Origin of the sequence: Marinomonas shanghaiensis (assembly GCF_003259175.1) — a bacterium.
GTDB lineage: Bacteria > Pseudomonadota > Gammaproteobacteria > Pseudomonadales > Marinomonadaceae > Marinomonas > Marinomonas shanghaiensis.
Window position 1 is genome coordinate 1 of the sequence record NZ_QGOK01000020.1, and the last position, 57,671, is coordinate 57,671.

Sequence of the window (57,671 nt, forward strand, 5' to 3'; positions counted from 1 at the left end):
TACTGGCTTACTGAGGTGGGTGGCTTAGAAAAGAGCTAGATAGAGATAACACCATTCCGTTATAAACTAGAGGAATGGTGTTATCTATTGCTCAAAAAAGAACACTATTTCAATGTTGCTAAATACGCTCGCCAACCTTTTAGATGTGTGATCTCAGTAGCACCTTCGATTCCATAAGGCTCGCAGATAAATCCCACTACTTGGCTACCATCGGCGAGTGCCACTTTACCGATTCCAAGAGGCGCAGGAATACCGGCAACAAAACTACCGAAGTGTTGCGCGGGCACAGACCAAACTTCCACTTTGATGGCATCCCCGTTGTCTTTATCAAGAACCAAACCTGGGCGAAGTGGTGGACCACCAGCCAGTGCATACATACGATAGGTAGAAGCCGTGGTTGTTGCGGTTTTCAGGCGAGCGCCACGTTCAGTAAGCTGCCAGTTAAGCGGTTGGCCTGCTAAGTGAGCGCCACAAACCATCACATCAATAAGTTGGTTATTCCCCACAGGAGTCGTGGTGCTTGGGGCTGCCAACACTTCCAAAGCGCCTTTTTTCAGAGGAAGTGCTTGTTGGATGCGGTTAGCAATCGACATCAACGTGCGATCACTGAAAGTTGGTCCGACCAACGTGATACCAAATGGCATGTCATTCTCTGTCATCATCGTCGGTACGGCGATGGATGCCAAGTCAATCAGGTTCATAAAGTTAGTGTAATAGCCCAATTCACTGTTGCGTTTGATTGGCTCGGCCAGCATTTCTGCCACGGTAAAATGACGACCTGCTGTGGGTGTGAGTAAGCAGTCGACGTTGGCCATTTGTGCCAAGCAAATTTGCTTTAAGTCATGAAGACGATATTGCGCCTTGAACAAAGCCGTTGCTGGCGGTTTTCCACCCGGTGCGATAATCTCGCGTACCACAGGGAAAATCGCCTCAGGGTTCTGATCAATCAAGGGCTGAGTGGCTATATAACGTTCCGACACCCAAGGACCTTCGTACAACAATTTAGCAATTTCATCAAACGGTGCGTAGTCAATTTCTTGGAAGGCAAAGCCCTGCTCTTTTAATAATGCCAAGGTTTGCAAATAGGCTTTTTCGTAGTTTTCGTCACCGAAGAATTTCAACTGATGAGCCGGAATCACGCCCACTTTTAACGGACCAGTGCGTAAACCATAGTGACGAGCTTGATTATCAAATGGGTTCTGGCGGCTGTAGCCGTCTTTTGCATCAAAGCCTTCTGCCGCCGCTAAAGCAATGTTGGCGTCGTCTGTGTTATAGGCAAAAATAGTGATGCAATCCAAGCTACGACAGGCTGGCACTAGGCCCGTGGCAGACAACAAACCAATACTCGGCTTCACGCCAATCAAGTTATTAAAGCAAGCTGGAATGCGACCAGAACCTGCGGTGTCTGTGCCCAAACTGAAACTGGCCAAGCCAAGCGCCACTGCCACCGCCGATCCCGAGCTAGAACCACCACTGATGTAGTCGTAATTAAACGAGTTATGACACGCACCAATCGGTGAGCGCGTACCATTTAAGCCGGTAGCAAACTGATCCAAGTTGGTTTTGCCAACCGGAATGGCACCGGCATCAATCAGCTGTTGCACTACTTTGGCGGATTGTGTTGGCGTGTAAGCAAAGGCTTCACAACCGGCTGTCGTTGGAATACCAGCAAGATCGATATTGTCTTTAATCGCAAACGGAATTCCCCACAGAGGATGCGTGTCCATGTTTTTGCTTTTCAAGCCATCCAACCAAACCGCTTGCTCGGTTGCCGTTAAGAGATGAATCCAAATGTTATGATCTGCGTAATCTTTCGCGCGCTCACGTATGTCCGCCATCACACTTTCAGGTGTTGTAGTGCCTGCTTGAAAAGCACTGCGTAGTGCGGAAAATCCCATATCTAATGTATTCTCATTTGTATCGTTAGTTCTCATACTGATGCTCATGCTTTTTCCTCCACACATTCCTTCAACAAGGCCTCCAACACGACAATCGCCTGCCCTGCATTCACACGACTGCCATCTTTTAATAACAAATCAGATACGACACCAGCGGCGGGAGCGTAAATCGGGATTTCCATTTTCATAGACTCTAAAATTACCAACAGTTGCCCCGCTTGCACCTGATCGCCTTCTTTCACTTGGGTTTGCCAAACACTGCCAGACACAGGGCTATCAACGACGGTAGCGTCTTCGCTCCAAGTAATGTCGGTTACGACCGTTTCCGCTTCGTTGGTATCAAAATGGAATTGACCATTGGCATGCCAGCGGGCTAGCTCGGCCTCAAAAGCGTGATTGCGCACTTGCTTAAATTCATCAATGCTGATTTGGTTTTCATCAATAAAGCTCTGGTAGTCAGCCAAAGAAAAGGTGCTCTCTTCAATGCGAATACCATAGTTATCGTGGGGGAAGTCTTTACGGATTTGATCCAGCTCTTCGTGACTCACTTCATAGAAACGAATCTGATCAAAGAAGCGTAACAACCAAGGCTTGGTAAAGGCGCTTGTTTGACGATAGCGATTCCACATTTGCAGTGTTCGACCAACAAACTGATAACCGCCAGGACCTTCCATACCGTACACACAAAGATAAGAGCCCCCAATACCGACTGAGTTCTCTGCTGTCCATGTGCGCGCAGGATTGTATTTGGTGGTCACTAAACGATGACGAGGATCAATAGGCGTGGCCACCGGCGCACCGAGATACACATCCCCCAAGCCCATGACCAAATAACTGGCACTGAACAAGATATTTTTCACATCGTTAATATTATCTAGACCGTTAATACGACGAATAAACTCTAGATTACTTGGACACCAAGGGGCATTAGAACGCACGGATTGCGCGTATTTGTCGATGGCTTCTTGGCAGGCTTTGTCATCCCAAGACAACGGCAAATACACAATTCTGGACGGTACTTTGAGCTCATCAAGCTGCGAACGTAAGGCTTGCTCGGCCAATTCCAAATGATCCAACAGATCCCGATAGCTCAGTTGTTGACTGTCATAATGAATTTGCAAAGAGCGAATACCCGGAGTCAGTTCACGCATGCCTTTTAATGGATGTTTCTCCAACCATTGCATTAAGGCATGAGCGCGGAAACGTAAGCGGATATCCAATATTTGCTCGCCATATTCCACCAGCAAAAAATGATCTCCTGCCGCTCGATAGACGATTTCATCACCAAAGCGCTCGGCTGGTAAGGTTTTTAAAATCGGCGTCTGCACTTCACAAGAAGACTCACAATCGGAAACAGCTTGTTCAAATGCCGTCAAATTAGCCAAGCCTTCATTTTGCGCGGCTTCTAACGCCACGGCATCTTCCAAGGTCACAGGAATAAAACGGATTTTATCCCCCGCTCTCAATTGCCCCAGCTTCCATAAATCGGCTGTAATGACGGTGGCAGGACACACAAAGCCACCAAGAGATGGGCCATCCGGCCCCAAAATAACCGGCATATCCCCGGTGAAATCCACACTACCAAAGGCGTAAGCGTTATCGTGAATATTAGACGGATGCAAACCAGCTTCGCCACCATCGTTACGTGCCCATTTAGGCTTTGGGCCAATCAAACGCACGCCCGTTCGGCTGGAGTTGTAGTGAATTTCCCAATCCGTATCGAAAAACATCTTGATGTCTTCTGGGGTGAAAAAATCAGGAGAGCCGTGTGGACCGTAAATCACACGTAGTTCTACCGTGTGATCCATCTGCGAGAAAAATACGTCAGGGATGGGCTTAGAAGACAAACCGCTTAACTGAGTCGCGTCTACATCAAGCACATGCAAGACATCACCCGTTTGAAGAGACCGCCCATTGTGCCCACCAAATTGCCCCAAGGTGAAGGTGGATTTAGACCCTAAATAATCAGGACAATCAAAACCACCCGCCACGGCCAAATAGGCTCGTGCGCCTTTATCTTTAATGCGCCCCAAGGTTAACGTGTCGCCTGCTTTGACAAAGACTACTTTGTTTTGCTCAATCACTTGACCATCAATTTTCGCATCAATCGTGGCACCACAAATCGCCACGCACGTCTCGAAACTGAACGTCAAGCTCGGTCCTTGTAAAGTAATTTCCATGGCAACAGCAGAATCTGGATTGTTAAGCAATCGATTCGCTAAGCGGAAATGGTAATTATCAAAGGGACCAGACGGCGGTACGCCCACATTCCAATGATGTTGACGACCAGGAAAATCTTGCAATGTGGTTTGAGTTCCACCACTTAACACATCAATGCGTTTCGGTTGATAGACAAACGAATTGAGGTAACGAGTGCTCACTTCACCGCGCAGCAACAGAGGATCCGAGACCAAGTTTTTAAGGTAGTCTAGATTGGTTTCCGTGCCATATAAGTGGCAACTGTCTAATGTTACTTTTAGCTTAGCAAAGGCGGCATCGCGACTTTCTTGATGGACGATGACTTTGGCGAGCATGGGATCAAAATAAGGCGAGACTTCAATGCCCGTTTCGATCCAAGAGTCAATGCGAACTGCCGAATCGGCATTCGCTACAGGCCACTGAACCTCACTCAATAAACCCGCACAAGGTTGGAAATCTTTATAGGGATCCTCTGCGTAAATGCGCACCTGTACCGCATGACCATTCGCTTTTAATCCTGCACGCTTACTGTCCAGAGCAAGATCTTCATCGGCAGCAAGACGAATCATCCATTCCACTAAATCCACACCATAGACCATTTCCGTAACGCCGTGTTCGACCTGAAGGCGCGTATTCACTTCCAAGAAGTAAAATTTATCGGTGTCCATATCATAGATAAACTCGACCGTCCCCGCGTTACGATACTGAACGGACGACAATAATAATTCGGCCGTTTGATGAAGGTGCTGGCGTACCTCATCCGTTAAGTTTGGCGCAGGACATTCTTCGACAACTTTTTGATTACGACGTTGGCTCGAACAGTCCCGTTCGCCCAATGCTAAGGCACCACCTTTACCATCGGCAAAAATCTGCACTTCGATATGACGGGCGCGAGCAATAAACTTCTCTAAAAAAACACCGTCATCGGCAAAGTTATTCGCCCCCAATCGGCGTACCGAATCAAAGTTGTCTCGCAAGCCTTTTTCATCGTGACATAAATGCATGCCAATACCGCCACCGCCTGCGGTACTTTTTAACATCACAGGATAACCAATCTCGATGGCGATTTGGCAAGCGGAATTTAAATCAGTAAGCAATTCAGAACCTGGCGATAATGGCACACTGGCTTTTTTTGCCAATTCGCGTGCTCGGTGTTTCAAACCAAACTCCACCATCTGTTCGGCGGTGGGACCAATAAATGCAATACCTTCTTCTTCGCAGCGGCGTACAAAAGTCGCGTTCTCGCTCAAAAAACCATAGCCTGGGTGAATCGCCTGAGCGCCAGATTGTTTGGCTATACGCAGGATTTTCTCCATATCCAAGTAGGTGTCGCTGGCACCGCCCTCGCCTAAGGAGAAAGCTTCGTCAGCACGTTTGACGTGCAGGCTCTTGGCATCGGATTCAGCGAAGACCGCTACCGAGCCAATCTGCATTTTATTAAGAGTGCAAATAATACGTGTCGCAATGGCGCCACGATTGGCAATTAAGACCTTGTTAAACATGGTTCAACCTTGGCCGGGCCGTCCCGGAGCGAGATACACATCAGTGGCCGTCCACTGAGCTAGCTAAAAATCATCGGTTCTGTCGGTTGACAGTTATTTATCCCACACGAGCATGTCAACTGGTGTTGGGTTATAGCCATTACAAGGGTTATTCAATTGAGGACAGTTCGAGATCAACACAATAATGTCCATTTTCGCCACCATCTCTACGTATTTACCGGGCGCAGAAATACCGTCTTCAAACGTCAAACCGCCTGCTTCAGTGACAGGCACATTCATAAAAAAGTTAATGTTGTGGCTAATATCACGTTTCGACAAGCCAAACTCTGGGTTTTCGGCAATCGCCAACATCCAGCTGTCTCGACAAGCATGCATACAACGCTTTTCCAAGTCATAGCGCACGGTATTACTTTCTGTCGCGCACGCTCCGCCCAGAGTGTCGTGACGACCACAAGTGTCCGCGACGATTTCCAACATGACGTTATTTTCGTTAGAGCGGATTTCCGAGCCAGCGGTTAAATACACATTGCCTTGTTCACGGATCGTGTCAGTGGCACTGTATCGCTCGGCTGGGTCATTGGCGTTATAAAACAAGGTATCTGCGGCTTGGTTGCCTTCTAAATCAACAATTCGAAACGTACTACCCGCTTTGACGACGCCAATAAAATAATCACCGGCATCTACGTGGTAAATCGCATTGGCATTTTCTGCTTTTAATAAGCTTTCTTTGATCATGATTAGGCCTCGGCACCAAAATAGTAGAGTTCGTTGTTGGCAAAACCGCGTTGATTTTCAGGACGAGACATTTTACAAAAATCATCCATCGCCACAGGGGCAGCTTTTTCTAACACAATGGCAACGGGTTTTCTTGGATAATGGGTGACCTTGCTCAACGGATGCGGACAAGTGTGCAGCATCACCAAGGTGTCCATTTCAAAACGTAAAGTGATACTAGAACCCGCTGGACTGTTTCCTTCAACCAACAACATATTGCCGTTGGCGTCGGTGCTGACTCGGCTGAATAGGTTCAAGTTCGCAGCAATGTCAGCTTTGGTTAGACCGTATTTGGCCATTTCCACCAACATGGCATCGTGACCATTTTGCATCCAGCCATTACGGTCATTTTGATAGTCACGTTTACCCCACTTCGACTCGATGTGTGAAGCATGGCTATTCCCACTGACCGTCTCGTGCCAGCCAACGGTGTCTTCAATGATGGAAGCAAATATCCGTCCCATGTCAGAGTACAGACAATGACCTTTAGTGAGTTTAAAGGTGTGTTGACCTTTTAATGTATCCGGTGCGTTGTAACGCTCCAGTAAGTTTTCAGGGTTATAAAACACCAGGCCGACATTAGCATCGCCTTCAATATCCGTCAGAGTCATTTGCATGCCGCGACGTACACGAAGTGACCAATGACTCGCGGCAGGGATAATGGTTTGATATTTATTCATAATCTCTTTTCCTCTGTATTCTGCTCAGTATTGGAAAGCGGTCGAATACGTTGATCTATTTCGTCAAAAAAGTGGCTCAGGCATATGACCAACAGGCAAGTCATAAGTAATCGAAGCTCCATAAGCGTTTGGCGCATGAGGATCATGACGTAACTTGTCGAACACCCATAAACGCGTGCCGAGATAAAAGCCTTCTTTTAGATCATGAGTAACCATAAAAATAGTCAGCTTATGCTTACGCCAAAGATCCAACACCAACGCATGCATATCCGCTCGAATGCCAGGATCAAGGGCACCAAATGGCTCATCCAGCAGTAAAATTCGTGGTTTACAAATGACCGCTTGGGCAATGGCAAGACGCTGCTTCATCCCACCGGATAGCTCATGAGGATAACGGTTCAATACATGACCGAGCCCTACTTGCTCCAGCATTTCACGGGCTTCTTGGTTAGCAACATCTTTCTCTTTGCCAAACAAATAACCAGTCATCGAGGATTTCTGAAAACCCTTCGCAGCGATCACGTTTTGCAACACCGTCATATGGGGAAACACCGAATATTGCTGAAACACAATGCCGCGATCTGAACCTGGCTCATTGGGTATCGGCTTACCATCCAAGAGCAACTCTCCTTCTGTGGCCGATTCAATTCCCAAAATCATCTTCAAAAAGGTACTTTTGCCACAGCCAGACGCACCGACTAGGGTAATAAACTCCCCTTCTTGCACTCTCACATTGACACGTTCGAGAATGATGTCTTGACCATAACGTTTGCCGATATTTTTTGCTTGAATCATGACTTTATTGGTTTTTTTCTCACTCATGACTGCCCCTCTACATTCCAAGGAAAGAGTCGACGGTTTAACTTATTGAGCAAGTAATCCACCAGAAATGCCAACAGTGTAATCCACGCCACATAGGGCAAAATTACATCCATAGACAAATAGCGACGTACTAAAAATATCCGATAACCAAGACCGTCCGTCGAGGCTATGGCTTCCGCCGCGATCAAAAACAACCATCCCGCCCCTAAAGACAAACGGACAGCATCAATCAATTTCGGCATAATTTGCGGTAACACCACACGGACTAATATCTGGCTGGTACTCGCGCCTAACGTTTGCGCTTTCACCAGTTGCTCAGCTGGAATCTCTTGAGTGCGTCGCTGGATATCTCGGGCAATAAAGGGCGTTATTCCTATTGCGATTAAGGTAATTTTTGACACCTCACCAAGACCAACGACGATAAACAAAATGGGCAACAAGGCCAGTGGCGGCACCAAAGACACCACCGTCAGCAAAGGCGAAAAACCAGCCGAAAAAATTGGCAAGGCTCCCGTTAGCACGCCAACAAACAAGCCGACAATGCCCGCGATCAGCACACCCAAAGCCAAACGCGTCAAGCTGCTTGCGGTATCTTGCCAGAACAACAGTTCCCCCGAACGCTTACTGGGTTCAAACGCCATGCGATACATAGACTCCCCCATTTGACTAAACGCAGGCAACAGTTTGTCGTCAGGGTTCATGGCCAATCGAGCGTCAGAACTCACCATGTACACCATGATGAGCACGGCGAATGGCAACAACCCGAGCAAAATATTGCTTGTTCGATTTGGCTTATAATTTATGAGTTTTTTCATGCTTTTATCCCATGACGCTCTACTTAATGTTCCCTTTCTAAGTAGAGCGTATAGCGTGGATGATTAAAGTTGACCGTCTGCGGCCATTTGCATGTAAGTTGGATCAAAGCGAAGCTTGATGTTATCAGCGTTACCAAACACACCGACGGGGGTCTCAATACCAATGACGCCAGCATCAGGAGCACCATCGCCTAACAAACCATGATCAAAGGAGAACTCCGCCACATGCTGCATGGTTGCAATCAATTCTTTGCTGTTCGTTAAAGCCAACGCTGATTCTGGGGTATAAAACATTTTTGTGCTGGCAAGCTGAGAATCGTAACCTTCTAAATCGGTTTCAGAGGCTTCCGCCATAGCTGTGCGCGCATCGATCGCCGCTTGGTCCGTACCACTCATTAACGCCATGACTTCATACCAAGCACCCACTAAAGCCTTACCTAAATTAGGGTTCGCTTTCAGCGTATCGGTATTAACGACCAACATATCGATGATTTCACCGGGGATTTGCGAAGAGTCAAACACATTATTTGACTTAGGCATGGACGTAATTTCGCTTAACAAAGGGTTCCATGTCACCACAGAGGTCACGTCACTGGTCCCATAAATTGACACCATATCAGCATCAGACGTGTTAATTACATTCACATCCGCTTCACTAAGGCCCACCGAATCCAAAGCACGAGCCAATAAATAATGTGACACACTTAATTCGACTAAATTGACATTTTGGCCTTTGATGTCCGCTAACTGGTTTTTATCTTTCAAGATAACGGCGTCATTCCCATTAGAGAAATCGCCAACAATTAACGCCGTACTGTCCACACCACCTGCCGCCGGAATGGTCAGCGCATCCATATTGGTCATCGCACAAGCATCAAATTGGCCAGCGGTATATTGGTTGATGGATTCGACGTAATCATTGATTTGCACCACATCGATGTCGATACCGTATTTGTCCCCCCATTTTTTGACAATCCCTTCTTGCGCCGCATAGGCCCAAGGCATCCAACCGACATAAATAGACCAACAAACCTTAAATTTATCAGCGGCAAAGGTATTAGCAGACAGGAGAAGCGTAAACAGTAGAACGGTTACTTTTTTTGCGGAGTATTTCATGGCAGTTACCTTTTCAGTTTGTTTAATTACACACGGAGTACCCTTGGCAATATCGCCATGTGGTCTCCCGGGCTTTTGTCCCGCCGTGTAACCTTGAAACTGTCAAGGTCGAAAGCTCTCGGACCAGACACTTCGATAAATTCGAAATCGGAACCCTAGCTCTCTATTGATAATCTAACTTGTGATGTTCGACTTTCCAAGGGTACGAACAACCTAGATAAAGCAGATTGTATGCCAGTTATACAGAACCCTGAATTTGTCTGGCTTTAACGTATTTTTTGCCACATACAGACAGTAACGAACAACAAAAAATGGGCTAAAAAAGCCCATTTCATTATTCGCGCACCATTTTTATGCAATTAAGCCAACGCTGTATCCAATAGCATCATCAGAACAAAACCTAACATTAACCCTTTTGTGGCCGCCAGCTCGTGACCTTGACGATGTGATTCTGGAATCATTTCATGACTGATCACAAACAACATAGCACCCGCAGCCAAAGCCAACCCTAAAGGCAACAACAAGCTAGACTCGCCCAATACCACCGAGCCAATAACCGCCATAATAGGCTCAGTTAAACCTGATAGTACCGCAATACTTACCGCTAATAGACGGCTGTAACCTACGGCCAATAGCGCCATGGCAACCACTAACCCTTCTGGAATATCCTGAATTGAGATACCCGTTGTTAAAGCCGTAGCTGCCGACACATCGCCACTGGCAAAAGACGCGCCTATCGCCAAACCTTCCGGAATATTATGCAGAGCGATGGCAAAAACAAATAACCAGCTGCGCCGCAAAGTTTGACCACGTAACCTGTCTTCCTCTTTAATAAAATGTTGGTGTGGCACAAGGCGTTCCAATACCAACATAAACGCACCGCCCAATAAAATTGCCGCCCCCACAGAACCAGAGCGATACCAAGGCGAAGCACCACTGCCTTCTAACAACGCTAAGGCAGGGATAATAAGAGAAAACATACAAGCTGCTAGCATCACCCCAGCACCAAATCCCAGCATAATGTCGTGCAATTTTTGTGATAACCGATGCAGAAACAAAGCAGGCAAGGCGCCTATAGCCGTCGCCGCTGCCGCCACAACACCCGCATAAAAAGCATAACGCACCTGAGAATGTTGCTGTAGCAATACAACAAATTGATCAATGGCGGTATAGGCACCTAGCACTAAAATAATGCTTCCGATCCACTTTCGCACACGAATTCTAGGTAGCGACAACAGAGTCAACTTCATGCTTACTCCTGATACCACACAGCAACTTGTGACCACTTGATGACATTAAAAAATGCCGCGACGTAGTCAGGACGTTTATTTTGATACTGCAAATAATAAGCGTGTTCCCAAACATCCAAGCCCAAAATCGGTGTCAATCCATCCATTAATGGGCTGTCTTGGTTGGCGCTGCTGGTAACCTGCAAGTTACCTTGCTGATCTTTCACCAACCAAGCCCAACCACTGCCAAATCGGCTCAATGCTGCCTTAATAAACAGCTGTTTAAATTCTTCAAAACTACCAAAGCTTTGCTGAATCGCGTCTGCTAATGCTCCTTGTGGCTCACCACCCCCTTCTGGTGACATCACCAACCAAAACAAACTGTGATTCGCATGACCACCGCCATGATTACGCACCGCACCCTGAACGTTTTCTGGCAATGACGTAATCTCTCGCAACAGGCGCTCAAGAGACCAATCCGCATAAGCGGTTCCTTCCAACGCAGCATTCAAGCCATTTACATAGGTCTGATGATGGCGACTATGATGAATCTCCATCGTCAACGCATCAATGTGTGGTTCTAAAGCGGTATACGCATAAGGCAGTTCAGGCAAAGTAAAAGGCATCTTATTCTCCAAAATAAATAACGATAAGAAGAATCATTATTATTTCTATTAATAACAAATGCAAATCCTATTTTGCAACCCACCTCGACACCCATGTACAGTGATTACGAAGAGAGTCTCGTATTCGAAAAAGGATTAAGCGAGTCAGGGTCTAAAAACACACTGAGTTATAGAGAGAAATAAAGTGGAAAAGGCGATCAGCATAAAGCGGATAGGATTGGAGCGGATAGGCTTAAAGCCATGAAAAGTGAGCGATACCAATGCCGTGCTATGACATTTTCGTTTGTTCGATTTTCTTGACCATATTGACGCTGACCGTTTCATAACCCATCTCAGCGTATAGCTTTTGAGCGGCATCATTATGAGAAAACACATGCAGGCCAATATTGACAATGTTGTGCGTTGCTGCGAAGTCTTCAATTTCCTTTAGCGCAATCTTGGCATAACCCTTTCGTCTATGTTCAGCCTTGATTTCTAAGTCATAAATAAACACCGTACTCGTGGTGCTACTGTTCTCTAGCGACAGCCATATCATACCCACAGTCTCGTTTACATCGGGTACTTTCATCTCAAAAAAATGATTGTTATCTGTGTCTATTCCACGCGGTAACAACCGCTCTATATCTCGTCTGGAACGAGACAATGATCCTGTTTTCTGCCAGCGGCCCGATTCCACATTTTCCCGCGCATACTGCACAATCAGCTCTTCAATATAAGAGGCAAAAAACGGTTTTGACATCGACACCAAAAAAGACATAACGACTCCGATTAATATCAGGCAAAGAAAAAGTGACTCCGTTCAGTATTCATCATTTTCACAAAAACAGAAGCATTATTTGAAGCATTTAACCAACAAGTAAAACCCAACCCCTTGCTATAACTGGCTTCTAACGGTGGGTGGCTTGGTATTCCTCCTACCTATTCCCCCAACAAATTCAATAACGCGCTCAGAAAATTTCGTAATTGAAGCAATCACCTAAACAAACAATCATTCGTATGGATTAAAAATAACAATAGTCAGGAGTTCTGATATGAGCGAATTTTTCAAAGCTGTACCGGTTATCAAGTATGAAGGTGCGGGATCAAGCAACCCTTTTGCGTTTAAACATTACGACGCAAATAAAATGTTGATGGGCAAAACCATGGCGGAACATTTACGCGTGGCGGTGTGTTATTGGCATACGTTTTGTTGGCAAGGCAGCGATGTGTTTGGCGCGAATACCTTTGATCGCCCTTGGTTTAAAGCAGATTCGGAAATGGCAGCGGCGAAGCTAAAAACCGATGCGGCGTTTGAGTTTTTTACTAAACTGGGTGTGCCCTATTACAGCTTTCACGATGTGGATGTCAGCCCAGAAGGCCGCTCGATCAAAGAATACATTAATAACTTTGCGCAAATGGTCGAGGTTCTACAAGCCAAGCAAGAAGCCACTGGCATCAAGCTATTGTGGGGCACAGCGAATGCCTTTTCTAACCCACGATACATGTCTGGTGCGGCGTCCAATCCTAACCCTGAAATCTTCGCCTATGCGGCGACTCAGGTGTTCCATGCGATGAATGCCACTAAAGCCCTTAAAGGCGAAAACTATGTTTTATGGGGCGGCCGTGAAGGTTATGAAACCCTATTAAACACGGATCTAAAACGCGAACGTGCGCAGCTTGGCCGCTTCATGCAAATGGTGGTTGAGCACAAATACAAAATAGGTTTTGAAGGCACCTTGTTGATCGAACCAAAACCAGCGGAACCAACCAAACATCAATACGATTACGATACCGCAACCGTTTATGGCTTCTTAAAAGAGTTTGGTCTTGAGAAAGAAATCAAGGTGAATATCGAAGCCAACCACGCCACCTTGGCTGGCCACAGTTTTCATCATGAAATTGCCACCGCCTGCTCTTTGGGCATTCTTGGCTCTGTTGATGCCAACCAAGGTGATGCACAGCTAGGCTGGGATACTGATCAATTCCCTACGAGTGTGGAAGAATACACTCTCGTCACTTATGAGATTCTAAAGTCCGGCGGTTTCAAAACGGGCGGTTACATGTTCGATACCAAGCTACGTCGTCAATCGATGGATCTGGAAGATTTATTCCATGGTCACATTGGCGCCATGGATACCCTGGCCCTGTCGTTAGAGCGCGCGGTTAAGATGATCGAAGACGAGAAACTGGCGAACTTTGTAGATCAACGCTATGCGAAATGGAATGACACCTTAGGTGCGGATATTTTAGCAGGCAAGCACACCCTGCAAGACCTTGCAGAATACGCTGAGAAAAATAACCTAGATCCTCAGCCAGTTTCTGGCCGCCAAGAAATGCTCGAAAATATGGTAAATGGCTACATCTTTAAATAAGCGTTCAAATAAGCCGTTAGATCAAAGTTAAGCAGCCTAAAAGTAAAAAACACAGGCCAACAAACGCTGACCTGTGTTTTTTAGTATTGCTTAGATTTAGGTTGAACGTTACTAAAGGCTATTAAGAAAATATCACGCCTTTTTTCAATAAAAAGCAACCATAACCTCGTCCTTCGCCGGTCACAACAAAAGCGTAGGCTTTTTTTGCCGCTTCATAAAAAGCAAAGCGTTCTAACGATCCCATTTCCGCATTCTCACTGTCAGCCGCTTTTAGAACAGCCGCGAATTCTTGCTGCACTTCTGGCATCACAGATTCAGCTTCGCCCACCACTTGCATGCGTGTCACGGGCTGCTCAACGAAAGTATCCAATGGCAATACTGATAAAATCGCCTTAGCCGCTTGAATAACATTCACGCCATCTAAGCGAATAACTGGTTTTCCTGCGGCCATAGAAGCCGCTGGAAAGTTACGATCCACCAGCACAATATCGTCACCGTGACCCATGGTGCGCAGTACATTCAGTAATTCCCCGCTTAGCAAGGGATCTATATTTTTTAGCATGTTTATTCCCTAATCACTGATAGGTTAAAGCAAAAATCTATTTTTGTTGCACGATGGCCGCTTTATGCTGCAAACGACTTTGTTTTTGGTCAATGATGACAGCCAGGATAATTACCACACCTTTAATGACCATTTGCCAAAACTCACTGACGCCCATCATCACCAAACCATCGGCCAAAATACCAATAACGAAAGCGCCAATCAGCGTGCCCATGATCGTACCGCGGCCCCCCGCCAAAGAAGTTCCACCCAAAACTACGGCGGCAATGGCGTTCATTTCAAAAGAGACGCCCGTTGCTGGATGACTGGCCACCAATTGAGAAGACACCACGATGCCCGCAATAGCCGCACAAAGACCTGAAATGGTGTATACCCACACTTTCACGCTACGCACTTTCACACCAGACAACTCGGCAGAATGCTCGTTGTCACCGATTGCAAAAACATGGCGACCAAATTGGGTTCTTTTGGCGATATAGGCAATCACACCAGCGAGGATAAACATCATCCAAATCGCATAAGGCAGACCCAGTAATTTCGCAGAACCAATCAATTCAAAACCCGTGTTGCCCAACTGAGCATTACCAGACAAACCGGTAAAGGTTTCACCACCAGACAATAACATGGACGCACCGCGCACAACGTACATGGTGCCCAAGGTACAAATGAAAGGCGCAACATTGTAACGGGTGATCAAAATGCCATTAATGGCGCCAATCAAACCACCAATCACCAAGACAATCGGCACAATCAGCCAAACACTAGGAAAGATAGCAATGCCAAACATCGGCAAAACGATCCCCTTGGTAATCAACCAACCCGCAACCATGCCACAAAACCCCAGAATCGCACCAATCGAAAGGTCGATACCAGCAGTGATAATGACGAAGGTAATGCCAAGCGCCAAAAAGGCATTGATGGCAATGTGCTTCACCATAATGACCACACTACTCGCCGCCAAAAAGCCCGGCACCATAAAGGTGAAAAACGCCAGAATTAAAAATAACGCAATAAAGGTTCGCATTTTTAGTGCGAGCAATAACAGACTTTCGCCAGAGAAAACCGACGATGATTGAGACGCCATATTTTGAGAAATTTTCATATTAAAGTCCTTGCGCGCTTGCTGACACAAGTGCTGATTCTGTGGCTTCGGATCGAAGTATGTTGGCGGTTAATTTGCCTCCGGACATCACCAGAATGCGATCAGACACCGCCATAATTTCTTTCAGGTCAGAGGTCGAAAACAACACGCCTATTCCTTGCTCTGAAAGTGTCACCATCATGTTAAACACGTCGGCTTTCGCACCGATATCAATGCCACGCGTTGGCTCATCCAGTAGCAACACCTTTGGGCTGGTTAACAAGGTTCGACCAATCACCACTTTTTGTTGATTGCCGCCACTCAATGCGCGTATTTCAATATCAGGAGAAGACACCTTGATAGACAGATCACCAATGGCAGATGTTACCGCTTCAGCTTCGGCTTTTTCATCAATGGAAAAGCGATGCTTGAGTCGACGCCATAAGCTCGAAATCGTCATGTTATTGCTGACTGACGAAATCGGGAAAATACCATTCTTTTTACGATCTTCTGGCACCAAGCAAATACCCAATCGAATGCGATCGCTGGTGTCCATTTTGGCCGTTACTTTCTGCCCTGCTATGTCCACATCACCTGAATATTCTTGCAGACCAAGTAGACATTCCATTAGCTCTGTTCGGCCTGCACCCATGAGCCCGTAAACACCAACTATCTCGCCGGACTTCACGTCCATCGATACGTCATCAACCAAGGTATGACCCATTTCGTTGATCAGTTTGATATTTTTAACGTCTAGTACGGGCTCGCCAAATTTGCGCCCCGGTTTCAAGAAATTAGACACAGGGTCGCTGCCCAACATCTCTCTGACAATCCACGGCACATCGATGTCTTTGACTTCTGCTTCAGACTGGAAATGCCCATCGCGTAAAATCGTAATGTGATCGCCAATCGCCATTAACTCTTCTAAACGATGGGAAATATAGATAATGGAAACGCCCTGAGCGGTTAAGTCTCGAATGACTTTAAACAGCAACTCAACCTCGGTTTTACTCAAGGCCGAAGTGGGTTCATCCAAAATCAGCACATCTGCTTCATCGGCCAAGGCTTTGGCGATTTCGATCAACTGCTGCTGACCCACTTTCAAGTTAGACAGTAGTTCAGAAGGCGCAATGTCTTGGTCAAGGCGCGCCATGAGCTCAGCAGTTACTCTATGCTGCTCCGCGGTATCAAGTGGCAGCAAACCTCGCTGTTTTTCCCGTCCTAAGAAGATATTTTCCGCCACAGTGAGGTTGCCAAAGAGATTCAACTCCTGATGCACCATGCCAATACCTTTGGCGGCAGCATCACGAGTATGCTGAAAAACAACGGCTTCATCGTTTAAATAAATGGTGCCTTTGCTCGGCTGCTGAACACCCGCCAAAATTTTCATCAAGGTGGATTTACCCGCACCATTCTCACCGATGATGACGTTTACTTTACCGCGATACACCCGATAATCCACTTCGTTTAAAGCGATAGTTCCTGGGTAAATCATGGAGATTTTTTCAGCACGAATGACGATGTCTGCATTAGCTTGGCTCATCATTTGCCTCCGCGCGTAATCTGCATTGGTACCGCATCACTGATGACATTTTGATCTATCGTAATCGCTGCAATAACTGTGGCTTTTTCGCCTACCCAGCTAGCATCTGGCTCACCAATGGACGCCATAGCAAGATTATTAAGCTCACGTGAAATTTGAGCGAAGCGAATTTGGTTTTTAAAATCATCAAACAACACATATTTAGACGCATCACGAATCGCATTGCCTTTGATGATACGTCCCACTTGTAAGTCGATATCGGTATCGTCTACGTTAAGCTTAATCACACCTTTCATTTTGCCTAGCTCCACACTATCGATGGTGCCCTCTAAACGCACAAAAAAGCTTTGTTTGCTGGTGATTTGCTGGGTATCTAACTGGGACTTAATACTTTCCCATGGAGTGAAGTCTTGTGTCGCCTCTGGAAAGACTTTAGGTAGCCAAAGCTGATCAGCCACTTCTGCCAAAGTAAAATCTGCAAAGCTCACCACGGCATTAGGATCTTTAGGAATAATAGGATTGCCTTCAGCATCTAAATCCGTAACGGTACAAGCTGTCAGCAGATTGAGGCAGGCAATAAGCCCAATAGATTGAAAGAGTTTTTTATAAGACATAATGTTACCCAAAGAGTCGGAGTGCTCGATAATGAACACTCCGAATCAGGTTGTTATTGTTTTAGCGCGAAGTTGCTAAGATTTTTCGCATTAGAACCATCAATCAATACACAATCCATGAGTTGTTTTTCTGGCAATCCTGTTGAGCCGGTACGAATGTATAGATCGGCTTGCTCAGCAACGCGCTGTGCTTGAGCGTAAGCTGGTTGCATCACCGTTGCTTTGATGTTTGAGCCCTTCAAAATCGAATCACGTGCGTAATCTAGACCATCAAAACCCACGATGAAGACATCTTTACGGCCCGCGGCTTGAAGTGCCGCTTCTGCGCCCAATGCCATAGAGTCATTCCCTGTAAACACGCCTTTAATGTTTGGGTTCGCTTGTAAAATCGACTCCATACGACTAAACGCTTCGGTTTGGCTCCAGTTGGCAGACTGACGAGCCGCCATTTTGAACTCAGGGAAGTTATCAACGATATCGTGGAAACCTTCACTGCGTACTTGTGCGTTAGTGTCAGACTCTGGCCCAACTAGTTCAACGTATTCACCACCTTCGCCCATTAATTCGACAAACTTCTCACCAGCAAGCTGAGCACCTTGGAAGTTATTTGAGACGATTTGCGTGACAGCGATACCGGTTTTATTGATTTCACGATCGTATAAGAAAGCCGGAATACCCGCTTTTTTCAGACGTTCTAGTGATCCAATACTGGCGTCTGCGTCCGCATTGTCCAAAATCACCGCTTTGGCTTGACGAGCAATGGCCGTTTCAATCAACTGGTTTTGTTTGTTTACATCACCGTCATGAGACGCCACTAAAGTGTCGTAACCCAATTCTTTGGCTTTCGCATCCGCGCCTTCGGCACCGGCTTTAAAAAATGGGTTGTCATGGGATGGAGTGATAATGGCGATCAAACCATTGCTAGCCAACACGCTGGTACTGGCTAAGGTGAGTAAGGTTGCAGCAAGGCAAGATTTCAAGAAGGTTTTCTTTATCATTGTATGTCTCCGGTATGCTTATTTTTATTAAAATATATCGAATAGCAAACGATTGCGTAATCGTTTGCTATTTTTATATTAAGCACATAGAAGTTGTCAATGAATTCTTGATAAATAAGAAAAAACCCTATTTATCAGATAGTTAAGACCCCATGACCATGATTATCTGGTGTAATTTAACGACAAACAATCAAACAACTGAATTATAAGGATTTTTCTTGCTGATAACGGCTTTAATCACACTAAAAAGTCGACTTTTTAGTTAAGATCAGGATGAAACGTTAAAAAACTGAAAGTAAAATACACAGAAAACAACAAGACGCATTGGGTACGAAGGCACCCAATAGCAGGGACGCTTTTCAAACAAAAACTGAACTTAAAAAGGAATCGCAGAGACTGAAGCACGAACCACTAGGTTTGGCTCCAACATAATCATCTTACCTTCTTGACGTGGATTCTCAATCCGCTCGATCATGGTACTAATCGCCAACTCAGCTAATCGTTCTTTGGGCTGATTGATGGTGGTCAGAGGTGGACTAAAATAAGCAGAATACATGCAGTTATCATATCCAACGACCGACAATTGCTGTGGAATCTTAATACCTGACAATTGCGCTTCGCTCATGGCGCCCATTGCCATGGCATCGTTACCAATAAACACCGCACTGGGCAAACTTGAACAAGACAACAACTGGCGCATACCTAGTTTGCCCCCTTCGAACTCGAAGTCAGACTCAATCACCCAATCATCTTGGATGGCTAAATTGGCTTGCGCCATGGCTTCAAGAAAGCCTTCTAAACGCTGTTTGGCCGGAAGTTTTGTTAATGGACCGCCAATGTAAGCGATGCGCTTATGGCCCTGTTCAACCAAATGCTGAATCGCTAAATGCGCCCCTTTCACGGAGTTATCTTGAATACGATCAACATAATCGTCAGAAGGTCCCCAGTCCATCACCACCATGGGCAAATTGCGCTGACCGATCAAGGAGCTAAACAGCGAATCATCATAGGCAGAACACATGACCAAAATGCCATCGACGCGTTTTTGCGTTAACATTCGCAGATAAGAATTGGTTTTTTCGAGCTCACCATCGGTATTGCACAGCACAAGATTGTAACCCTCTCGGTAACAGCACTTCTCAACTTCGTTGACCAATTCAGCGAAAAAGGGATTCAATGTAGTCGTCACCAACATGCCAAGGCTTTTGGTATTTTTGACCTTCAAGCTGCGTGCAACGGCACTGGGCGCATAATTGAGCGCTTCAGCGGCTTGAAAAACTCGTTCTTGTGTGGCTTTGGCGACAAAGCGCGTTTTATTCAAAACATGAGAGACGGTGGTTGTCGATACACCCGCCCGTAATGCAACATCTTTGATGGTCGCAGACAAACTTATACTCCCCTTTTATAAACCGTCATAACCAGAGTCAGAGTCCATCAAATTTTCTAAATAAAAGCAAACAGATCAATCGCTTATCTTTAGCTTTTATTTAGAAAACAATCACTCAGCATCCAATCGCTTTTCAGGAAGTATACTTAACGACGTCGTTAAAATGCATCAAGAGTTTTTCTAAATGCGCAAATCACTGTTTATTTTCTTTGCCCAACCGCGATGACACACGATATTCCCCAGGCGTCATCCCTAAATTTTTACGAGACACAGTGTACATGTATTGCACGGAAGGATAACCACAGGTTCGGGCAATTTCATCAAAAGGTAAATCGGTCGACGTAATCAGCTCACAGGCGCGATAAAACTTAGTCATGTGCAGTTGTTCGTGCATTGAACAGCCAATTTCGTCGATAAAGCGGGTTTCTAGATTCGTTCTTGAAATACCTATGTAGTCCACGACTTGCGCGACTTTCACACCACGACAGGCATTGTGGCGAATAAAATGCATGGCTTGAATGACATAAGGATCATGCAAAGCTCGATAGTCTGAAGACTGTCTTTCCGCAACACCAATTGGATCGACCACCACCAGCGAATTGTCCACAGGATAACCGAGCAACATACGATGCAGCATTTTAGCGGCTTCATAACCCATTTGCTTACTGCCCTGCTCTACAGAAGACAAGGCAGTACGGTTTAAATACCGGGCCATGTTTTCGTTATCGATCCCAACAATCGCTACTTGCTCTGGCACCAAGATATTCAAGTGATCACAAACTTGTAATAAATGCCGTGCACGGGAATCGGTGACAGCGATAATGCCGATGGGTTTGGGGAGATTGTTTAGCCAATTTTCTAATGCATGCTGGGCTGTTTCCCAAATTTCCGCCGAGGTGCAAAAACCTTGGTGCACATGAGGTTCAAAGCCATCGGAACGAACTTGCTCGACAAAGGCGTATTCGCGCTCACTTGCCCAGCGACTGTAATCCGTACTGGGCACACCGTAAAAAGCAAACTGCGGCAAGCCCTTACGCTTCAAATGTTGATACGCACAGCGCACTAATGCCGCGTTGTCCGTCGCTACATAAGGTAAACGAGGATAATCTTTTTTATGATGATAAGAGCCGCCAACCGACACGGTAGGAATCTCGGTTTCTTTTAGTATTTCTTCCACTTCAGGGTTATCAAAATCGGCAATAATGCCGTCCCCTTTCCAATGTTTTAGCGCATCAAGCCGAGAACGAAAATCGTCTTCAAAATACACATCCCAATCGCATTGCGCGGCTTGTAAATATTCGCCTATTCCTTCAATCACTTGCCGATCGTAGACCTTATTAGCGTTGAACACGAGATTAAGTCGGTAGCGTTTTTCAAACATACAAAAGCGTCTCTAATTTTTATTATTACCCCATCATACCCTTGTCGTCTTTATCTGCACTAGGCATAACAAAAATCAGAAACAACTTTGAAAAAATCGTAACACCTACTTACTTAATCCGTAAGGGTTACCGCCCTTTTACTCTTTGATATAAGTCCTGAAAACGCTCGCGCTTTTCAATGTATCGAGCGGCGTTTGTCTGATTTGGAAAATATCGCTTAATAAGCTCGGGCTTGCTACAAATAGTCTTTAAGGCCCCAGGACCTTGATCACCAATCGCTGCCAAGCGGGCCGCACCCAACGCTGGCCCCACGTCGCCCCCTGCGCGATAATCCATCGGCACGTTAAATACATCCGCCAACATTTGTAACCAAAAAGCACTTTTTGCACCGCCGCCAATCACATCAATACTGTCACTGATATTTTGCGCAGAACGTACGGCGTCTATCCCATCTAATAGAGCAAAGGTCACGCCTTCAAGCACAGCCTGAACCAGATCTGCGGCGCAAGTTTCATGGGTCATGCCCCAAAAAACACCTTTTGCATTAGGGTCATTGTGTGGCGTTCTTTCGCCACTTAGATACGGCAAAAAGAGAAGGCTATTATCCTGATCTATCCGATTCTCCGCCGCTAATAACGCTGCTTCCACACTGCTAAACTGCGCTAATTTGGTTACCCAATCAATGCAGCTTGCCGCACTTAACATTACCGACATAGTATGCCAAGTATTAGGGATCGCGTGGCCAAAGCTGTGCAATGCCATAGCAGGATTGGCGGTAAAACCATCACTTACCGCAAAAATCACTCCAGATGTACCCAGCGATAACATGGTTTGCTCTGGCGAAATAATTCCCATACCCACAGCACCTGCCGCGTTATCGCCACCACCCGCCACCACAGGAACAATCGGCATAGACCAGCGTTTCGCTAAATCGTCATAAATCACGCCGGTGATTTGAGTTCCCTCAAACACACTAGGCATTTGCTCGGCCGTTAGTCCTGTGGCACTCAACATGGTGTCACTCCAAGCACGTTGTTCCATGTTTAGCCAAAGGGTGCCCGAGGCGTCAGACACATCCGTAGCAAACTCGCCTGTCATGCGAAAACGCAAGTAATCTTTCGGTAACAACACCCTGTCTATTTGGCTAAAAATCTCTGGTTCGTGTTGTTTTACCCAAAGCAACTTAGGCGCGGTAAAACCCGGCATCACCAAATTCCCCGTGATCGCCTGCACTTCAGGGCAGCGTCTTTGCAACAGCAAACATTCTTCATGAGAGCGTCCGTCATTCCACAAAATTGCTGGTCTTAACACCTCGCCTTTTTTATCTAATAGCGTCGCGCCGTGCATCTGACCCGACAACCCAATGGCCTTTACATTCTGCAGATTGTTCTCTCTCGACAGTTGTAACATGGCCAAATCCGTCGCTTGCCACCAGTCTTCTGGGTTCTGCTCGGACCACAGATCAAACGGCCGAGACACGGATAAAGGCGATGAACAACTGGCTATTACATGGCCTTCTTCTGCCATTAAAATCACTTTGACACCTGAGGTGCCGAGGTCGATACCTATATACATAAAATTGTCCTTTATTTTGTTAATCGTCACCCTCGTTCATGAGCTTGTCGCTAAATGACCTTTACTGCGCTTTCTTGGTTTTCACATCCAACCATACGGCGAGCAAAAGAATCATACCTTTGACGATCAACTGCCAAAAAGTCGGCACATCCAACATGCTCATGCCATTGTCTAGACTCGCCATAATCAACGCCCCCATGATGGCACCAAATACAGCGCCCACACCGCCAGCCAAGCTGGCCCCACCAATCACACAGGCGGCAATAGCATCCAGCTCCGCCATATTACCAGCCGCAGGTGAGCCTGCGCCTAATCGAGAGGTAAGAATCAAAGCCGCCACGGCCACCATCATGCCGTTAAAACCAAACACCATCATTTTGGTTCGCTCAACGTTCACACCAGACATGCGAGTCGCTTCAATATTGCCCCCAATCGCGTAAAGTCGACGTCCAAAAGCCGTTCGCTTCGCAACATAACTGGCCATTAGAATCAATCCTCCTAAAATGAAAATAGGGGTTGGGATACCGCGATAGCTTTCCAAAATAAACAACAGTCCTAACAGTACAAGTACCGCTACCAAGGCCTTGGAGTATTCAAACTTTGCGCCTTGGTTTTGGACGCCATGGTGTTTTCTGGCCTTGCGTCGTGCATAAACCTTTGCCACCAAACCAAGGCACAACAAGCCCACCACGCTCATCCCCCAACCAGAGGGTATATAACTTTGACCAATCACCGCCAATGAGCCAGACGTTGGCGCCACCGTCGCACCGTCGGTTAATCCAACCAAAATGCCACGAAATGCCAACATACCGGCCAAGGTAACAATAAAGGACGGTACTCGTTGATACGCTACCCACCAACCGTTGAATAAACCAAGAGCCAACCCAGCGGCAATCGTTACCAATACGGTCAATAAAATAGGAAAGTTAAACCAAACATCCAAAATCGCGGCAATCCCGCCTAATAAGCCCATCATAGAGCCCACTGACAAATCAATTTCTGCACTGATAATGACAAACACCATGCCAATAGCGAGCACCCCCACAATGGCCGTTTGACGAATTAAATTTGAAATATTCCGTGGTGAAATAAACGCACCATCGGTCGCAATGGAAAAGAAGACCACAATCAGCAGCATAGCCGCCAACATGGCAAATAATTGTAATTGACTGGTTTTTATTGTTTTAAACATTTGCTACACCTTCTTTGATCGCGCAATTCATAATCATTTCTTGGGTCAGACCCTGATGATCAAATTGTCCTTTTAAACGCCCTTCATGCATAACCAACACACGGTCACTGATACCAATCACTTCGGACAACTCGGACGACACCATAATGATCGACATCCCTTGTTTCACGAGGGTAAACATCAATTTATAGATCTCGTATTTCGCCCCCACATCAATGCCTCGAGTTGGCTCGTCTAAAATCAAAATTTTTGGATGAGTTAACAGACATTTGGCAATGATGGCTTTTTGTTGGTTGCCGCCACTGAGGTTCTTAATCGATAAATCTGCCGACGCAGTTTTGACTTTTAACTGCGCAATATAGTCGTCAATATCATGATTTTCTTTGTCTTCATTAACACCACCAAGCCAAGAAGAATATTGATCTAGTACTGACAAGGTAATATTCCGACCAACGCTCATAATGGGCACAATTCCATGACGTTTGCGGTCTTCTGGCACCATAGCAATGCCCACTTCCAGTGCAGCACGCTGAGAACGAATCGTCACCATTTGCCCCTCTAACTCAACCTCGGCCTGGTACTCACCATCGTAAGATCCATATAAACACTGCATTAATTCGGTACGGCCAGAACCAATTAACCCGGCTATCCCGAGAATTTCTCCATGACGTAATTCGAAACTAACGTCTTCAACCTGAGCTCGATTCGCACCCGATTGTTTGGCCGTAGCATGTTTAACACGCAACACCACATCGCCAATATCATGCTCTTCTCGTGGGAATAACTCGTCTAATTCGCGCCCAACCATCATGCTAATAATGTCATTTTGCGTCAGTTGTGCCGCTGATTTAGTAGCAATATGATCCCCATCACGAATCACAGTGACCCAATCCGACAGAGCCAACACTTCATCCAATTTGTGTGAAATATAAACACAGGCAATATCTTGCTGTTTTAGCTCACTGACAATATTCAATAAGATATCGATCTCTGTGGTAGTCAAAGAGGAGGTTGGCTCATCTAAAATCAGCAGTTTAACGTTCTTATTCAACGCCTTGGCAATTTCAACCAGTTGTTGCTGACCCACCCCCAATTCACCGACAGGCGTATCAGGTAATACATTGAGCTTCACCCGAGCAAGCAACTCGGTTGTGCGACGATGCATTGCTTCGTCATTGAGCCGCGCAAAAGAGCCAAGCTCATTGCCCAAAAAAATATTTTCCATGACAGATAACTCTTTCACCAACGCCAATTCCTGATGAATAATCACAATACCGAGCGCTTCGGTGTCTCGAATGGTCGATGCTTTAACGAGATTGCCCGCAAAAAAAATTTCACCTTCATAGGAGCCGTAAGGCCACACGCCACTCAGCACCTTCATCAGGGTGGATTTGCCAGAACCATTTTCACCACAAATAGACAAGACTTCGCCAGCATCCAGTTGAATACTGACACCGTTTAAAGCTCGAACACCCGAAAAGCTTTTAACAATCCCACGCATATCCAATAGTGGTTGCGTCATGTTGATACCCCTTGTTACATCTTTTTTTACACACAAAACAGCCGTAAATGGCGCTCAAAGGAGCGCCATTTATAAAAAAGTTAAGGGTTATAAACATCGTTACGAGAATGGAAACCATCGGCAATTACGGTGGCATCTAGGTTATCTTTGGTGACAGCAATAGGAGCAAGTAATACGGCAGCAACGTCTTTTGTACCGTTATTCACTTTCCCATTAGACTGAATATTCTCATTACGCGCCAACTTTACCGCCATCTCAGCACTGGTTGTCGCGAGCTTAGAAATAGGCTTGTACACTGTCATGGTTTGTGTGCCAGACACAATGCGTCGCATAGCGGCTAGATCCGCATCTTGCCCAGAAATGACCACCTTGCCACTCAAGCCTTGTGCCGCCAGCGCTTGGATTGCACCACCAGCCGTTGAATCGTTGGACGCGACTACCGCGTCGATTTTATTGGCATTAGCGGTTAAACCGTTTTCCATAATGTTCAACGCGGCTTCAGCAGACCAACCCATGGCCCATTGATCACCCACTATGTTGATTTTTTTTGCATCGATTGCAGGCTGCAATACGTTCATCTGGCCTTGACGAAACATCTTCGCGTTATTATCCGTAGGCGAACCGCCCATCAAGAAATAATTGCCCGTCGGTTTTAGACCCAACAAGGCTTCCGCTTGCATTTCACCCACACGAATATTGTCAAACGATACGTATAAATCGATGTCGGCAAACTTAATCAAGCGATCATAGGCTAATACTTTTATGCCTTCCGCCTTGGCTTCAGCTAAAACGTTACCTAAGACTTCACCGTTCTCAGGCACGATCACCAGCACATCAACACCACGGGAAATCATATTTTCAATTTGAGAGATCTGCGTGTTTGCATCACCATTGGCAGACTGGGTAAAGACTTCTGCGCCCATAGATTCAGCGGCCTGAGTGAATAAATCTCGGTCTTTCTGCCAACGCTCTAAACGCAAATCAGACATCAATAAACCGATTTTTTCACCCGCAGCCACTGCAGGGAGAGACGTTGCTGCGCAAAGCGTTGCCAGCAAACTCATAGAAACGATTTTTTTCATCTTTTCATTCCTTGTTATTTTTATAAAGTGAACGGTCTCCAAATGGAGTAAGAGGAATGTAAATCGATGGTTTACGAAGCGGTATTACCTTTTTTTGTTTGCGTGTGGCGTTTTTTATAAAAGCCCTTTGGATGAGACAAAACAGAAACGTATTCGTGAGCGCGCTAGCCATTCCATACTGACGAAACATAATAATGATGTTTTGCTGTCTACTTTTCACTCTGTCATTAGCTGTGGACCGGCCCCTTTTTTGCCTAATTCATCGTATGGATTAAGCAATCGACACCTTTCAAGCGAGAGACATCCGCAACCAATGCAATCTGTCATCATGTCTCTTAACTCCGTGAGCTGAGTGATTTTCCGATCAAGCTCGCTTTGCCATCTAGAGCCCAGTTGCTCCCAATCTTCAAGGGTGACTCGGGTGCGATTCGACAGCCCTTCCAATTCGAATAAAATGTCTTCCAACGAAAAGCCTGTGCGTTGTGCGACCTGAATCAGTGACACAACCCGAATGACGTGCTTTGGATACTGTCTATGGTTGGATTTATTTCTTTGGCTTTTGATCAACCCCTTTCTTTCGTAGAAATGCAAAGCTGACACAGAGACACCGGTTCTTTCACTCAACACACCCACCGAAATCCATTCAGGCACACTCTTTTTTTGCATTTGACGCTTGACCTCAACTTAAGTTTAGGTTTCAGAATAGAGACAAATCAAAGTCATCGCAAGCTCAACACCGAACAAACCAGCAGAGCAAACTTTGAAAAAACACTATTTGCATCTAAAAAGAGAGCTTTAATGAAAATCAATCTATTAGAACCCAGAGTACTTTGTCTACTGCTGATTTCCACATTAACCGTCATGTCTAACGCTACCATCGCTCCCGCCTTACCGGGTTTAGCGCACGAATTTTCTGGAGCACCATCTGCTGATCTGCTGGTAAAAATGCTGTTACCCATTCCCGCTCTTTTTGTGGTCATTTTTGCACCATTGTTAGGATGGACTGCCGATAAATTTGGTCGTAGAAATCAAATTATTATTGCGACTCTGGTTTTTGCCATCGCCGGTGCCGCTGGGGCTCAGTTGCAAGGGTTAGAAGCCATCATTATCAGTCGGGCGATTTTGGGGATTTGCGTCGCAGGATTGATGACCGCCATCACGGCACTGATAACGGATTATTTTTCTGGCCAGCAAAGAAGCCAGTTTATGGGGCTACAGCAAGCCTTCTCGAACATTGGTGGCATTCTCTTTATTGTCAGCGCAGGGTATTTAGCCAGCATTAACGCCCGCCTGCCCTTTTATATTTATGCGGTGGCCATTCTATTAGCCCCCTTAATATTCCTTTCTATTCGGGACAAAAAACTAACCAGTCAACAAATGAATCATGAGCACGCAGACACAAATACATCTTGGCAACGGCCTCTTTTCGGCTGCTCATTGCTACTTTTTAGCCACCTAATCATTTTTTATATATTACCCACACAGATACCGTTTTTTATGGCGGATATTGGCATAACTGATCCAAGTAAATCAGGCTTAGCCATTGCTATGGGGACCTTAACGGCGGCAATAACCAGCGTATTCTTTGGCAAGTTGGTCGCTAAAATCCAAAGTTATGGCGTAGCGCTCATAGGCTTTATTGCCATGAGTGTGGGCATGTTCGTGTTCTCACAGGCCACATCGTTCAGCTTGGTTATTCTAGGTTGCGGCCTAATGGGTGTGTGCATGGGGCTGGTCATGCCGAATTTCATGGTAAAAGGCATGGAGCTTGTACCCAGCAATAAACGCGGACTCGCATCCGGTGTGTTAACCAGCAGTATTTTTATCGGACAATTTGCTTCACCTTTTGTCACTTCCGCTCTTATTTCCAGACTGGGATACAGTGACTTTTATTTGGTTGCGGGCGTTTTTACATTCGTTCTAGCACTGATCAGCGTAACCACTCAGCGCAATCAGTAGGCTTTCGTGATAATGGGCGAACAAGCATCGCGCAGATAAATGCCATGTGCCCTTGCCGTTCGTCTATAGATGTATCACTATTTAAAACAGACTCATTTAAAAAAACACCCTCGCCTTGTAACAACGTTTTCGCGTAAGGACAAAACGCTATCCATGAAAATACTTCGGAAATACACTGGCTGGTTTGTGCTGGGCACTTTGCTTTTTTATCTCTTATCGGTCACTCAAATTATTTCTGTGTTACTCCCAACCCTGCTGGCTTGGTTTGCCAATATCGCTATGTGGCATACCTTAGCAGCCAGCGCAAAACGCCAAGTCACTTGGCTGATGATGATAGGTGTTGCGGCATTATTGTTTGCGGGCTCAAAAGGCACTTGGATGACCTGGCAGCAAGTTTTTGCGGTTAACTTACCCATGTTAGCAATGTTTGTCGCCGTTTCGTTTTTAGATCTGACCAGTTCGAACGACGAGAAGCGCCCATTACCAAAAGGGTTCAGCGCGATATTCAATACAGCCATCGGCGTACAAGTCTTGGGCGCTGTGATTAATCTTTCGGTGATCATGGTGTTTGCTGATCGCATGAAAGGTGCCATTAAATTAACGCCTATACAGCAGTTTATCCTAACCCGTAACTTTTCAGCGGCGGCGTGGTGGTCGCCCTTCTTTGTTGCTACGGGTGTGGCTCTGATTTATGCGCCCGGTATGCAATGGCAAAAAACACTTATTCCAGGCCTAGCCATGGGGTTAGTAGCCATTATTTTTTCAAGCATTGAAGCCTATCGTCGCACCAAAGGTGATTTTCATGGTTACCCCATTCGTCGTGAAAGCTTATTCATTCCGATGTTTCTAGCCTTGTCTGTCATACTCTTCCATTATATTTGGCCGAATATCAGTATATTGGTGCTGATATGTATTCTGGCGCCTGCTGCGACTCTTTTACTCATGCGGACACCATCAAGAAGAGAAAGTTTATCCTATTTTGTAAACCACAAACTGGCTCAAATCGGCAGTCAATTTGCGCTGTTTTTAGCTGCTGGTATCTTCTCTAATGGCATCAGCGCTATTATTTTGAGTTACCCTGAGTTTTTTAATTTAGACAATTTCACCTTTAGCCCGTTACTGTTTTCTTTCACCCTTGCGGTGATGATTATCGTGGGGATTATCGGGATACACCCAGTCGTCAGTATTGCTATTGCCAGCCCTATGTTACTGCCATTGCACCCAGATCCGACCCAACTCGGCTTTCTGTTTTTAAGTGCTTGGGCCATTTCAGCAGGCAGCAGTGGCTTAACGGGATTGGGATTACTCATGACCAGCCGTTATCAAATCCCCACTAAAACCATCGTCTCAAACAGTCTTTTTTACGCTGTTTTCATGTGGCTGCTTTGTTCTGTGGTGAATGGGGTGCTGTTATAAGGGTAAACATTTTGTTGCGCTTTGCTCTTTTAGGGCCAGTCCGCAAAGTCTTGTCTCTCATGCTGTGTGTTCTGAATGTCTTTTTGAGCATAATGTTGCTTAAACTGACGAGGTGATAATCCGGTTTCTTTTTTAAAAAAATGACTAAATTGACTGGCGTCGTTGTACCCCAAGCTGTTCGCAATCACTTGTATGGAATCGGATGATTTTTTTAACCTTGCCGTGGCTTCCATTAGCACGCGGTTATTGATGAGCTGTAAAGGGGACTTTTGCAGATTACGCTGACAAATGGCATGTAAACGATCATAAGTCATGATGAGGGCTTGGCAATAATACGCAACCGTTCTTCTCTGCCTGTATTCCACTTCTACCAACTGGCGAAATTGTTGCAAGACGAGTTCATCGGGAGAATGGGTTAGTCTCATTGAGTCGATATGGCTCAGTCGATAAATACCGATTAGTAAAATACGGATAAGAGAACAAATTATACTTCTATCACGTTTTTTCGTTTCTACAATCTCAGTCTGTAATAACCTTAACAGCGGTAAAAACTCGTTTTCTATGTCTTGCTTAGTCGCGTGTGTAATGCTGAATTGACGCATGAGTAAATCCAGTTTTGTGCTATCAGCATCGGAATCAATCACCAAAGACATCAAATCATCACGATAACCTAACAACCAAACCTGGCTACCGGCTGGCACCCATACTTTGGCTTGTTTCTTGTGAGGAATACAGAAAATAGACCATTGCTGAACTTGATGCACTTCATCCATCGATACAGAGACCTCGCCACGTTGCACTATGCCCAACAAATTAAACGCCGCAAAGCTGTCATTCCCTGTTCTAAATATTCGTGACTGCAAACCAGGCTGAATCGATTCAAACCGTACCATTGAACCAATAACATTGGTCACCATCCCCCTGCTCCCACCATAACTTCGCTCAATTAAATCGGCTTTCAACCAGAAATAAACAAGAATAAGACAGAAATTGACATTTTTATAGTCATAATACCTGTTAGTCTTTTAAGAATGACTCATCGACCTAAAAATCTAATAATAACGGCAAGGGTAAAAAATTGAGCATTCCATGCGACAAACTAGAACAGACCGACATCCCTAATGTGAATTTATTCATAGATGGTCACTCGACTCCAGCTGCGGCAGGCGGTTATTTTGATCGACTAGATCCAAGCACCAATCTGGTTGCTTCCCGTGCGGCTTGTGGCCGACGCGAAGATGCTGAGCAGATGGCTTCCATTGCGGCCGCTCGTTTTTCTATGTGGTCTTCTACCGATGTTAACGAACGTGTAAAGATTCTGCGTCGCGCAAAAAAACACCTACCCAATTATAGAGATCGTTTTGCTCAATTAATGTTAAGCGAAATTGGTGCCATCAACGAATGGGTAGATTTCAATATTAGAGTCGCAGCCGACGCCATTGAAGCAGCAGTCGAATTGGCACTGCGATACGCCCAAAAAAATAGCATAAGTAAGACACAGACTTCGTATATTGTACGCCAGCCCGTGGGAGTTTGCCTTGCCATTGCGCCATGGAATGCTCCTATTGTGTTAGGCATGCGTGCCGTCGTGTTTCCATTGGCGTTTGGAAACTGTGTTATTTTAAAAGCCTCTGAACTGTCCCCTGCCACACATTCACTTATTGCCGACGTGCTTCATGAAGCGGGCTTACCAAGTGGCGTACTGGGTGTCATGACCAACGCGCCAGAACATTCAGAAGAAGTCATTGCCAGCCTGATCGCCCACCCATCAGTCAGACGTGTCAATTTTACGGGTTCGACACGCATCGGAAAAATCATTGCAGGTATGGCCGCCCAACACCTCAAGCGCTGTCTTTTAGAACTGGGTGGAAAATCGCCCTTTATTGTTTTGAAAGACGCTAACCTTCAATTAGCGGCACAAGAGGCGGTGTATGGTGCGTTCTTAAATCAAGGCCAAATTTGCATGGCAACGGATCGAATTATTGTTGAGCAACCAGTGGCCGACGCCTTCATTAATATCGTAAAAGGCCTGATCGAAAACTTAATCGCAGGAGATCCGCGTCGTGATGGCGTTAAACTGGGTCCTGTCGCCAGCCCTTCCATCGCCTCTCGCTTATCCTCTCTTATTGAAGATGCATTGGACAAAGGCGCCACACTGATCACTGGTGCATCACGCCGAGGCCAATTTATTGACGCTACCTTGTTGGATAACATCACCCCAATGATGCGTATTTACGCCGAAGAATGCTTTGGCCCAATCGCTGGTATTTATCGCGTAGAGTCAGCCGAAGAAGCCATTACAGTCGCTAACAATTGTGAATACGGTTTAGCCGCGGCCATTTTTACCCAAGATTTAACATTGGCCAAAGACATGGCAAACCGGCTTGAATCCGGTATGTGCCATATCAATTCAGCCACCCTAAAAGACGATCCAACTATGCCGTTTGGCGGTCTTAAATCCAGCGGATATGGCCGTTTTGGCGGCGATGCCTGTGTTGATGAATTCACCGAAGTACGTTGGATTACTATTGAAGATAATTGATAAATAAACACGACATTAATAATAAGAGGAAAACATAATGACGGTATTATTAAGCATTGGCGGACACGATCAAAACGCCAGCAATCACAAAAACTACTCTCGTATAGACCCCGTCACCGGAGAAGTCGCATCCGTATCCGCTGCGGCCACTCTAGAAGATGTGACATCCGCTGCCAAGGCCGCCCAAAGCGCGTTTCCAGCTTGGGCACAAACAGGCCCTGCTGAGCGCCGTAATTTACTGAACAAAGCCGCAGATATCATGGAAGCCAAGCAACAAGATTTCATCGCGGCCATGATTGCTGAAACCGGTGCAACGGGCCCTTGGGCGGGCTTTAACGTGATGCTTGCGGCAGGACACATTCGAGAAGCAGCGGCCTTGACAACTCAAATTGCTGGGGAAGTGATCCCATCAAACAAGCCTGGCACCTTAGCCATGTCTATCAATAAACCCAAAGGAGTCTGTTTAGCCATTGCGCCTTGGAACGCGCCAATCATTTTAGGGGCTCGCGCTATTGCAGCACCACTGGCTTGTGGTAATACCGTGATCCTAAAAAGTTCAGAGTTCTGCCCACTGACTCACCGTTTGATCATTGATTGTTTTCTTGAAGCTGGCTTTCCCAACGGTGTGGTCAATTTCATTACTAATGACCCAAGCGATGCACCTGCTGTTGTCAAAGCGTTAATCGAAGCACCAGAAGTTCGCCATGTGAACTTCACTGGATCGAGCGCTGTGGGTAGAATCATAGGTCGAATCGCTGGTGAGAATTTAAAACCCGCTTTGCTGGAATTAGGTGGTAAGGCACCGCTTGTTGTCCTATCCGATGCCGACATTGATGGTGCCGTAAACGCTGCGATATTTGGTGCATTCATGAACCAAGGACAAATTTGCATGTCGACAGAACGGGTCATTGTTGATGCCAGTATTGCTGATAGCTTTGTTGAAAAAATGGTTGCCAAAGCTTCTAAGCTACCTTGGGGAAATCCCCGCGACAATGTGGTGTTGGGAGCATTAGTCAACCCGCAAGTCTCTGAAAAAATGCACGAACTAATCAAAGATGCTGTCAGCAAAGGGGCAACGCTCGCTTGTGGCGGTGACAATAACGGCGCCCTCTTTTCAGCAACGCTCTTAGATGGTGTCACCAGTGATATGCGTATTTACAAAGAAGAAAGCTTTGGTCCGGTGAAATCGATTATTCGTGTTCACGGGGATGAGGAAGCCATTCGTGTTGCCAATGACAGCGAATATGGCTTATCAGCAGCGGTATTTTCGCAAGATATTAACCGTGCCCTTGCCTGTGCTAATGCCATAAAAAGCGGCATCTGTCACATCAATGGACCAACCGTAGCCGATGAACCACAAATGCCCTTCGGTGGCGTTGGCGACTCTGGTTATGGACGCTTTGGTGGCAAAGCTGGTATCGCCGAATTTACAGATTTGCGCTGGATCACCATAGAAGATCCGAACCAACACTATCCGTTTTAAAAAATCATTTCCGTAAAGCTGCATGGGCCATTAAACAACTAATGGCCCATTTTTACTCTAGCAATGCCAAACACTTCATGAACTGTCGCCCAAAGTAAAAAGAGACCAATTTAATCAGAAAATAATAAACAGGTGTTTTTGAATTTTTGAAAAGATTGCGGGAGCACTTGCTTGAATTAAAAAGTGAACCTACGATTTAGAATGACTTTTCTCTGAAAAGATTGCGGGAGCACTTGTTTGAATTAAAAAGTGAACCTACGATTTAGGATAACTTTTCTCTGAAATGGTTGCGGGAGCACTTGTTTGAATTAAAAAGTGAACCTACGATTTAGGATAACTTTTCTCTGAAATGGTTGCGAGAGCACTTATTTGAATTAAAAAGTGAACCTACGATTTAAGATGAATTTTCTCTGAAATGGTTGCGGGAGCAGGATTCGAACCTACGACCTTCGGGTTATGAGCCCGACGAGCTACCAGACTGCTCCATCCCGCGACAACGAATCTATATATAGATTTTTTGATTTGTAGATTTAAACTTTATGACCAATTCTTCACTACTTTACGAATTGGTTGCCGGGGCTCTTTTCTTAATTAAAAAGTGAACCAACGACCTTTTCAAATTGGTTGCGGGAGCCGGATTCGAACCAACGACCTTCGGGTTATGAGCCCGACGAGCTACCAGACTGCTCCATCCCGCGCCATGCCAAACGATAAACTTCGTTTAGATTTTATCTTTTAGTGCTGAGCAAATTATGTGACTAAATTAATATGAATGGTTGCGGGAGCCTTTTCTTAATTAAAAAGTGAACCAACGACCTTTTCAAAATGGTTGCGGGAGCCGGATTCGAACCAACGACCTTCGGGTTATGAGCCCGACGAGCTACCAGACTGCTCCATCCCGCGACAAATTAATTTTTTCAATAATCACTAACAATTTTGTTTGATTAGTTTTGCTGGAGCTCTTTTTTTAATTAAAAAGTGAACCAACGACCATTTTTTAAAATGGTTGCGGGAGCCGGATTCGAACCAACGACCTTCGGGTTATGAGCCCGACGAGCTACCAGACTGCTCCATCCCGCGACAAATCACCGTTAACAACAAACACTCTGTAATGTATGTTGGTTAAGAATTTTCTCAACCCTTGCTAACGAGGTGCGTATTATAGGTAGATTAATCCCAGAGTCAAGCCCACTTGAGAATATATCTGCTAATAGTTGAAATTTCGCCTTTACCCCTCATCATCTAATAAAATCAAATCGATTTTAGAGACACCTATTGCACCTTGTATAACAAGCTATTGCAGAGTAAAAATAACGACAACATTTTTCGACCATACGGTTAGGAGACAAACATGCCCAGCAACATTGAAGCCATTCTTAAAAAATCCACTATCCCCAACAAAGCAGATGCTCTCCCAGGAAGAACGACCCCTTTAACAATATCTGGGATCCACGTCGTTAATAAAGAGCCTTTTATCCGAGCGAAAAAACCAAATGAGGCAGAAATCATTTTAGGTATGGGCTGTTTCTGGGGAGCAGAACGTAAACTATGGAACACGCCTGGCGTTATCGTTACTTCTGTCGGTTACGCTGGTGGTTTTACACCTAACCCAACCTATGAAGAAGTATGCTCAGGACAAACAGGTCACAGTGAAGTCGTACAAGTGGTATTTGATACCTCTATTATCTCGTTAGAGGGCGTGCTTAAGGTTTTCTGGGAAAACCATGACCCAACCCAAGGCATGCGCCAAGGCAATGACGTTGGCAGCCAATATCGCTCTGTTATCTACACCACCAATGATCAAGACATGCCTACTGTGGAAGCCAGCAAAGCGGCGTTTCAAAAAGAGCTAATCAGCGCAGGTCATGGCATGATCACCACAGAAATTGAACCACTCGATACCTACTATTTTGCCGAAGAGTATCACCAGCAGTACCTTCACAAAAACCCGAACGGATATTGTGGACTCGCAGGCACAGGCGTCAGCTGCCCTATTGGCTTAGCCGTGTAGTTTGTAAATAATTGGAATAACCGCTTTTAAAGCTGAACAAGCGACAGAAACGAAAAGGCCGAATCGCAATGATTCGGCCTTTTTAGTGGACTTTATGTCAGAGCAAGATTAACCATCAATGTTGATATTGTACTCTTGATCGTTGTAGATGACTTTAATCGAATCGGTCGATGACACCGAACCATCCAAGTTAGAATCGAAACTAGATGCAGAACCAAACTCAGCCACATCCTCGCCCCCGACTTTAACATGTCCGTCTGTTACCTTAACATTATCTGTTAAGAACTTAGTAATCACGTCAGCATCTGCGTCTTTGCCAGGACTTCCATCGATCCCTGTTAAAAGATCTGTTAGATCCAGTGCGTCGTCAGCAGCATTAAAATCCGTAATAACATCTATGTTTGACACATCGGCTGTATCATTCAAGATAAAGATATCGTTACCAGCGCCGCCAGTCAAAATATCTGAAGACTCGTCATCACCGCCAAATAAAATATCATTACCAGCGCCACCGATCAGAGTATCGTTATCTTCTGAACCAACAAGGTAATTATCCTTATCATCCGTTGATGAAGCGCCTGAATCGTCCGATCCAGAAGACACAGAACTTGTTATATTTAGATTTGGCAATTCAACACTACTGACCACCTGAAGAGCATCAATACTGGTTTGGCCATCTGTAATTTCAATGTCGTAACTACCATCTGAATTTGGCGCTAATAATACACCATCCAGGGTCAAAGACGCCTCTGAAGGCACTCCAAATAATGTCACTACAGACGAGTCTACTGTGCTATTTGTGTTATCAATTACAACCGTCACGCTATAGCTAAATGTAGATGAATTATAGTTATTAAAAGCACTAGAATCTCCTTTGATAAGGCCATCACTCATCATGATATTTTCAAAGTTAATAATTCTAGATTTAATATTATCCACATTGTTGTAGTAATCATTTTTACTGTAGGAAGATAGGTAGATTGAGTCATTACCACTCTCCCCATCAACATTACTATAAAGCTTACCATCTATAACAATGACATCATTACCACTGCCTAATTTTATATCGGCATTTGACCAGACATTACCGTGAATAATGACAGTATCACTGCCGTCGTCACCTCTAATTTTTCCAGACACATCACCTTGAATAGATAGGATGTCATCGCCACTACCTAACTCTACATCACCACCAGAGTTAACATTGCCACCAATTACAACAGTGTCATTGCCTTTACCAGAATCAATTTCACTATTTACATCGCGGGCAATATAAGCAGAATCATCCCCGTCTCCAAGTTCTATCTCGGCGTTAGAGTTTATACTGCCGCCAATTGCTAAACGATCATTACCATTTGATAGGTCAATGTCTTCATTTGCGTTTCCGCGTATTTCAACAGAATCATTTCCAGCACCACCATATATGGAACCATTTGAATTGAGCTCACCTTTGACGAGAAGGTTATCATCTCCATCTCCCGAGAAAGAACCATCATCAAGGTATAAATCGCGGTTAACATTACCAGCAATGACAACATTATCGCTGCCATCACCGGCCGTAGAATTGCTGTTTAAGTCACCATTGACGTAGTAAGAGCCATTAACACCTTGTGATCCCTTTGAACTCGCTGAAACCTGAGTTTCAAAGCCATCACTGTGCCCTTTCCAGACCTCGACATTAAAATCAGGTAAATCCGCTGCAACTGACACAGATACCGTCGGTAAAACACCATCTGATGTCACGCTAATTGAAGCGGTTGCCTTATCTGTTCCGCCTTTTCCATCAGAAATGATGTAATCAAAAGTCGCTGTTCCAGAAAAGCCTTTCAATGGGGTAAAATGAATCACGCCTGCAGAATCCATATAGGCATAACCATTCTGAACATTGCTGATGCTTGTCACTGTTAAGGTATCGCCATCTGCATCTGTATCATTTGCAAGCAAACTTTCAGCTTTTATCTCCAGACCTTGATCTTCTGAAGTAGAAAACGCCGTTTCACCTGTTGAACTAAGCATAGAAGCGTCAAGCACAAAATAGGTTGCCCCACCATCTGAACTCAAGACTGGCTGGAACACATAGTCCCCACCTTGATCCCACCAAATCATATCAATAGCATGGTAACCAGATTCTGTGATAGTAAAAGTCTGGTGAATCGTAGTGTTCACAGATTGAATGTTATCAACTGTTGCAACCGCGACACCATTAATCGTTATTTGATATCCATCATCAGCCGTCACTTTAAAATTATAGGTTCCAGCTTCCAAATAAACATACCCTTGAAGGTGAATACCACCATCCGTGTTATCACCAGGGTCTGCACTTAGCGTGTTTGAATCTGTTCCCAAGAAAGATTGTAAATTAGAGCCTTTGGCAACATCTCCTGAGCCATAACCATAATTAATATTTGAAGCTTTAAACGTAGCATCTGGATCTTTACTCTCAATAAGCGCTTTGAAGTCACTTATATTATTAATTTGAGAGTTCGTTCCATAGTATTCACCAACAAGACCAGCAAAGAGATCATTCGCTCCCCCATCATCTTGTGCCACAGGAGCAGCATTTGTTCCAACATTAATAGACAAAGTCGCTGATGACGCACTGCCATCAGAATCTTGTATCATATAAGAGAATGTTTCTTGCGCCCCAGCTGGGATTTTGTCTACGGAAGCCGTTACTTGATACGTATAACTACCATCTGCATTAAGCACTAAATTCCCATATTGCCCCTGAACACTTGAACCAACATTCGCATCAGACTCAGTAACAAGACCCCCAACAGCCACACTTACAACACTTACGGAGCCATCTTGGCTAAGTGTATCCGCACCAACACCATCATCGCCTTCAAGTACGTTGCCTGTCGTTTGAGGAAGACTGTAACCTTCACCCTCAACAACTCGAACAACCAATTCGTAACTAGTCGATGCGTTTTCATCTGTATAAATGGAGGTAATTATCTCGCCATCTGAATTACCAACTTCCCTGAAACCAACAACCTGTAAAGTATAAACCTCACCTTCCCACTCAAAGGTAACAAAGGTATTTTTGACCGTTACAATATCTCGTGAGGCTAAGGCATCGCTCGTATTAACTGTTTCATTGTGATCAAAATCCACTTTCAATGTAACAGGCTGAGTTGCTCCAGTATCATCGGTGACAGAGAAAGCGACTTCCATAGAGGCTGCGGTAATAGCGCCACCATCGTAAACTGGATAGTTATAATGAGTGAATGTACCCAAAACAATGTCTTCGTTTAAATCAAAACGACCATTGAGATTGGCATCATTATCAACAAAACCATAGCCTGATTGAGCGCCTGAACCAGCGGGATTGCCCCAACGAATTTGGTCTAAACCATCGTCATTATCAGCGCCATCAAATTTGTTAATATGCGTACCATTTTGATAGCTTACCCAGTTAGCCTCTATCCCAGTAACCTCAAAGGTTTCTCGACGAACTATAATGCTGTCTTCGTCGTTCACCGCAACAGGTACAGAATCTTCAATAGAAACAGAGACATATTCAGTCGTTGTCACAAGACCGTCATTAACTGCAATACCAAAGTCAACACTGACTACATCATTTGATGTGACATCAGTATGATCCACAGGACCGCTTAAAGTAACCACATAACCATTCTGACCATCTGTATCTGTAAGAGCTACACGAATAATTTCTATCTCGCCCGCTTTGGCGACCAAATTACCACTACTATCAGTAGTCCAAACCAAAGTTACGCCACCTGATGTCATTACTTCGCTTGGAGCAACAAGTGATAAGGACAGACTCTGACCTTCTGCATCACTGATGTTGAAGCTGCCAGTAACAGATGTACTAATTGATGAACCAGAATCATTCCCTGCCAAGCTATCTTCAGAAACAACAACAGACACCGAACTAGGATCAATCACTATTTCGGGCGCTGTATTTACCCATGTAGCACTGCTAGAAGCCGCGGTCGCACCAGGATCTACCGCGGTTGCCGTTGCCGTAACAGTAAGGTCACCGTTAAAATCGTCTCCCACAGACAGTATCAACCCTTTTACAGTCACACCCCCTGTTTCAGAGTCAACTGTAATCGAATTCGTGAACCCACCACTGTTTAAAGAAATCTTCCAAGTTGTGATCCCATTTTCGGTACCCAAATTTTCAGCACCGGATAAAGACGTTCCCTCTGGCGTTGTCACTGTTAACTCAGTAATGCTTTCAGAGTAGTCTGCATCCGTTGGGGTGGCGGTGATATCTACCGTGTAATTTGTAATTGCAGACTCGTAAGAGACGCTATGAAGCAAATAATCACTCGTAGTCACACGATCACCTGTTACCGGTGTAGAGAACTCAATTGCAGTGATAGATTTACCCTCTGGCGCGTTCACTGTTACTGGACTACCAATCCGGTCATAGCCGCCCTCATCAGTATTACCGTCAATGCTATAAGTTGCGGACGTACCATCACTGTACTTCACAGTATAAACCGCCGTCTCATTATGGCTATTTAGCCAGGCAAGCTCAAAAGTTACTGAAGAAGCGGGGTTATCAAGCCCAACAACAAGTTTTTCTTGTTGACCAATTTCCGAGTCTGCACCATTGCTAGCCTGTCCCGTCACACCAAAACCAGTAGGCGTACCAGAATCCTTAATGGAAATAGCAACTACATCATTCTCGCTGTTGTAGGCAGTCACTGTGAACCCAGCGGGGTTACCAACCGGATCTTCTATTCCATCAAGCACATTCGACAAATCTACGCTGTATAGAGTAGTTGTCGTGGTTGGCTCCAAAGTCAATTCCACTGTTGGTGCATCCGTTACCGGCGTTACATTAACAGTTGCTGTTGCAGTAGACGTATTACCTGCCTCATCTTGGACCTGATAAGTAATCTCTACTACGCCGCTAAAGTCAGCAACAGGTGTAAACACAAGCTTGCCTTCATCATTGACAGTGACGCTGCCTTTATCAGAGTCAAATGAAATGCTACCAGAAACCAAAACGGAACCACTTTCATCATTTGCGAGAACATCAATAACTAACGGCTCCGCAGAATCTTCATTAATAGATACTGTCTCACCGGCCACCTCAGCAACTGTATCAAGAGTAAACTCTAACGTACTACTCTCAGACGTATTTCCTGCAGAATCAACTTGGCGAACGGTAACCGTATTCACACCTTCTGTTGTGGTTGGTGCTGTAGTGATCCATTCTCCATCAACAAAATATTCAAGCGTAGCGCCGCTTTCAATACCAGTAATTGTGTAACTGCCATCGTTGGTCAAATGATCATTCGTTGAAGCGCCACTATCAGTATTAAGCGAGATAACAAGTGAATCTGGCGCGGAAATATCAACAACATGGGAAGACGTTGTTTTACTCTCAACGGTATTACCAGCCGCATCAGAAGACTTCACGACAACCTCGAATTCGGTATCCGCTGCCAAATCACTGCCTGCAACAGCAAGAGCCCAAACACCACCAATAGCAACGGTTGTAGAATATTCTCTACCATTGATTGTCATCTTAACCACATCACCAACGGAAATATCGCCACCAACAGCCTTACCAGAAACAGTGATGGTTTGACCACTTTCTTCCGAGTTGATCACGTCATCAGACGTAATTGTATTCACTGTCACCGTGCCCGCATCCGCAACCGTATCCTTAACAATAGATTGAGGATTAGAAACGGCCTCATTGCCATAACCGTCTGTTGCATTAACAACAACACTTAGTTCGCCATCGGCAAGCGTTGATACATCGATATTAGTTTCAAAGTATGCCCAGCCACTACCATCTTCAGATACAGTAACATCACCAGTCAAAGTGATAACTTGACCACTACTGTCCGTAATAGTAATCGAAGTAACACTGCCACCGGTCTCTAACCAACCTCCAACAGTTAAATTCCCAGCTTCGTCAAAATTAATCACACCGTCATTGTTACCCTCGGCTAAAAACACATCGACATCGGCAAATGTGTCAACTTTGAAGATCTCAGTACTGTTAGCTGAGAAAGGATTACCCGCCTCATCTGTACCAGTAACCGTAGCAACAACAAATGGATTAGCTAACGTTGTACTAGCAAGATCAGATCCCAAAACATCAACAGAATAGATATATTTACCCGATGCATTTTGATCATTTGAGACAATAGCTGACCCAATCACTTCACCATCCAAAGTAATAGTAACCGTATCGCCAGGCTTCGCATCGCCACCAACCCAACCAGTAATGGTTACAATGGCACCATCAGCGGATTCAGCACTGTTGATAACGCTATCAGACGTAATTCTATCGACATCAATATTTGCATTGGCATTTAAATCGACCGTATGAGTTGAAGAACCTGTACTTTCGACTGTGTTGCCCGCCGCATCAGAAGACGTCACAACCGCATCGAACGCCGTATCCGCTGCAAGATCAGAACCTGCTACGTCCACAGACCAAGTATTGTCTGCACCGACTGTCGTTGTGTAAGTCGTGCCGTTGATCACCAAGGTCACGCTATCGCCTTCTGCGATGTCGCCACCTGTCGCCGTACCTGTCACCGCCACTGTGCCTGCCGCTTCTGTCGCGTTGATCACGTCATCAGACGTAATCGCATTCACTGTCACCGTGCCCGCATCCGCAGACGTATCGACCGTATGAGTTGACGTTGTTGTGGCGCTGTAAGAGTTGCCTGCACTGTCTTGCCCTGTGACACTGGCTTGGAAAGAGGTATCTTGAGCAAGGTCAGAACCTGCAACTTCTACACTCCAAGTTTTATTCGCTAAAACGACCGCTGTATAAACCGTACCGTTAATGGTCATAGAAACGACATCACCAGCGGATGCATCAAAACCGACACGACCAGAAACCGTTACACTAGCTTCACTTTCTTCAGCATTAATAACGTCATCAGAGGTGATACTATTGACGCTAATACTTGCTCTTGAACCTGTTTTAACGAGGTAGCTTTCCGTTGTATCTGTTGTTCCTTGTTGTCCAATGTTATTGGAAACAACCACACTGGCTTCAACAATACGATCTGTATCAGCGGATAGGTCTGAGCCCGCCACATCAACGGACCAAGTGCCATCACTCTCTACCTGTGCTTCATAACTAACACCATTGATAACAAGAGTAACAACACCACTTTCAAATGCATCTCCAGTAACCGTGCCCGTGACAGTAACAGTAGCACTGCTCTCAGCAGCATTAATGGTGCTGTCTTCCGTGATAGGATCGATATCAAGGTTAACAAGCAAAGCACTTTGATCCACGGTATGCGTTGAGGTACCGATGCTATCAACCGTATCACCAGAGCTATTGCTGGACGTCACAACCACATCAAATTCTGTATCTGCCGCTAAATCAGAGCCTGCAACGCCAACAGACCAAGTACCGGTAGCACTGACTGTCGTGGTGTAAGTGGTTCCATTGACCACCAATACAACTTGATCACCTTGAGAAATATCACCACCAACGGCCGTACCAGACACGGTAATCGTACTCGTTGCTTCGGTTGCATTGATCATGTCATCTGAGGTTATGGAATTTACAGTCACGCTACCTGCAACGGCTGCGATAGGAGACACTGTTGATGTTGTCTCAGTGGGCGTTCTGCTTGAACTTGAAGGAGCTGAATATTGGTTTTGACCCGTTTGACTGCCGCTGCCATTGTCCGTGTCATAACCATAAGTAGGCAATGCGCTGGATGTGTCATTGCCAAATGTAGGTAATGCACTGTTGTCATTCCGATCAATATCAACATCCACACGTTGCTGTTCAAAGCCTTGCGCTTCACCCGCTGCTGGCGCATCTTGAATAAGTGTCGGGTCATCACCCGCAAGGATGGCTTCTTGCAATGCATCGACATCGGCAGATGAATCGGCAACAAGATCAGCATTATCACCAGAGTTATAAACTTCATCGGTAATTTCGACGACGGCATCACTGCCAATCACAACTTCCGTACCGTCAATGAAAGCAATCGTTACACTGCCATTGCCTCCGGTTAGGACAGTTTCTCCAAAGAAAATCGGGTCCCCGATTTTAACCACTCGCTCTTGTCCATCAATCGATTGAACCGTAACAGAACCACTTAATTTTGTGATAAAGCCGATCGCAGTACCGAGTGTTGCAAATGAAACTTGACTGTCGCTCATGGTATTTTCCCTAGAAAAGAAGTCTTTAAAAGTGTCTTAAAAAAGACGCAATGATTTTATGATTACTCACAAGATAGGAGATTAGAAGCAAGGTCGCTATTGTACCTTGGTACAGTCAGGGTATTTTTTTCATTACACAAGATAGACTCTTCGCCCCTCTGATCAAAAGCGGAAGAAATAGATTTCTTCAACTACTCTTAAACATGTCGAGAAAATCCTAATAACAAAGTCTTATTGAGGCTCTAAAATAACAATAGGGAGTATGACAATGATGAACGTAATCGCCTGCATTGATGGATCCTCTTTGTCTGAATACGTCACAACGGCATCAGTTTGGGCCGCAAGACAAATGGGAGCACCATTAATCTTATTACACTCTTTAGAAAAAGAACCCGTTAGAACCGATGACGACCTTTCAGGCTCGATTGGTTTGGGAAGTCGAGAACATTTACTCGATGAACTCATCGCTCTTGATGAGAAACGCGCAAAGTTAGCGTTCGAACACGGTCAATTGATACTCGAAAACGCGAAAGACTTCGCTCAAAAAGCCGGTGCGAAGCAACTCGAATTACTTCAACGTCACGGGGACCTGGTCGACAACTTGCTGCATTTAGAAGAAGAAACACGACTGATCGTCGTGGGACGTCTTGGCAGCCATCACACCATGGATGCCCATACTATTGGCTCTCACATAGAACGCGTGGCTAGAACATCCAAACGCCCCATTCTTATCAGTGTGGGTAAATTCAAATCTCCCAACAACTTTATGATCGCCTACGATGGTAGAGAGGCAGCGGATAATGCCATCACACGAATCGCCCAAAGCCCGTTACTGATCGGATTACCATGCCATTTAGTAATGGCAGGAGAAGATACTACGGAAAGACGACATAAATTAGATGGAGCGAAACAGCTTCTCGAAGAAGAAGGCTTTGATGTCACCGCTTCCATCATACCAGGAAAGATTTATTCGACATTGACCCAATATAGAGATGAAAATGAAATAGAGCTGATGGCAATGGGAGCCTATGGGCATTCAAGGCTTAGACAATTTTTTGTTGGTAGCAACACCAGTAAAATGATTATCGAAAGCCATATACCCTTACTCATTCTTCGTTAAGGCATCCCTAAGGCTTAACGTCGTCTCAAACACAAAAAAACGCCAAGGAGGTGCATGACCAACTTGGCTTTTTTTCAACAAAAGTAAAGCGGCTTAGCTTGGGGAAATCGCTCTAATATGCAATTTACCCACTTCAGCTTCAATGACTTCAACCTTTGTGCCAGCCTCAATATACTCCTCACTCACCAGCGCCCATTCCACACCGGAATAATGATGTTTGGGAGACAGAGTCGGCGACACGGCTTCTTTTAACACAAATTGATGATCCGTAAACTCACTTCTCGCCTTTTTCGTGCTCACGTGAGATTGCATGCGCTTCAAAGGACGCCATAGCAAAAGCGCCGCAAGCAAAGTCAGTACAGCAGTGCTTGACAGAGCATTCAACAAGTTAGTGGGCAATATACCCATAAACAATAAGGCTCCCGTTGCCATTGCCGCTAAGCCAACAAAAAACAAGACAAAGGTTGAAAAGCCCAACACGGTTACCTCAATAACCAAAAGAATCAAACCAATAACAAATAAGCTTTGGGCTAGATTATTGGCAAAGAAATCCATCATTAATTTCCTTTTGACATTTTTTGAATAATCGTCATCGCCTGAGCGACCACCGCAGCGGCATCAGACGCCCCATCAGGCAACAATACCACAGACGACTCTTTAGCGATGGCACGCTTGGCTTCAATGGCTTTCGTTGCAAGATCAAGCTGAATGGCTTTTTGCCCTTCTTCGGTCGCAGCCGCCTCACCGACTTGGCGCAATGCTTCGGCTTGAGCCGATGCCACCGCCACAATCGCTTTCGCCTCACCTTCTGCGCGCAATACTTGCTCTTCTTTATCCGCTTCTGCCGCCAAAACCACAGACGCTTTTTGACCTTCAGCACGGTTAATCGCCGCTTGACGATCCCCTTCCGATTCCAAAATCTGCGCACGCTTAACACGCTCGGCTTTCATTTGTGCTTCCATCGCCTCCATTACAGACTGTGGCGGCACAATGTCTTTGATTTCGTAACGCAATACCTGAATACCCCAAGGACCTGCTGCGCTATTAATAGACGCCACAATATTGGTGTTAAGCACATCACGCTCTTCAAAGGTTTTATCCAGTTCCATTTTCCCTAACTCAGAACGCATGGTCGTTTGCGCTAACTGAGTCACGGCAAAAACATAATTTTCTACACCATATGTCGCTTTGTAAGGGTCCAAAACACGGAAATACAACACCCCGTCCACACGCAAAGAAATATTGTCCTTAGTAATCGCGCTTTGTTCAGGCACATCAACAGCTTGCTCCTTTAATGTACGATCGGCAGAGATGCGGTCAATAAAGGGAAGGATGAAATTCAACCCGGCTTCTTTCGTGGATTGATATTTACCAAAACGCTCAACAACATACGCCTGATTCTGTGGCACAAACTTGATTGAATTCTTTAGCAACACAACCACCAGTACCAGCACCAGTGTTTGCACGCTCAATATATAGCCAAGTAACTCTTCCATAACAATGCATCCTTAATCATTAAAAAAACACGACCAACTCATATTCTAGCGGCAATGGCAAAAATCACCACGCACAAAAATACAAGCCGAACGACACGTTTATCGTTACCATAGTAAGCACTGTTGATGAACAAAAGTCACCAACAATACCAAATTATCCAAACAAACCATGAGATCTTTGCACGATGTCGAGCACGGAATCCTTTCACTATCAACATGTTGAAGAGCTGCCAGGCTTAGTCATCAGTGCGGCAACGCTCACAGAGTTTCATTTTCAACCACATTACCATTTGGACTACCACATAGGGCTCGTGACTCAAGGATCTCAACATCAAAAAGTTCAGCACAGAACACTGGACCTAGTTCCTGGAGAAGTTTGCCTGATGCCACCGGGAGAAGTTCATGACGGTTTTGGTCGAAATCGCACAACGAGGCATTTAAAAACCTTTCGAGTTCCTGCAGAATTAATGCAAACTGCCCTGTTCGACAGCCAAGAACGAGAGACCAATCTTCAGCTTGCACCATCGATACTTGACCAGCCCACACACAACAGTGCATTTTTACAGCTAGCACAAGTTTTAGATCCGAGCCAACACGCCAGCCAGCTTCATAAAGACACTTTATGGACCAACGCGCTTTCAAACCTGCTGTTTGCAGCAGAGAAAAAACCGCTGACCGAAGAAATAGTTGGCCTAACAAAGCGACAAATGCAAAACATTAGAAATTATTGCGAAGCCAATCTATCCAGCAAAATACCACTCAACAGCCTTGCTCAATTGTGCGGACTAACGCGTTTTCAATTTATCCGACGCTTCCAAAAACAAACGGGTCTCGCACCGCACGCTTGGCTAATGCGACTAAGATTAGAACGAGCTTGCGCGCAATTAGCCAACCCGAATGCGGCAATCACCGACATCGCCAACGATGTCGGTTTTTATGACCAAAGCCACTTTAACCGAGCCTTTAAGCAAGCCTTTGGTGTTGCGCCGTCAAGCTATCGTTCCTGACAACGATAACTCGGCAAAGGCCTGTGCTGAGACGATAAACGCCTCCACTCCTGCTTGTGGTGTTCTGAAAGAGGTAACCAAACGAATTACGCCCTCTTCCCAACGACCACCATAAAAGGCAAAACCTTCTTTCAGCAAATACTCCGCCATGCCAGCAGGCAAGGTGCAAAACAACATGTTGGCCTGAGCAGGCGTATTGATTTTCACACCAGGAACACGTCTCAGACCGTCTTGCAACAAAGTCATCATGGCATTAGCATGAGCCGCATTGGAACGCCACAAATCATCGGTCAAATACGCAATCATTTGTGATGACAACAAACGCATTTTCGAATGCAAATGCCCACCACGCTTACGACGATAACCCAACTCCTTCGCGACTTTTTCGCTGGAAATACCTTTCGCTTCTAGAGAGGACTTAAAAATTACAATGGCTTCAGCCGCCATCACGCCATTTTTTGTCGCGCCAAAAGATACGATATCCACACCAGCCTTCCAGGTCATTTCCGCTGGCGTACAATCTAAAGCGAGCAAAGCATTAGCAAAACGTGCCCCATCCATGTGAACGGGCAAATTAACGGATTTCGCCACATCGGTGATGGCTCGTATTTCTTCTAATGAATACACACTGCCCACTTCCGTGACTTGCGACAAGCTGATCACAGATGGCTGACAAGAATGCACATCACCAATTTTCTGATTCACTAACTTTTTTAACTGAGTTGGATCCATCTTAGCGTCTGCGCCACCAATACCGACAAAACGTGCCCCACTGGTATAAAACTCTGGTGCTGTGCATTCATCATTTAACAAATGACTTTCTGAGTGACACAACACACTGCCCCAAGGTGGCGTTAAGGCACTGATGCTCAATACATTCGCAGCCGTACCAGTGGACACCAAAAACACATCCACATCACACTCAAACAACTCCGACAACCTATGCGCGACTTGCGCTGTACCGTCATCATTTCCATACGGCATGGCATCACCTTGCGCGGCCTCCATCATGGCTTTGAAAACAGAATCCGATGCACCGGCAATATTGTCACTGGTAAACGCAACCTTCATCAAACAACTCCTTAAATCACATTATTTCAGATCAATGAAATACATCATGACAGTCTTTAAAAACGAGCGCTTGGATTTTTGTGCAGAATAAAAAACGAAACGACACCTTCCTCCCCCCAAAGAGAAGAAGATGCCGTGAATTGACGACCGCGAAAGCAGAAAATAGAAAAGAAAGAACCGTTATTTATTGTGCTTTTAACACCACAGTCGCTTGCAAACGACTTTGCCCAAAGCGCGACATCTTTTCAAACTCATCTCGCGCAATCGGCACAAACTGACAATCCAATGGGCTTGGTGGATCATCAGGTAATTTTTTATCATCGTCCAAATCTGGGTCATGCACCAAAATACAATGCTCGTCGTAACCAGACATCACCACCCAGTGCGGAGATTTTTTACCATCCATACGATATGTACTAATCAGGATAATCGCCAAAGCACCTTCATCGAACGCTTCGATTAATTGTGCCAACGGCATGGCGGTATAGTGCAAGGGCACCTTCTCCTCTTCGCACTGATTGACAAAATTTTCGTGTACACGAGTGATCACTGTTTTCTTGAGTTCATTGCGCACACTGTCTACAAACAAAGGACCTTCTTCGCTCAACCAAACATCCGCCAACAAGCCGCGTTTTTTCGCAGCCAAAGCCAACCCCATAGGATGACAGCCACCGTGACCAGAGGTCATAAAAATTGTCGTCGCTTCGCGCCAAATCTCCAATTCATCGTTTGGCGTTGCCTGGTAATCTGGGTGCATCGAAGACAACACCATTTGCAAAGAAGCAGGACCGCAAGTAAATGGCGTACCTTGAGCTAGCCAAGGCATCGCTCGTGTCGTTTGTTCATCACCCGCATGACGCAAACGCTTCTGCATACGAATGGCATCCGTTTGGTCTTCATAATAAGCATCATAATGACCAAACTCCTTGTAACCCATTTTTTGATACAAGGCGATGGCATTATGATTCACATCACTGACTTCCAAACGCAGCAGCATCTTGCCTTTTTTGACTGCTTTTTTCTCACAAGCTTGGATTAACAATTTACCAATCCCAAGGCCTCGTGCTTCTGGGGATACCGCAAGAGAATATAAGCGCGCTAAACGCGTTCCTTGGCGAAGATGCAACAAAGCGTAACCCAGTAACTCAACTTCCCCTCTCATAGCCACAAACAAAGCTGAGCCAGAGCTCGTAATAGCATGACGGAAACTACGACGGCTCAAACGATCCCCACTAAACGACTTACCCTCTAAAACAAGCAAAGCCTTTAAGTCATCTAAACTGGCCAAACGTATATAAATAGGTGCTGAAGTGCTGGTGCTCATTACATCGCCTCAAAAGGGCAGAAAGCCATTAGAATCGTCCACTGGTTAGCGGTTAAATCCATGCAAAGTACAGCAAGGAACCCAGAGAATAGAGAAATTTTCGCGCATTCTAGGGCGAAATCTATTTAAAAGATAGCAAAAGATAGACCAAATTTTCAGTAAAAAGACTTTTTATTTTTTTATATTAGTCTATTGTTAATACAGGAAAACAAGCGCACTATCCGCACAAAATCAGGGTGTCTAAAAGCACCAAAGCGCCTCAATAGTAGGCGAATAAGCGCGCTAACGCGCTATTTTATAAGGAAAAATAAAGCCAATGTCACAGACGTACATTGTTGTTGATCAAGCCAAAGATTGGTCAGCCTTTTTACCCAGCGACCGCGTCATTACCTTTACTCAGTACCTCAACTTGGCTGCAACAAAAAGCCAAGGCCGCACTCGAATCATCAATCTTTGTAAAAACAGCAAATACTTATCAGACGGCTACTACTGCTCTTTATTAGCAGAAAGCCGTGGTCATCACGTTATGCCATCTGTGCGCGTACTGAATGACCTAAGCAAAAAAGATCTTTATGAGCTTGAGATCTCACAGTGGCTGCCATTGCTAGCCAAAAAACTCGCGAAACCAGAAGCGCCTATGGAAATGAAATTCCACTGTGTTTTTGGTAAAACCGTTCATCCAGAGATGAAAGAGTTTGCCCGCAAATTATTCGAAAGCTTCCCAAGCCCCGTGCTCGAAGTGACCTTAAAATTCCGCAAAGAGTGGCAAGTCACCGCCCTATTCTCTACGTCACAGAGCAAACTAACCGACGCAGAAGAAACACTCTTCGCAGAGTCACTCGAAGCGTTCAGCAACAAAGTATGGAGCAAAGGCCGCATCCAACGTGCCGCTAAATTTGATATGGCTATTTTGGTCAACCCTGAAGAAGCCATGCCACCCAGCGACGACCAGGCTATTAAAAAGTTTATCCAAGCGGGCAAGCAACTTGGCATTCATGTCGACCTTATTGGCCCGAAAGACATCATGCGTCTACCGGAATACGATGGCTTGTTTATTCGTGAAACTACGAACATTGACCACCATACCTATCGCTTTGCGAAAAAGGCCGAAGGCTTGGGTTTGGTCGTAATGGACGATCCACAATCCATCATGCGCTGTACCAATAAAGTCTACTTAGCCGATTTGTTTAACACCCACAAAGTGCCTTGCCCAAAAACACGTATCGTTCATAAAGGTGAAAGCAACGTAGAAGACGCATTAGAAGCCGTAATCAGCTACCCGATGGTCGTAAAAATACCTGACGGCGCATTTTCTAAAGGCGTGATTAAAGCAGAAAATCGCGACGCTTTAACCGAGAGCCTAAATACTCTGTTTAAAAAATCGTCTTTGCTATTGGTACAAGAGTATCTGTACACGGAATTTGACTGGCGTATCGGCATATTGAACAACAAACCGATTTTTGCCTGCCGTTACTATATGGTGAAAAATCACTGGCAAATCTACCAACACACAGGCAGTAAAAGCCAAAGTGGTGGCTTTGATACCTTGCCTACCTTTGAAGTGCCACGCCGTGTATTACAAGCCGCGATTGCCGCCACCAAACCAATTGGTGAAGGCTTATATGGCGTAGACGTAAAAGAAATCAACGGACGAGGCTACGTTATAGAAGTCAACGATAACCCAAGCATCGACCGTGGCGTAGAAGACAAATACATAGGTGACGAACTCTACATGCAAATCATGTCGGAATTCTTACGCCGCATGCAGGTCAAGCGTGGTGACCAACCCACTTACTAGAAAAACCAAAAGGTGACTCGCAGTCGCCTTTTTTGTTTAGTCCCTTCCCCTTATGTCTTCCAAGGGGAGGGGTTATTCTCTTCTTTGGAAACCATTCAGCCGAAAAAAGCAGGAGAAATCCAATTCGTTCAATAACTCGTCTTCCCAGACCTATATACAAATTACACTATCCATTACTGAATAATGTCTGTTTTAAAACCTCGATTACTTATACAACATCTCACCACGCATCGGCGCAAGCACCTTCAATACTCGATTTTGCTGAGCATAAGTTAAACCCGCTTTTTTCATTGCATTAACCAATAAATCAACGGTCAAATTAAAGTCAGTTTCAGTAATCTTCTGTCCCTGATGGACTTTCAGCATGGTATCGCCAGTGTAAGTACAGGGGCCTCCCGTATCGACACACAAATGCTCGATGAATTTCTCTCGAAAGCGTGTGATATTGGTTTTTTCAAAATAACGATAGATGTCTTTATTAAAGCTAATTTCGTCAATGAAATTATCGGTAATGGCTTCGATGGTTGGCTGTCCACCTATTTCATCGTATAAACTGATCGGCGTTTTCGTTGGTGTCGCGCAAGCAACCAGCAATACACTCATCATCAGAAGTGCGGTTTTTAGATGGTTTACCATAAATACCCCGTCATAGATAAATAAACGCCTTTTTGATTTTTCTGCGTAGCAACCGTACCCAAATCCGCATAAGCCGCCGTGAAGTTAACATTTTTGTTGGGCATGTAACTGACAAATACATCTTTCCAATCGTCTTCTTCAACACTAGAAAGGTTACTTGGTTTTTGGCGATACTCCATGCCCACGACCCAATTAGGTGAAAGCAATAAACCGATACTGCCTTCCATCATCACTTGGTAACCGCTGTTATCAGGCCCACCGTAGCCCAACAACCCCATTTCATTTGCTTTGGTAGCACGAGCAGTCAAGTTCCAAACAAGGTTGTAACCCGCAACGGCCCCTAAATGCACCTTAGTCGCGGCAACATAAAAGTCCGTACCGCTGTCGTCTTTTGCTCCAAGATAAGAAGCAACGAAGTCGTTATCTAATTGCTTATGTTGCAAGCCGACACTGACCTGAGGGTAAAGAGAATAAACCGCATCACCATATAGACGCACTTTGACACCGATAACATCTTGCTTAATCTCTTCTGAATCAAGACTAAGCCCTGTCACTAAAGATGCTGGTAGAACAAAAGTTTGCTGGGTATAACTCAATTCAACTCTGTCATACAAACTCGTCGCCACGCCCATCGACGTCAGTCGATAATCCGTCACATTAACATCCGTGATAAATAACGACGCTGCTGTTTCATCACGACTATCGTATCCAGCAAGCGTTGCCCAAGGCACAAGGCCACCACCACCGCTGCCTTCTAATTGCGAAAGCCCTGCAGTAGCAAGCAACTTACCCTCTGCTGCCATAATAGGAGTAGCACACAAAAAAATGCCACCTACCATCACTGTTTTAATGTGTTTTCCGCGCATTTATTCCTACTTTTATATCGAGAAAGTGTAGACAAAAACGTCGTTTTACCATTTTTTCTTGCCAAACCCTTTATGCGAACTATGGTCTGTTACCTCAATGGGCGGCAGTAGCTCTAATGTTACGGTTTGCTCTATGTCGCTCGTAATATCAATAGACTCCAGTGCATTCACACCATCAATCGACCTTTCAGTCCACAACGACACCTTATCACCTTGTTTTACTGGCAAACGAACTTGGCCATTTTTATCCGTTTTCAAGGTAAGCGTATTATCCGCCACGATAATGTAGCCAATCATGTCATCGTGTATGTTGCAACCGAGCACAACAAGACCGGGGTTATCAAACAAAATTGGGGCAACGTCAGTACCCTTATATAACTTAATTTCAAAGGTCTTAGGCTCTGAAAAACTGTAAACGTGATGACGAATATCATCACTGTTAGGAAAACTAACATATTGGCCTTTTTGCACCACAATCACGCGTGGTACGAAGGATTCATCAACCTGATCCATAACAGCGACCGAGCTCGGTGTGCCCACAACGTTTTTGGAAACCGTCACCACCGCGTCTGCAACAGGCAGATTATCTTGATCAACAATACTCAAGGTCATATCAGCCCAAGCACTGGGCAAAAAACAGCAAAACAGCAACACAAGTAGGTAACGCATTTTTTTCCCTTAGGGCCATCGCCTTTGAGTTTATTCGTTTAGCTCTTACTATTTTTATCTTAAAGTATTTAGCAGATCATTATACTTTCTGTAATATTATTCACTATTCAAGTAAAAGTGGCTTACAAGGAACAAAAGATGCGTGATCTAATAGAAGTAATCACCTACCAAGATACCGCTCATGCTCATGCGCATCATCACACACAAATAGTGCTACCGCTTTCAGGCCGACTCGTCCTCGATGTTGATAATCAACAACAAGCGGTTGAATTCGGCCAAGCCTGTCTTATCTCAACACATCTTGCTCACACTCACCTAGCCCGAGAAAACAACCAGTGCTTGGTGTTAAATGCTCTACCAATTTGGGACCACCAGCTTGAAAGCGCATCGGTTTTTGTCAAACTAAGCGATCAAGCTCAAGCCTACCTGCCTTTTTTATCCAGCTTAACTGGCGAAACCAACCCACTTAAAACACATCAGGCGCTTAACTTGCTGGAACACTTATTGCCCATCCCGCAAGAAAAAATCGTCCAAGCCGACGCGCGTTTAGCCAAAGCAAAACAACGACTCGACCACGCCTTTCAAGAATCATGGAGTTTGGCCGAACTGGCCTCAGAAGTGCATTTAAGTCCCAGCCAACTCAGCGTTTTGTTCAAACGCCATCTTGGCATGACACCCAAGCAATACCTTCAGCAGCGCCGCCTGACAGAGGCCAAACGATGGCTAACCTCAAGTAATAGAAGCTTAGACTATATTGCGCAGAAAGTGGGAATAAACGACGCCAGCAGCCTTGTTCGCCTGTTTACAAAACACTTCAACACCACACCAGGACACATAAGAAAAAGCCACCAAGACGAGAAACACTAATCTTCTGAGCTGATTTCCAGCGCCATTTCCCAGTTGCGAATAAAACGTTTTTGCTTAGCGTAGTCCCGCCCTACCAACAACTGCTGATCTAGCTCGATCACCCCTGTTGGCCCAGGGGCACTCACCACGTATGGGTCATTCGCATTATTCATATCCGGACGAATGGGGAATAATAAACCTTGGTTCTGCATCATTTTTTGGGCTTGATCAGATAAAAGAAAATCTAAAAAAACACCCGCGTCGGCTGCATTAGGCGCGCCTTTTGGAATCAAAGCCGCACGCATCAGCATCAATGTATAGTCTTTTGGAAGAATCATTTTTAATCGGCTATCGTCACGCGCGCGTTGTGACGCGTACGAACCAAGCAAGTTATAACCCAGTACCAATTTACCGGAAGCCACATCGTCAATAATATCGTGTGTACAACAGTAAGTTTGCACATCATGACTGCCAAACGCTTCCAACAATCGCCCCCAGGTCACATCCGCCTGACGAGCATCTTGACTGGCCAGCAAATAACCTACGCCACTCTCACGAATATCGTAAGTACCGATTCGTTTCGTCATGGTTTTTTCATTTTGTCGAATCGTCTGCAAGAGTGATTGTCTATCGTCAGGCAAATCGCCAGGAAAAGCCTCCTTGTTGACCAGCATCACAATCGGCTCAATCGAAAAAGCGAACAACTGATTACGCCACTTAAAATTATCCGGCAAATTATCTGTAAAATCAGACTGATAAGTCTGCGCATAACCGTCATTGACCAGTTTCAAATGCAGATCCATGGCACTACTAATCGCCAAACTCGCAACAGGATGCTTCTGTTCTTGAATGATTAAGTAATACAACTCCAGCGTATTCACATCACGATACACCACTCGCACATCTGGATGAAGCGCAACAAAAGCCTTCAAAATAGGCTCAAACGAGGCCAAATCCATCGCAGAATCAATTGCCAAGACCCTTGGCGCGTTCGCATTCCCAAACCATACAGGCTCAGCCGCCCAGAGCTTAAAAGGCATCATGGATAAGGCAGAAAAAAGAAAAACTACAGCGGATCTCATACGGTATCCTCATTAAAAATAAATTTGGCAAAATCCACCTGAAAGGTCGTTCCTTTGGGATACGTATCCAAGATCTCGATTCTAGCCGAATGATGATCAACGATATCTTTCACCATCGCCAGCCCCACCCCACTGCCCGCAATATCATAACGGCCACGATAAAAACGCTCAAACACACGCGATTTTTCTATATCAGGAATACCATTACCATAGTCAATGACCTTGATTCGATAAAAACGCTCAAAGGCACTCACTTGTACAATTACCTCCGTCGCATTGTTCATGCCCAATGAGCTGTAACGCACAGCATTCTCAATAAGGTTTTGCATCATTTGCTGAATCGAAAAACTGTCCCCTAACACAACCGCGTCACTCAAATCACAATCGAGGGAAAGCTGAACCCCTTGATGCAATGCGGTTACTGCCTGAGCACGACACGAGGCCCGAATGGGTTCCAGTAAACTAGTGGGCTCCAATCGATGAGTCTGTAGACGATGAGAAACAACGGCCTGATTAAGCAACAAGGTCACCGTTTGGCTCAACGCGTCGCACTGCTTAACAATATTTTCCAACGCTTGCTGCTGCGCTTGTGGTGACGCACTGTCACCCGAGGTATTGTCTCGCGCATTTTCAGCCAAAGCCTTTAAACTGGCCAAAGGGGTACGCAATTGATGAGCCGCATCAGCGGTATAATTTTCCAGTTGTTCTAAGTTAGTCTGCAAGCGGGCCATAAAGTGATTAATTGCCACTTTAAGGTGATGCGTTTCTTTTGGCGTATTGATGTCTAAGGGCGTTAGATCACCCATGGCTCTCTCTTCTAATGCCCTTTCGATACGATGCAAAGGCTGGAGCACTAAATGACTACCAATGGCAATCAGAGTAAGCGCGACCAAAGCAATAAACACAACCACTTCCACCGCACGCTGCGTCACCGCGGTCGACATGGCTTCCCGTGATAATCGAGTTTGCCCCAATACAATACGGACGGTTTGTGACGTTTCAGGATCTGTCAAACTGCGCTCTAACCACGCAAATCGTACTAACTCTCCCGAATACTCTTGATTATAAAACTGTATTTGATCTAACACAGGAGGCTTAGGTGGCGTACTGTTTAGATCTTGATAACCCGTTATAAAGCCCTGTTCTAAACTTTCCACCTTGTAAAAGACACGATCTTCATCAGCCTGAGCCAATGTCGCAAAGGCCGACCAAGGAATGTCGATACTAACTTCATTACGAATCAAACTGACATTCTC

Annotated in this window: 43 protein-coding genes, 4 tRNA genes and 1 riboswitch (1 of these 48 running past the window's edge); of the genes, 10 read left to right on the top strand and 37 right to left on the bottom strand. The window is 45.3% G+C overall.

The window, feature by feature from the left end:
* Nucleotides 1-104 precede the first annotated feature (104 nt).
* The 10 genes from atzF to DKT73_RS15550 form a co-directional block, all read right to left on the bottom strand.
* Nucleotides 105-1,946, bottom strand: a complete 1,842-nt coding sequence (gene atzF / locus DKT73_RS15505) for an allophanate hydrolase (protein ID WP_232827899.1) — start codon at nucleotides 1,944-1,946, stop codon at nucleotides 105-107.
* The gene (gene uca, locus DKT73_RS15510) at nucleotides 1,943-5,599 is read right to left on the bottom strand and encodes an urea carboxylase (protein WP_111639466.1); all 3,657 of its coding nucleotides are present in this window, start codon (nucleotides 5,597-5,599) and stop codon (nucleotides 1,943-1,945) included. The genes atzF and uca overlap by 4 nt, the downstream gene beginning before the upstream one ends.
* A 93-nt stretch (nucleotides 5,600-5,692) precedes the next feature.
* On the bottom strand, nucleotides 5,693-6,334 hold the full coding sequence (locus tag DKT73_RS15515; protein WP_111606084.1) for an urea amidolyase associated protein UAAP2: 642 nt from the start codon (nucleotides 6,332-6,334) through the stop codon (nucleotides 5,693-5,695).
* Between the two features lie 2 nt (nucleotides 6,335-6,336).
* A complete protein-coding gene (locus DKT73_RS15520) occupies nucleotides 6,337-7,053 on the bottom strand; it encodes an urea amidolyase associated protein UAAP1 (RefSeq protein ID WP_111639467.1) in 717 nt (238 codons plus the stop codon).
* Nucleotides 7,054-7,116: 63 nt separating this feature from the next.
* On the bottom strand, nucleotides 7,117-7,875 hold the full coding sequence (locus tag DKT73_RS15525; protein ID WP_232827900.1) for an ABC transporter ATP-binding protein: 759 nt from the start codon (nucleotides 7,873-7,875) through the stop codon (nucleotides 7,117-7,119).
* A complete protein-coding gene (locus tag DKT73_RS15530) occupies nucleotides 7,872-8,690 on the bottom strand; it encodes an ABC transporter permease (protein ID WP_111639468.1) in 819 nt (272 codons plus the stop codon). The genes DKT73_RS15525 and DKT73_RS15530 overlap by 4 nt, the downstream gene beginning before the upstream one ends.
* Before the next feature lie 63 nt (nucleotides 8,691-8,753).
* On the bottom strand, nucleotides 8,754-9,806 hold the full coding sequence (locus DKT73_RS15535; RefSeq protein WP_111639469.1) for a putative urea ABC transporter substrate-binding protein: 1,053 nt from the start codon (nucleotides 9,804-9,806) through the stop codon (nucleotides 8,754-8,756).
* Between the two features lie 62 nt (nucleotides 9,807-9,868).
* A riboswitch (guanidine-I (ykkC/yxkD leader) is annotated at nucleotides 9,869-9,976 on the bottom strand.
* A 189-nt stretch (nucleotides 9,977-10,165) separates the two neighbouring features.
* Nucleotides 10,166-11,056, bottom strand: a complete 891-nt coding sequence (locus DKT73_RS15540) for a ZIP family metal transporter (protein ID WP_111639470.1) — start codon at nucleotides 11,054-11,056, stop codon at nucleotides 10,166-10,168.
* Between the two features lie 2 nt (nucleotides 11,057-11,058).
* Nucleotides 11,059-11,661, bottom strand: a complete 603-nt coding sequence (locus tag DKT73_RS15545) for a superoxide dismutase (protein ID WP_111639471.1) — start codon at nucleotides 11,659-11,661, stop codon at nucleotides 11,059-11,061.
* Between the two features lie 268 nt (nucleotides 11,662-11,929).
* Nucleotides 11,930-12,418 (bottom strand): GNAT family N-acetyltransferase, encoded by a 489-nt coding sequence (locus DKT73_RS15550; RefSeq protein WP_111639472.1) that lies wholly within the window; start codon nucleotides 12,416-12,418, stop codon nucleotides 11,930-11,932.
* A gap of 274 nt (nucleotides 12,419-12,692) precedes the next feature.
* On the opposite strand from DKT73_RS15550, the gene xylA reads away from it, so the two are divergent.
* Nucleotides 12,693-14,012 (top strand): xylose isomerase, encoded by a 1,320-nt coding sequence (gene xylA, locus DKT73_RS15555; protein ID WP_111639473.1) that lies wholly within the window; start codon nucleotides 12,693-12,695, stop codon nucleotides 14,010-14,012.
* Between the two features lie 121 nt (nucleotides 14,013-14,133).
* Here xylA and DKT73_RS15560 read toward each other — a convergent pair whose 3' ends face one another.
* From DKT73_RS15560 to soxR, 12 genes are all read right to left on the bottom strand, one after another.
* Nucleotides 14,134-14,574 carry an RbsD/FucU family protein gene (locus DKT73_RS15560; protein WP_111639474.1) on the bottom strand — a complete coding sequence of 147 codons (441 nt, stop codon included), beginning with the start codon at nucleotides 14,572-14,574 and terminating at the stop codon, nucleotides 14,134-14,136.
* A gap of 37 nt (nucleotides 14,575-14,611) precedes the next feature.
* Nucleotides 14,612-15,676, bottom strand: coding sequence for an ABC transporter permease (locus tag DKT73_RS15565; RefSeq protein ID WP_111639475.1), 1,065 nt, complete (start codon nucleotides 15,674-15,676; stop codon nucleotides 14,612-14,614).
* Nucleotide 15,677: 1 nt separating this feature from the next.
* A complete protein-coding gene (locus DKT73_RS15570; RefSeq protein WP_232827901.1) occupies nucleotides 15,678-17,201 on the bottom strand; it encodes a sugar ABC transporter ATP-binding protein in 1,524 nt (507 codons plus the stop codon).
* Nucleotides 17,198-17,812: a DUF2291 family protein gene (locus tag DKT73_RS15575; RefSeq protein WP_111639477.1), complete on the bottom strand. Its 615-nt coding sequence runs from the start codon at nucleotides 17,810-17,812 to the stop codon at nucleotides 17,198-17,200. Before DKT73_RS15575 ends, DKT73_RS15570 begins: the two co-directional genes overlap by 4 nt.
* A 53-nt stretch (nucleotides 17,813-17,865) precedes the next feature.
* Nucleotides 17,866-18,810: a D-ribose ABC transporter substrate-binding protein gene (locus DKT73_RS15580; protein ID WP_111639478.1), complete on the bottom strand. Its 945-nt coding sequence runs from the start codon at nucleotides 18,808-18,810 to the stop codon at nucleotides 17,866-17,868.
* 376 nt (nucleotides 18,811-19,186) lie between these two features.
* Nucleotides 19,187-20,197 carry a substrate-binding domain-containing protein gene (locus DKT73_RS15585; protein WP_111639479.1) on the bottom strand — a complete coding sequence of 337 codons (1,011 nt, stop codon included), beginning with the start codon at nucleotides 20,195-20,197 and terminating at the stop codon, nucleotides 19,187-19,189.
* Nucleotides 20,198-20,390: 193 nt separating this feature from the next.
* Entirely contained in the window at nucleotides 20,391-21,578 is a 1,188-nt protein-coding gene (locus DKT73_RS15590) for a XylR family transcriptional regulator (RefSeq protein WP_111639480.1), read from the bottom strand.
* A gap of 127 nt (nucleotides 21,579-21,705) precedes the next feature.
* On the bottom strand, nucleotides 21,706-23,154 hold the full coding sequence (gene xylB / locus DKT73_RS15595; protein ID WP_111639481.1) for a xylulokinase: 1,449 nt from the start codon (nucleotides 23,152-23,154) through the stop codon (nucleotides 21,706-21,708).
* Nucleotides 23,155-23,215: 61 nt separating this feature from the next.
* Nucleotides 23,216-24,346: a sugar ABC transporter permease gene (locus DKT73_RS15600; RefSeq protein WP_111639482.1), complete on the bottom strand. Its 1,131-nt coding sequence runs from the start codon at nucleotides 24,344-24,346 to the stop codon at nucleotides 23,216-23,218.
* Nucleotides 24,339-25,868 carry a xylose ABC transporter ATP-binding protein gene (locus DKT73_RS15605; RefSeq protein WP_111639483.1) on the bottom strand — a complete coding sequence of 510 codons (1,530 nt, stop codon included), beginning with the start codon at nucleotides 25,866-25,868 and terminating at the stop codon, nucleotides 24,339-24,341. The genes DKT73_RS15600 and DKT73_RS15605 overlap by 8 nt, the downstream gene beginning before the upstream one ends.
* A gap of 80 nt (nucleotides 25,869-25,948) precedes the next feature.
* On the bottom strand, nucleotides 25,949-26,950 hold the full coding sequence (gene xylF / locus DKT73_RS15610) for a D-xylose ABC transporter substrate-binding protein (protein ID WP_111639484.1): 1,002 nt from the start codon (nucleotides 26,948-26,950) through the stop codon (nucleotides 25,949-25,951).
* Nucleotides 26,951-27,166: 216 nt separating this feature from the next.
* The gene (gene soxR, locus DKT73_RS15620; protein WP_111639486.1) at nucleotides 27,167-27,616 is read right to left on the bottom strand and encodes a redox-sensitive transcriptional activator SoxR; all 450 of its coding nucleotides are present in this window, start codon (nucleotides 27,614-27,616) and stop codon (nucleotides 27,167-27,169) included.
* Between the two features lie 132 nt (nucleotides 27,617-27,748).
* Here soxR and DKT73_RS15625 point away from each other — a divergent pair, with 132 nt between their 5' ends.
* Both DKT73_RS15625 and DKT73_RS15630 read left to right on the top strand, forming a co-directional pair.
* Nucleotides 27,749-28,909 carry an MFS transporter gene (locus DKT73_RS15625; RefSeq protein WP_111639487.1) on the top strand — a complete coding sequence of 387 codons (1,161 nt, stop codon included), beginning with the start codon at nucleotides 27,749-27,751 and terminating at the stop codon, nucleotides 28,907-28,909.
* A 153-nt stretch (nucleotides 28,910-29,062) separates the two neighbouring features.
* Entirely contained in the window at nucleotides 29,063-30,325 is a 1,263-nt protein-coding gene (locus DKT73_RS15630) for a hypothetical protein (RefSeq protein WP_111639488.1), read from the top strand.
* 29 nt (nucleotides 30,326-30,354) lie between these two features.
* Here the strand turns inward: DKT73_RS15630 and DKT73_RS15635 are convergent, their stop codons facing one another.
* Nucleotides 30,355-31,242 carry a helix-turn-helix domain-containing protein gene (locus DKT73_RS15635; RefSeq protein WP_111639489.1) on the bottom strand — a complete coding sequence of 296 codons (888 nt, stop codon included), beginning with the start codon at nucleotides 31,240-31,242 and terminating at the stop codon, nucleotides 30,355-30,357.
* A 161-nt stretch (nucleotides 31,243-31,403) separates the two neighbouring features.
* On the opposite strand from DKT73_RS15635, the gene DKT73_RS15640 reads away from it, so the two are divergent.
* Together DKT73_RS15640 and DKT73_RS15645 are read left to right on the top strand one after the other, a co-directional pair.
* A complete protein-coding gene (locus DKT73_RS15640) occupies nucleotides 31,404-32,867 on the top strand; it encodes an aldehyde dehydrogenase (protein ID WP_198666642.1) in 1,464 nt (487 codons plus the stop codon).
* A 37-nt stretch (nucleotides 32,868-32,904) separates the two neighbouring features.
* A complete protein-coding gene (locus DKT73_RS15645) occupies nucleotides 32,905-34,350 on the top strand; it encodes an aldehyde dehydrogenase (protein ID WP_111639490.1) in 1,446 nt (481 codons plus the stop codon).
* A 416-nt stretch (nucleotides 34,351-34,766) separates the two neighbouring features.
* On the opposite strand, the gene DKT73_RS15650 is transcribed toward DKT73_RS15645, so the two are convergent.
* From DKT73_RS15650 to DKT73_RS15665, 4 genes are all read right to left on the bottom strand, one after another.
* Nucleotides 34,767-34,843 (bottom strand) — tRNA-Met (locus tag DKT73_RS15650).
* A 128-nt stretch (nucleotides 34,844-34,971) separates the two neighbouring features.
* Nucleotides 34,972-35,048, bottom strand: a tRNA-Met gene (locus tag DKT73_RS15655).
* Between the two features lie 128 nt (nucleotides 35,049-35,176).
* Nucleotides 35,177-35,253, bottom strand: a tRNA-Met gene (locus tag DKT73_RS15660).
* A 100-nt stretch (nucleotides 35,254-35,353) separates the two neighbouring features.
* A tRNA-Met gene (locus DKT73_RS15665) sits at nucleotides 35,354-35,430 on the bottom strand.
* Between the two features lie 271 nt (nucleotides 35,431-35,701).
* Here DKT73_RS15665 and msrA point away from each other — a divergent pair.
* Complete coding sequence (gene msrA / locus DKT73_RS15670; RefSeq protein WP_111639491.1) at nucleotides 35,702-36,361, top strand: peptide-methionine (S)-S-oxide reductase MsrA; 660 nt, start codon at nucleotides 35,702-35,704, stop codon at nucleotides 36,359-36,361.
* A 108-nt stretch (nucleotides 36,362-36,469) separates the two neighbouring features.
* Here the strand turns inward: msrA and DKT73_RS15675 are convergent, their stop codons facing one another.
* Nucleotides 36,470-44,500, bottom strand: coding sequence for a retention module-containing protein (locus tag DKT73_RS15675; RefSeq protein WP_111639492.1), 8,031 nt, complete (start codon nucleotides 44,498-44,500; stop codon nucleotides 36,470-36,472).
* A 268-nt stretch (nucleotides 44,501-44,768) separates the two neighbouring features.
* Here DKT73_RS15675 and DKT73_RS15680 point away from each other — a divergent pair, with 268 nt between their 5' ends.
* A complete protein-coding gene (locus tag DKT73_RS15680) occupies nucleotides 44,769-45,620 on the top strand; it encodes a universal stress protein (RefSeq protein ID WP_111639493.1) in 852 nt (283 codons plus the stop codon).
* A gap of 93 nt (nucleotides 45,621-45,713) precedes the next feature.
* Here the strand turns inward: DKT73_RS15680 and DKT73_RS15685 are convergent, their stop codons facing one another.
* A complete protein-coding gene (locus tag DKT73_RS15685; RefSeq protein ID WP_232827902.1) occupies nucleotides 45,714-46,178 on the bottom strand; it encodes an NfeD family protein in 465 nt (154 codons plus the stop codon).
* Entirely contained in the window at nucleotides 46,178-47,116 is a 939-nt protein-coding gene (locus DKT73_RS15690) for an SPFH domain-containing protein (RefSeq protein ID WP_111639495.1), read from the bottom strand. The genes DKT73_RS15685 and DKT73_RS15690 overlap by 1 nt, the downstream gene beginning before the upstream one ends.
* 185 nt (nucleotides 47,117-47,301) lie before the next feature.
* On the opposite strand from DKT73_RS15690, the gene DKT73_RS15695 reads away from it, so the two are divergent.
* Nucleotides 47,302-48,123: an AraC family transcriptional regulator gene (locus DKT73_RS15695; protein ID WP_111639496.1), complete on the top strand. Its 822-nt coding sequence runs from the start codon at nucleotides 47,302-47,304 to the stop codon at nucleotides 48,121-48,123.
* Here the strand turns inward: DKT73_RS15695 and DKT73_RS15700 are convergent.
* Both DKT73_RS15700 and DKT73_RS15705 read right to left on the bottom strand, forming a co-directional pair.
* Entirely contained in the window at nucleotides 48,106-49,194 is a 1,089-nt protein-coding gene (locus tag DKT73_RS15700; protein ID WP_111639497.1) for a threonine aldolase family protein, read from the bottom strand. The two genes, DKT73_RS15695 and DKT73_RS15700, sit on opposite strands and share 18 nt — an antisense overlap.
* Nucleotides 49,195-49,378: 184 nt before the next feature.
* A complete protein-coding gene (locus tag DKT73_RS15705; protein WP_111639498.1) occupies nucleotides 49,379-50,518 on the bottom strand; it encodes a GNAT family N-acetyltransferase/peptidase C39 family protein in 1,140 nt (379 codons plus the stop codon).
* A gap of 316 nt (nucleotides 50,519-50,834) precedes the next feature.
* On the opposite strand from DKT73_RS15705, the gene DKT73_RS15710 reads away from it, so the two are divergent.
* Nucleotides 50,835-52,316 (top strand): RimK family ATP-grasp domain-containing protein, encoded by a 1,482-nt coding sequence (locus tag DKT73_RS15710; RefSeq protein ID WP_111639499.1) that lies wholly within the window; start codon nucleotides 50,835-50,837, stop codon nucleotides 52,314-52,316.
* Between the two features lie 204 nt (nucleotides 52,317-52,520).
* On the opposite strand, the gene DKT73_RS15715 is transcribed toward DKT73_RS15710, so the two are convergent.
* The 3 genes from DKT73_RS15715 to DKT73_RS15725 are packed head-to-tail and all read right to left on the bottom strand — an operon-like array spanning nucleotide 52,521 to nucleotide 54,487.
* Nucleotides 52,521-52,952 (bottom strand): group I truncated hemoglobin, encoded by a 432-nt coding sequence (locus DKT73_RS15715; protein WP_111639500.1) that lies wholly within the window; start codon nucleotides 52,950-52,952, stop codon nucleotides 52,521-52,523.
* Entirely contained in the window at nucleotides 52,946-53,818 is an 873-nt protein-coding gene (locus DKT73_RS15720) for a DUF3034 family protein (RefSeq protein ID WP_111639501.1), read from the bottom strand. Before DKT73_RS15720 ends, DKT73_RS15715 begins: the two co-directional genes overlap by 7 nt.
* Nucleotides 53,819-53,863: 45 nt before the next feature.
* A complete protein-coding gene (locus DKT73_RS15725) occupies nucleotides 53,864-54,487 on the bottom strand; it encodes a methylamine utilization protein (RefSeq protein ID WP_111639502.1) in 624 nt (207 codons plus the stop codon).
* A gap of 138 nt (nucleotides 54,488-54,625) precedes the next feature.
* Here DKT73_RS15725 and DKT73_RS15730 point away from each other — a divergent pair, with 138 nt between their 5' ends.
* Nucleotides 54,626-55,354: a helix-turn-helix domain-containing protein gene (locus DKT73_RS15730; protein WP_111639503.1), complete on the top strand. Its 729-nt coding sequence runs from the start codon at nucleotides 54,626-54,628 to the stop codon at nucleotides 55,352-55,354.
* On the opposite strand, the gene DKT73_RS15735 is transcribed toward DKT73_RS15730, so the two are convergent.
* On the bottom strand, nucleotides 55,351-56,415 hold the full coding sequence (locus tag DKT73_RS15735) for an ABC transporter substrate-binding protein (RefSeq protein ID WP_111639504.1): 1,065 nt from the start codon (nucleotides 56,413-56,415) through the stop codon (nucleotides 55,351-55,353). The genes DKT73_RS15730 and DKT73_RS15735 overlap by 4 nt on opposite strands.
* Nucleotides 56,412-57,671, bottom strand: partial view of a sensor histidine kinase gene (locus DKT73_RS15740; RefSeq protein ID WP_111639505.1) — the 3' portion only. The gene runs 219 nt beyond the window's last position; only the last 1,260 of its 1,479 coding nucleotides appear in the window; the start codon falls outside the window, past its right edge; its stop codon occupies nucleotides 56,412-56,414. The genes DKT73_RS15735 and DKT73_RS15740 overlap by 4 nt, the downstream gene beginning before the upstream one ends.

Bases quoted from the DNA above. Each gene is read 5' to 3' on its own strand.
- DKT73_RS15645 (WP_111639490.1), top strand. From the start codon at position 32,905: ATGACGGTATTATTAAGCATTGGCGGACACGATCAAAACGCCAGCAAT.
- atzF (WP_232827899.1), bottom strand. From the start codon at position 1,946: ATGAGCATCAGTATGAGAACTAACGATACAAATGAGAATACATTAGAT.
- DKT73_RS15735 (WP_111639504.1), bottom strand. From the start codon at position 56,415: ATGAGATCCGCTGTAGTTTTTCTTTTTTCTGCCTTATCCATGATGCCT.
- xylA (WP_111639473.1), top strand. From the start codon at position 12,693: ATGAGCGAATTTTTCAAAGCTGTACCGGTTATCAAGTATGAAGGTGCG.
- DKT73_RS15570 (WP_232827901.1), bottom strand. From the start codon at position 17,201: ATGATGAGCCAAGCTAATGCAGACATCGTCATTCGTGCTGAAAAAATC.
- uca (WP_111639466.1), bottom strand. From the start codon at position 5,599: ATGTTTAACAAGGTCTTAATTGCCAATCGTGGCGCCATTGCGACACGT.
- DKT73_RS15715 (WP_111639500.1), bottom strand. From the start codon at position 52,952: ATGGTAAACCATCTAAAAACCGCACTTCTGATGATGAGTGTATTGCTG.
- DKT73_RS15680 (WP_111639493.1), top strand. From the start codon at position 44,769: ATGATGAACGTAATCGCCTGCATTGATGGATCCTCTTTGTCTGAATAC.
- DKT73_RS15690 (WP_111639495.1), bottom strand. From the start codon at position 47,116: ATGGAAGAGTTACTTGGCTATATATTGAGCGTGCAAACACTGGTGCTG.
- DKT73_RS15590 (WP_111639480.1), bottom strand. From the start codon at position 21,578: ATGTTTGAAAAACGCTACCGACTTAATCTCGTGTTCAACGCTAATAAG.
- DKT73_RS15605 (WP_111639483.1), bottom strand. From the start codon at position 25,868: ATGACGCAACCACTATTGGATATGCGTGGGATTGTTAAAAGCTTTTCG.
- DKT73_RS15515 (WP_111606084.1), bottom strand. From the start codon at position 6,334: ATGATCAAAGAAAGCTTATTAAAAGCAGAAAATGCCAATGCGATTTAC.
- xylB (WP_111639481.1), bottom strand. From the start codon at position 23,154: ATGTATATAGGTATCGACCTCGGCACCTCAGGTGTCAAAGTGATTTTA.
- DKT73_RS15630 (WP_111639488.1), top strand. From the start codon at position 29,063: ATGAAAATACTTCGGAAATACACTGGCTGGTTTGTGCTGGGCACTTTG.
- DKT73_RS15525 (WP_232827900.1), bottom strand. From the start codon at position 7,875: ATGAGTGAGAAAAAAACCAATAAAGTCATGATTCAAGCAAAAAATATC.
- DKT73_RS15550 (WP_111639472.1), bottom strand. From the start codon at position 12,418: ATGTCTTTTTTGGTGTCGATGTCAAAACCGTTTTTTGCCTCTTATATT.
- soxR (WP_111639486.1), bottom strand. From the start codon at position 27,616: ATGCAAAAAAAGAGTGTGCCTGAATGGATTTCGGTGGGTGTGTTGAGT.
- DKT73_RS15600 (WP_111639482.1), bottom strand. From the start codon at position 24,346: ATGTTTAAAACAATAAAAACCAGTCAATTACAATTATTTGCCATGTTG.
- DKT73_RS15730 (WP_111639503.1), top strand. From the start codon at position 54,626: ATGCGTGATCTAATAGAAGTAATCACCTACCAAGATACCGCTCATGCT.
- DKT73_RS15710 (WP_111639499.1), top strand. From the start codon at position 50,835: ATGTCACAGACGTACATTGTTGTTGATCAAGCCAAAGATTGGTCAGCC.
- msrA (WP_111639491.1), top strand. From the start codon at position 35,702: ATGCCCAGCAACATTGAAGCCATTCTTAAAAAATCCACTATCCCCAAC.
- DKT73_RS15705 (WP_111639498.1), bottom strand. From the start codon at position 50,518: ATGAGCACCAGCACTTCAGCACCTATTTATATACGTTTGGCCAGTTTA.
- DKT73_RS15720 (WP_111639501.1), bottom strand. From the start codon at position 53,818: ATGCGCGGAAAACACATTAAAACAGTGATGGTAGGTGGCATTTTTTTG.
- DKT73_RS15540 (WP_111639470.1), bottom strand. From the start codon at position 11,056: ATGAAGTTGACTCTGTTGTCGCTACCTAGAATTCGTGTGCGAAAGTGG.
- DKT73_RS15535 (WP_111639469.1), bottom strand. From the start codon at position 9,806: ATGAAATACTCCGCAAAAAAAGTAACCGTTCTACTGTTTACGCTTCTC.
- DKT73_RS15580 (WP_111639478.1), bottom strand. From the start codon at position 18,810: ATGATAAAGAAAACCTTCTTGAAATCTTGCCTTGCTGCAACCTTACTC.
- DKT73_RS15530 (WP_111639468.1), bottom strand. From the start codon at position 8,690: ATGAAAAAACTCATAAATTATAAGCCAAATCGAACAAGCAATATTTTG.
- DKT73_RS15635 (WP_111639489.1), bottom strand. From the start codon at position 31,242: ATGGTGACCAATGTTATTGGTTCAATGGTACGGTTTGAATCGATTCAG.
- DKT73_RS15520 (WP_111639467.1), bottom strand. From the start codon at position 7,053: ATGAATAAATATCAAACCATTATCCCTGCCGCGAGTCATTGGTCACTT.
- DKT73_RS15545 (WP_111639471.1), bottom strand. From the start codon at position 11,661: ATGCCTTTTACTTTGCCTGAACTGCCTTATGCGTATACCGCTTTAGAA.
- DKT73_RS15700 (WP_111639497.1), bottom strand. From the start codon at position 49,194: ATGAAGGTTGCGTTTACCAGTGACAATATTGCCGGTGCATCGGATTCT.
- DKT73_RS15560 (WP_111639474.1), bottom strand. From the start codon at position 14,574: ATGCTAAAAAATATAGATCCCTTGCTAAGCGGGGAATTACTGAATGTA.
- DKT73_RS15725 (WP_111639502.1), bottom strand. From the start codon at position 54,487: ATGCGTTACCTACTTGTGTTGCTGTTTTGCTGTTTTTTGCCCAGTGCT.
- DKT73_RS15695 (WP_111639496.1), top strand. From the start codon at position 47,302: ATGTCGAGCACGGAATCCTTTCACTATCAACATGTTGAAGAGCTGCCA.
- DKT73_RS15675 (WP_111639492.1), bottom strand. From the start codon at position 44,500: ATGAGCGACAGTCAAGTTTCATTTGCAACACTCGGTACTGCGATCGGC.
- DKT73_RS15625 (WP_111639487.1), top strand. From the start codon at position 27,749: ATGAAAATCAATCTATTAGAACCCAGAGTACTTTGTCTACTGCTGATT.
- DKT73_RS15685 (WP_232827902.1), bottom strand. From the start codon at position 46,178: ATGATGGATTTCTTTGCCAATAATCTAGCCCAAAGCTTATTTGTTATT.
- xylF (WP_111639484.1), bottom strand. From the start codon at position 26,950: ATGAAAAAAATCGTTTCTATGAGTTTGCTGGCAACGCTTTGCGCAGCA.
- DKT73_RS15575 (WP_111639477.1), bottom strand. From the start codon at position 17,812: ATGTCTTATAAAAAACTCTTTCAATCTATTGGGCTTATTGCCTGCCTC.
- DKT73_RS15565 (WP_111639475.1), bottom strand. From the start codon at position 15,676: ATGAAAATTTCTCAAAATATGGCGTCTCAATCATCGTCGGTTTTCTCT.